Genomic DNA, 56,712 nt, shown 5'->3' on the forward strand with positions numbered 1-56,712 from the left:
TCGTTGACTCATCTACCGGAGACCTCTTCTTTTGTCGATCTACGACACCTCAACGCGACCGTCACTCAGATCACTTCCGAAACGCGCCCTAGCGGGTGGGCGGGTGCGGACGAACTCGCCGATCAGGCGCCGGGTGATCGACGGGGCCAGCAATGCCTCACCGGCGGCCACCACGCGTACGGCGTCCACCAGGCCGGAGCGGCGGACGTCCTTGAGCAGGAAGCCGCTGGCGCCCGCGCGCAGGGCCTCGTAGACGTACTCGTCCAGGTCGAACGTGGTCACCATGAGGACCTTGACCGGGTCGGCCGTGCCGGGGCCGGCCAGGCGGCGGGTGGCTTCGAGGCCGTCCATGCGGGGCATGCGCACGTCCATCAGGACGACGTCGGGCCGCAGCCGGCGGGCGGCCTCGACGGCCTGCGCCCCGTCCGTGGCCTCGGCCACCACCTCCATGTCGGGCTGGGCGTCGAGGATCGCGTGGAAGCCGGCGCGTACCAGCTCCTGGTCGTCGGCCACGACGATCCTGATCGTCATCGCGGGCCGCCGATCGGGAGCCGGGCGATCACGGCGAAGCCGCCGCCCGAGCGGGCGCCGGCGGTCAGCTCGCCGCCGAAGAGGTGGACGCGTTCTCGCATGCCGATCAAACCCTGTCCGGCTGATCCATCCCGGTCCTCGCCGTTGCTGACGCGTCCGTCGCGCTCGGTGCCGCCGTCCGACCCGATGCCGGTGGGGCTGCCTTCGTTGTGGACTTCGATGTGCAGGTCGCGGTCGGTGTGCCGGACGCGTACGCGTACCCGCGCCCCCGCCGCGTGCTTGACCACGTTCGTCAGCGCCTCCTGCACGATCCGGTACGCCGACAGGTCCACCCCGGCGGGCAGCGACCAGGAGCGGCCGTCCATCTGCAGCTCGGCCCGCACCCCGGCGCGGCGTGCCTGGTCGATCAGGTCGGGCACCTGCGCCAGCCCGGGCTGGGGAGCGAACGCGCCCTCCCCCGCAGGTCCCTCCTCGGGCGGGTCCTCGTCGCGGAGCACGCCGAGGAGGCGGCGCATCTCGGTCATGGCCTGCCGCCCGATGCCGGCGATCGTGTCGAACGTCCGCTCGGCCGCCTCCCCGTCCCGTTCGGCGAGCACGGGTCCCGCCTCGGCCTGCACGACCATCATGCTGACGTGGTGGGTGACCACGTCGTGCAGTTCGCGGGCGATGCGGGCGCGTTCGGCGGCGACCGCGCGGCGGGCCTGGAAGTCGCGTTCGCGGGCCAGCAGCTCCGCCCTGGCCTCCAGTTCGGCCGTGTACGCCCGCCGGATCCGCGCGCTGTCCCCCAGCACCCAGGCTCCGGCCAGCAGCAGCGTGGTGAAGGCGACGTCCAGCAGGTCGCTGTCGGTGGCCGGGACCAGCGAGACGACCGCCACGCTGAGCCCGGTGAGCACGCCGACGACGATGGAGACGGTCCTGCCGCACCAGGCCACCATGGTGTAGAGGGCGACGACGCCGCCCAGCGCCACCGGCGTCACCAGGTCGGGGTAGGGCGAGGCCCCGTACACCGCCGACGCCGCCCCCACTCCGAGGTTGATCCAGAGCGGATGGCGGCGCCGCCAGGTCAGCGGCAGCGTGACGAGCAGGACCAGGAGCACGGCGAGCGGGCCCGGGGGCGGCATGTGCTCGATGGGGGCGCGGACGAAGAGCGCGATCAGGGAGATCACCGCGAGGAGGACGGCGAGCGCCCCGTCAGCGGCCACCGGATGCTCCCGGAGCCAGGCCGCCACACGTTTCGTCGGCATACGCCCAAGTATGGGGCGCGGCGCCGCTGTTGACCTCCCTCCAAGGAGGGAGCCTCCCCCGAGGACCGGTGCCCCCACAGCGCGGCGCCGATGTCGACCACCGTCGAGGAGACAGGTGCGTTCGCGCGCCGCTGGCCTCCCTCCGAGGGGGGAGGCTCCCCGGGGCGGGTGAGCGCGTGGTTCGTCGTGGCGGGGGATCCGGTGCGGGCGGCCGGCGTCTACCGTTCGAGGTCATAGGGATCCCGCTGGAACACCGGTTCGCCGTCCTTCATCCGCTGTCACCAGGAGGTCCCCCCATGTCCACGATTCACCCGCCCCTCCCCCACGCCATGTGGGCGTCGCTGCGCAGCACGTTCTGGGACGACGCGCGCGGCCACCAGCGGCTGGCGTACGTCGTCGGCGCCGCTCTCATCCTCACCGGCCTCGCGCACGGCGTGGTCTGGGCGGTGGTCGGCGGGTCGGCGGAGGGCTCGCTGTCGTGGCGCAAGCCGGTCACGTTCGGCGTCTCGTTCGGCCTGACCACGCTCACGCTCGGCTGGATCGGCGGCCTCCTGCGGGCGCCGGCGTGGTCGGGGTGGCTGGTGTCGGTGCTGCTGTGCGGCTCGACCGCGCTGGAGGTGCTGTGGGTGAGCGTGCAGCGGGCGCGGGGCGTACCGTCGCACTTCAACGACATGACGGCGCTGGACGAGGCGCTGTTCACCGGGGGCGGGGTGACGATCGCGGTCACCGTCACCGCGCTCCTCCTGATCACGGTCGCGGCGTTCACGTCGTGCACCGCGGACGCGGCGATGGCGTGGGCGATCCGCGGCGGCATGCTGGCGCTGCTGGCGGCGCAGGTGGTCGGGATGTGGATGATCGTGCACGGGATCGGCCTGCTCGATGCGGGGGTCTCGCCGCTGACGCACTCGATGACCACGTACGGGCAGGCGGGCGCGATGAAGTACGCCCACGCGGTGCCGATGCACGCGATCCAGGTGCTGCCGGGGCTGGCCTGGCTGATGGGGTTCGGCAGGTGGTCCGGCCGGGCGCGGCTGCTGGCGATCAGCGCGGCCATCGCGGGGTACGCGAGCCTGTTCGCCGTCGCGCTCGGCCGTACGGCGCTGGGGCTGGAGCCGTTCGACCTGGTCAGCGCCTCGACGTTGCTCTATCTCGTCCCCGCGCTGCTGCTGGGCGCGGCCTCGGTCGCGACGGCGGCGGCCCTGCGCCGCTGATCAGAGCCGCTGCCGGACGTCGGCGGTCAGCTTGTCCAGCAGGTGGACGAGCGTGCCGCGCTCCTCCGGGGTCAGGCCCTCGACCAGGGACGCCTCGCGGCCGAGCACCGAGTCCACGGAGCGTTCGATGAGCGCGTGGCCCTCGTCGGTCAGCGTGACGAGGACGCTCTTGCGGGCGGTGCCGCCGGGCGCGCGGCGGATGAGTCCCGTCCGCTCGGCCCTGGCCACCCGCTGCGAGATCGCGCCGGCCGTCACGAGCGTGCGGCGGGCGAGCTCGCGGGTGCTGAGCCGGTACGGCGGCCCGGACCGGCGCAGGACGGACAGCAGGTCAAGGGTGGCGGCGTCGATCCCGGCGGCGCGCAGCACGCGGGCCCGGTCGTCGGCGAACATCTTCGCCAGCCGCCAGATCGGCGTGACGATCTCGATGGAGGAGGTCGGCGTGCCGGGACGTTCGCGCTGCCAGGCGGCGGCGATCTCCGCGGGACTGGTGGGGATGTCAGCCATGTCACGACCCTTCGCTATATTTAGGGCTAAACATACCCGTCGTCAGGAGGAAACATGGGCAGGACCGTACTGGTCACCGGGGGAACCAGCGGCATCGGCCGGGCCGTCGCCGCCCGTTTCGCCGCCGACGGCGCCGACGTCGTCATCACCGGCCGCCGGGCCGCCACCGTCGAGCCCGCTGCCGAGGAGCTGGGCGTGCGCGGGCTGGCCTGCGACGCCACCCGTCCCGACCAGGTCGCCGCGCTGGCGGCCGAGCTGGACGGTCCGCTCGGCGTGCTCGTGAACGCCGCGGGCGGCCTGCCCGCCACCGCCCCTGAGGGCACGCCGCCGCTGGAGGCGCTCGCCCTGCAGTGGGAGTCGAGCCTGTCGCTGAACGTGGTCGGCGCCGCCCTCACCACGGCCGCCGTGAGCGACCGGCTGGCGCCCGGCGGCACGGTGGTCAGCATCGGCTCGATCGGCGCGGAACGGCGCGGCGGCTCGTACGGCGCCGCCAAGGCCGCGCTCGCCGCCTGGAACGTCTCGCTGGCCGCCGAGCTGGGCGCCCGCGACGTGACCTGCAACGTCATCTCGTCCGGTTACGTGACGGGCACCGGCTTCTTCGGCGGCGGCATGACCGAGGAACGCCATCAGGCGCTGGTGGAGGAGACGCTGCTGAAACGGGCCGGCACGCCCGGTGACATCGCGGAGACCGTCTTCTTCCTCGCCTCGCCCGGCGCCCGGCACATCACCGGCCAGACCATCCACGTGAACGGCGGTGCCTTCACGACCCGCTGAAAAACATGACACGCCCTGTCGGGTTTCCTCGTTACGTTCAGCCGTATGAGCAACCTGAAGGGCAAGATCTGCCTGGTCGCGGGCGCGACGCGAGGCGCCGGCCGGGGCGTCGCCGTCGAGCTGGGCGCGGCCGGCGCCACCGTCTACGTGACCGGCCGCAGCACCCGGCACAAGAGATCCGAGTACGACCGCGCGGAGACCATCGAGGAGACCGCCGAGCTGGTCAGCGCGGCCGGCGGCCACGGCATCGCCGTACCGGCCGACCACCTCGACCGCGACCAGGTCAGGTCGCTCGCCGAGCGCATCGGCCGCGACCACGGCCACCTCGACGTCCTCGTCAACGACATCTGGGGCGGCGAGCTCCTCGCCCAGTGGGACAAGCCGCTGTGGGAGCACGACCTGGACGCCGGCCTGCGCCTGCTCCGGCTCGCCATCGACACCCACGTCATCACCAGCCACTTCATGCTGCCCCTGCTGATCAAGCGGCCGGGCGGCCTGGTGGTGGAGATGACCGACGGGACGAAGGAGTACAACGACCACAACTACCGCGTCTCATTCTTCTACGACCAGGCCAAGAGCGCCGTCATCCGGCTCGGGTACGCGCAGGCGCACGAGCTGCGCCCGTACGGGTGCGCGGCCGTGGCGCTGACCCCCGGCTGGCTCAGGTCGGAGATGATGCTGGAGCACTACGGGGTGACGGAGGAGAACTGGCGCGACGCCACCACCCGCGAGCCGCACTTCGCCATCTCGGAGTCACCCCGCTACGTCGGCCGCGCGGTCGCCGCGCTGGCCGCCGACCCGGACCTGATGCGGTGGAGCGGGCAGTCGCTGTCGAGCGGGCGACTGGCCCTGGAGTACGGCTTCACCGACGTGGACGGCTCCCGCCCGGACTGCTGGCGCTACCTGGTGGAGGTCCAGGACCCGGGCAAACCGGCCGACGTCACGGGCTACCGCTGAGCGTCCTGGTACGTCTTGATGCGGTACTCGTGGTCAACCAGGATGGGGTAGCCGTCCGGGCAAAAGGCCTCTGAGATACGGCCGGCCCGCGCCCTGGGCCCGCTGCCGATACCGGTCTTCCCCCGACTTCTGATGCGGATCTCGAGGGCGCCCACGTACCCGACCCCTTCTTGCACCGGGCCCAGGTAGCCGAGATTGGTCCCGGTGCTCGCGCCGGACCCGCTCCCGCAGTCGCTGGGGAGCGGATCCGCGGACGTGACCGCCGGACCGCTCGTGGCCCGCCGCCTCGAACCGGGCCGGCCCGAGGTACGGCGCCGGCGGGCGAGGGGCCGTCAGTCGGATCGAGTGGTCGCTCGCGCCGTCCCAACGCTCCCCCGTTCCGCCGGAGGGTCCCTCACCGAGGAGAGAGCGATCACCGAAGGGTGTACGGCCGTTCAGGACCGCGAAATTGCCCGATCACGAAGAGAGCGCATCCAACCAGCGGGCGGCGAAGGCGGCGGACACCGGCTCGAACAGCTCAGGCGCCGACGCCTCGGTGAAGAAGCCCCGTAGACCGTCCTCGATGCCGACGTCGTCCCGCACCTCCAGGGCATCGGCCCACGCGGTGACCGTCTCCGCGTCAACGGCTCCGGCCAGGTACGCCCGCAGCAGCCGGACCACGTCGTCGGCGCGCACCCGCACCAGCGGACGCTCGACGTCCCACGGGAATGAGCGGAGCACGCCCACGACCTCATCCACCGGCCGGCGCAGCTCCACGAGGTCGGCGAGGAGCCGGCGACGCCTGCTCATGCACGAGCCTCCCCAGCGAAGCTAGACGACGTCGAACTCGTTCCCCTCGGGGTCGAGCATCGCCACCGCATAATGATCCATCCCGGGCTGGGCGAGCACCCGCACGACGGACGCCCCCGCCTCGACGAGCCGCTCCGCCTCGGCATCCACGCGCGCCCTCCGGACCTCCAGCGGCGCCTCCTCCCGCCTGCCGCCCACCCGCACGTCCAGGTGGAACCGGTTCTTGACGACCTTGCCCTCGGGCACCTGCTGGAACCAGATCCGCGGCCCGCACCCCTCGGGATCGACGATGCTGTCGGCGCAGTCGCCCTCCCCCAGTTCCTCCTCCGGCACCCCGAGCCTGAGCCAGTGCTCCCGCCACGTGCCGGCCCCACCGGGCGGCGGCTCCACGACATACCGCAACGCCCCCGCCCAGAACCGCACCATCCGCTCAGGCTCTACACAGTCGATGACCAGTTGGTAGGAAACCATGCCGGCCATGCTGCCGGACCTGACCGACAATCCGGTCAGGGGAGGGTGAGGACGAGTTTGCCGCGGGTGCGGCCCTGTTCGCCGTGGCGGTGGGCTTCGGCGGCCTGCGCGAGTGGGTAGGTGCGTTCCACCTCGACGAGCAGGTTGCCCTCGTCGATCAGGGTGGCGATCTGGGTGAGGGCGGCGCCGTCGGGTTCGACGAGGATGCCGGTGGCTCGGATGCCTTCCTCGCGGGCGCGGCCGATCAGTTCGGGGGCGACGCCTGAGGGGACCGCCACCAGCAGGCCGCCTGGGCGGAGGGTCTGCAGGGAGCGGGTGCTGGTCCGGTCCACGGCGTCGCCTATCAGGTCCACAACCACGTCCACGTCGCGTACGGCGGTCTCGAAGTTTGTGGTGGTGTAGTCGATCAGTTCGTCGGCGCCCAGGTCCCGGAGCCAGTCGTGTTTCTCCGAACGGGCGGTGCCGATGACGTGCGCGCCCGCGTGCTTGGCCAGCTGCACCGCCAGGTGGCCGACGCCGCCGGCCGCCGCGTGGATGAGCACGCGGTGGCCGGTGCCGATGTGGGCGGTGTCGATCAGGGCCTGCCAGGCGATCAGGGCGGCCAGTGGGATGGCGGCGGCGGTCTCGTGGCTGGTCGAGCGGGGTTTGCGGGCGAAGTGGCGGGAGGGGGCGGTGACGTACTCGGCGTACGCGCCCGCCTGGCGCGGGAACCACGGCATGCCGAACACCTCGTCGCCCGGCTGGAAGAGGGTCACCCCGAAGCCGGTCTCCTCGACCACGCCGGAGACGTCCCAGCCCAGCACGAACGGCGGGTCGCCGAGCACCGCCGCCATGCCGGAGCCCTGGCGGGTCTTCCAGTCGACGGGGTTGACGCCGGCGGCGTGCACCCGTACCAAGATCTCGGTGGGCAGGGGCACCGGTCGCGGCACCTCGGCCAGGCGCAGCACCTCCGGGCCGCCGAAGGTGTCCTGAATGATGGCTTGCATGGGCACGGGTCCTTGCTCGGTCGGTTCGTACGGCACGTGCCCGGAGAAGGGTAGGGGCAAGAGCAAGGACCCGTAAGCAGCTGGTTACGGGCGGTTGAAGCGGGGTGGGGTGAAGGGGATGTAGCGGGCGGCGGGGTCCGCGGTGCGGGCGTTCATCGCGGGCGCGGACGTGGCCGGCCACCTTCCCGTGCGCAGGCGGTCGAACATGGTGGTCAGCGCGGCGTGCTGCTCCGCCGGTGTGAAGTCGCAGTGGCCGGCGCTGCGGGTGTACGTCTGGCGCAGCAGGGACGCCGATCCCGCCCGGCGTGCCTTCTCCTCGTACACCTGCTGCTGGGCGACGGTCGAGATCTGGTCGCCGATGTTCGACAGGGTGAGGACGGGGATGCGCAGCTTGCCGTCCAGGACGATGCCGCGGGCGAACCGGTCCACGGCGTCTGGGTCGGCGGCGATGCGAGGTGCCTTGGCCAGGGTCTTCAGGTCGTCCGTCAGCTTCAGCCCCGCCTGCTCGTACAGCTTCCCGACGGCGCGCCGCAGGGCGGGGTCGGCCTCGCGAAGCTGCTTGGCGTAGTCCACGCCGGTGTTCCAGGACGGGTTGCCGCCCACCACCTGCATGATCTGGCGGCGGCTGCTCATGGCCTGCCCGACGTACGGCAGGGGGCCGCCGGCCAGCGCGAGGTAGGCGCCCTGTTCCAGGCCGGCGGCGTCGCCGGGGGCGGGAGGCGGCGGGGTGATGCCGTCGGGGTTCCTGCCCCAGGCGGGCAGCTGGCCGATCGCGGCGGCGAGCGCTATGCGGGCCCGGCCCTCGGGGGTGCGCTGGGCGGCGGCGAGTGCGTCGATCCACGCCTGGCGGGCCGACTCGACGTCCTCCGGGATGTCGATGACCGGGAGGCCCGGCGCGACCAGGCGTTCCAGCACGAAGACCGTGTCGAGCTTCTGGTTCCACTGGGCGACGGAGCCGCTCAGACCGCCGCACATGGGGACGGCCGCGTCGAACTTCCCGGGGTGAACCTGGGCGACGCCGGCGGAGACGAAGCCGCCCATCGACGTCCCGGAGGCGATGGCTCTGCGAGCCTTGCCGTACGCCTGCTCGAACCGGGCCAGGGCCTCGGCCTGGTTGTCGATGGCGGCGCGGATGTTCCAGCCGGTGATCGCCCGGCTCGTGCCGCCCCTGGCCACGCCGTCGGCCAGCAGGCGCGCGGTGAGCTGCTCGGTGCGGCCGGGGCCGGCGAAGTCGAGGGCGACGACCACGGTGCCGTTCCAGCGGGCCGGGACGACGAACTCGTACGGTGTGCCGTCCTTGAGCGTGCCGCTGATGCAGGTGGGACGGGACGGCGAGTCCGGCAGGCAGGGCGTGCCACCGCGGGCGCCGACGGCGACGGCCGGGGTGGCACCGCTCTCGGCGATGGCGGGAAGGCCGGCGGCGGTGGTCGTCACCGCGATGGCCAGGGAGACGATGGCGGCGCGGCGGATCACAGCGGCAGTCCCTTCGACTCGACGGTCCAGCCGTCCTCGGTGCACAGCCCGCAGTCGGGGCCGATGAAACGCGCCCCGGCGGTGCGGTCTCCGCGCAGGACGTAGTCGAACCAGTCCGCGGCCACCTGCCAGCCCGTCGTCGCCTGGAGGCCCGCGATGAGGCCGACGTGCCCGGCCGGCGCGTGGGCGGCCAGGACGGCGGGGACGTCGAGGAGGGCGTAGTTGTCGATGCTGTTCTGGTACGCCACGTCGTCCGGGCCGCCGTTCACCAGGAGCGTCGGGGTGTGCAGGCCGGCGAGGCGGTCGCGTCCGAAGCCGCCGAAGAAGGGGTCGGGGAGGTATCCGGTGTTGAAGCCGGCGACCGCGTCGATCATCGGGTCGGTTCCTGCGGCGAGTGCCTCGACGCCGCCGCAGCTGTGCCCGAGCACGCCGACGCGGGTCGTGTCGGCGCGTCCGTCGAACTGCTTGCGGGCCTGCTTCGACTCGGTGGCCCAGTGGGCGGCGGCGAGCAGCGCCTCCGGGTGCGCGATGGTCTGCTCAGGGGTGCTCGGGACGGGGAAGTCGGCCACGCCGCCGTTGGCCACCACGATGTACCCCTGGGAGGCCAGGCCGGTGAGGAAGGTGATGCCTTCGAGGTTGCTCGCCGCGCAGGCGCCGTTGCCGTAGACGATCACGGGCAGGCTGTCCTTGCGCAGTTTCTTCAGGTCGGCGGGACGGTAGACGGTGTGGCCAGGGAGGCCGTCGGCGGCCTCGCGGACGGTGGGCAGGATGGCCGGAGCCGGGGCCGCCGGTGGTTCGGGCGGTGGCGGGTTCCCGGGGGACGAGGCCGTCGCGGTGCCGGAGCCGGCCAGGACGACCGCTCCCAGGGTCGCCGCCAGCAGGATCCGGGCGGTCTTGAAGGGGGCCGACATGGGTGGTTGCCTCCACAATCGATGGGCGAAGCCGGCAAGAGGGTGCCGGAACGGGGGGTGGGAACGAAGGGCGTGGCGGACGACCGCGGGCCGGCGTGCCGGGGGTCAGGTGCGGGGGACGAGGCGGAGCGGTGCGGACTTGGGGCCGAACTCGAGCCAGTTGAACATCTCGACCTCGCCATCCGGTTCGACCCGGTCGGTGCCCGCGAGCAGCTCTCCGAGCGCGGCGGCCAGCTCCATGCGGGCCATCGCCGCGCCCGGGCAGCGGTGCGGGCCGCGGCCGAAGGCGAGGTGGCGGTTGGGCCGCCGGTCGAGGTCGAGCCGGTCGGCGTCGTCGAAGACCGTCTCGTCCCTGTTCGCCGAGGGGAAGATCATCGCGATCGGCTCTCCTGCGCGTACCGTCCGTCCGCCCAGCTCGACGTCGCGGAGTGCGGTGCGGGCGAACACGCGGTACGGGGCGTACAGCCGCAGGAGCTCCTCCATGGCCGCCGGCAGCAGGGCGGGGTCGGCGCGCAGCCGGTCCTGGAGCCCGGGGTCGCGGGACAGGTGGACGGCGGCGCTGCCGAGCACGGCGTGCGGCGCGCCGATGCCGGCCACGACGGTCTGCCGTACGGTGGCCACGACCAGGTCGGGCGGGATCGGCCGCTCGGGGTCACCGGACGCCGCAAGCAGGCTGGACACCAGGTCCTCGTCCGGGTCCTTGGGATCGGCGCGGCGGTCCGCGACGATGGTCCTGGCAATGGCGTACAGCTCCTCGCTGGCCGTCATGATCCGGGCCCGGTCCATCTCCTGGATGGCGAAGCTGTACTCGACGCCGATACGGCGGATCTCCAGCACCTGCTCGACCGGCAGGCCGAGGAAGATCGCGAAGCACTGCGCCGCGTACGGCAGCGCGAACTCCTTGGCGTAGTCTCCGCCGCCGCGCGCCAGCAGCGGTTCCAGCAGTTCGCGGGCCGCCTGCGCGAAGGCCGGTTCGAGGCGCCTGAGCACGGCGCGGCGCAGCACCCGGTCCATGGGGGCGCGGTAGATCCCGTGCTCGGGCGGGTCGTAGTGCAGCGGCGGCCGGCGCTGGGTGCGCGGCACGTGCGGGACGACGTTCTGCGTGGCGGTGCTGAACGTCGCGCTGTCGCGGGCCACCCGCACGACGTCCGCGTAGCGGGTGGCCGCCCAGAAGCCGCCGAAGGCGTCGCTCCACGGCACGGGGCAGCGTCGCCGCAGGTCGGCATAGACGCCGTGGGAGCTGTCGAAGGTCTCGGGCGCGGTGGGGTCCCAGTCGGAGGCACGTTCACAGCCCGCGGTGGAGTTCCGGTCCGTGGTCATGATGAGGTCCCTTCGTCATGGGCTCGTCCGGGGGCGGTCACAGCAGGTGGCGGCGCGCGGCGCGGGCGAGGGTCTCGATGGCGTACACGACGACGGCGATCGCGATGATGATCGCGGCGGTGGTGTCGTAGCGGAGGGTGGCGATCGACTCCTGCATGAGGTAGCCGACGCCGCCCGCGCCCGCGATGCCGAGCACGACGGACTCGCGCAGCGCCAGGTCGGCGACGAACAGGCCGTTGCCGGTGAAGGCGGGCACGAACTGCGGCCACGTCCCGGCGGTGAACGCCTGCCACCGGCCGGCGCCGACCGAGGTCAGTGCCTCGCGCGGCAGCGGGTCGAGTTGCTCCAGCGAATCGGTGAAGAACTTGGCGGCCAGTGCCGTGCAGGAGATCCACAGGGCAAGGAAGCCGGCGAACGGCCCCAGGCCAAGCGCGGCCACGAAGAGCAGCGCGTACACGAGGTCGGGGATGCCTCTGACCACCACGAGCAGCACCCTGAGCGCGGCGGCCAGGGGGCGCCAGGGGGCGGTGCCCGTGGCGGTCAGCAGGGCCGCCACCAAGCCGCATGCCGCGCCGGCCGCTGCCGCGCCGAGCGCCATGAGCAGGCTCTCCAGGACCGCCATGAGCAGGTCGGCCGAGAAGGCGGGCGGCCACATGCCGGTGAGGACGCTCTGCAGGTTGGGCCAGGCGCTGGACAGCCGCCCGGGGTCGGGGCCGAGGGACCACAGCGACGCGAGGAAGATCACGCCGGTGATGGTCGCGCCGGCCACGCGCAGCACGCGGGCGCGGTCCCAGCCGACGTCGTACGGGGTCCGGCCGGCGGGCAGCGCCGTCCCCTCCGTCTTCCCGCTGGTTCGGCGGCGCAGGGCCACCGACAGCAGTTCGAGCAGCAGGACGAGGGCGACGATCACGCAGATGATGCCGGCCGCGCGGTGATAGTTGAGGCTGCCGAGCGCGGTCTGCAGCGCCACGCCGATGCCGCCCGCGCCGACGATGCCGAGCACGGCGGAGGCTCTGATGTTGATGTCGAGCCGGTACAGCACGATGGCGACCAGCGCCGGGAACACGCGGGGCAGGACGGTGGCGGCGGCCACCTGCGCCTCGCGGGCGCCGCAGGCGCGGGCCGCCTCGGCGGGTGCGGGGTCGGCCTCCTCGATGGCGTCGGCGAGCAGCTTGGCGATCATGCCGACCGAGTGCACGGCGACGGCGAGCGCGCCCGCCAGGGGGCCGAGTCCGAAGATCCGTACGAACAGGATCGCGAACGCCAGCGTCGGCACGGCCCTGGTCAGCACGATCACCGTCCGAGCGACCGGCCGCAGCCACGGGGTTCCTTGGTGGGTACGTGCGGCGATGAACGCCAACGGCACCGACGCCAACGTGGCGAGCCCGGTCCCGGCGACCGCGATGAGCAACGTCTCGGCGATCATCGCCGCCACGTCCGCGGCGGCGGGCAGGGTGGGCGGCCACATCCGCCCCAGCAACCGCGCGGTGTCATCAAGCCCGGCGGCGAGCGTGACCGGCGACAACCCGATCCACCAGAACGCCACCCAGGCAACGCCCACCGCCGCGGCGAGCAACCCACCGGCCACGAGCCCTCGGACGCTCACGGGCGGCCGGAGGGGGCCGGGATCCTTGGGGGCGGGAGAAGGTGGGGCGGAGACGGTGCCGGCCTTCGCGCTCGCCTGCCCGGACGGCGCCGATACGTCAGGCATCGGCCTCACCTGTGGGGGTGTAGATCTCGTGGAGGCGGGCTGGGGTGAGGGTGGTGGCGGGTTCGTTCAGGATCAGGTGGCCGTCGCGGAGGGCCACGATCTGGTCGGCGGTGGTGAGGGCGAGTTCTACCTGGTGCAGGCTGCACAGGACGGAGATGCCGTCCTCGGTGCTGATGCGCTTGAGGGTGTCGAGGACGAGGACGCTGGCGGCCGGGTCGAGGGAGGCGACCGGTTCGTCGGCGAGGATCAGTTCGGGGCTCTGCAGCAGGGTGCGGGCCACCGCGACGCGCTGCTGCTGACCGCCGGAGAGCGTGTCGCAGCGCTGGAAGCGCTGGTCGGCCAGGCCGACGCGGTCGAGTTGCTCGACGGCGCGGACGCGCAGGGCACGCGGGTAGCTCATCACCCCGTAGCGGGGCAGGCGCAGCGTGGCGAGGGCGCCCATCAGCACGTTCTCCATGGCGGACAGGCGCCCGACGAGGCCGAACTGCTGGAAGACGAACCCGACCCTGGCCCGCAGGGCGCGCAGGCGGCTGCGGGAGCAGGCGGCCGGGTCCTCCCCCAGCGTGCTGACGGTGCCGCGGTCCGGCAGGTGCATGCCGTTGGCCAGCCGCAGCAGGGTGGACTTTCCGGCTCCCGAGGGGCCGGTCAGCGCGACGAAGCGGCCGCGCGGCACCTCTAGGGAGACGTCGTCGAGGACGGTGACGCCGTTGAAGCTCTTCCCGACGCCCGACAGTCGCAGGACGGGCTCGCCCTCCACCGAGCCGCCACCAGGACTGCTCGCCGAGCCGGTCTCGGGACTGTTCACAGAGAGTTGCTCAGCCACCGGACGTGCACACCTCGGCCTTGGTGATCTCGCAGATGCGGGTGATCGGCTCGTACGTCGCGTCCGTGGCCTTGACGAACGTCCACGCGGTGGAGGTGCCGAGGGTGCAGGCGGAGGCGCCGGCGTGCGGTCCCCAGGTCTTCGGGCCCTTGATCTCGCTGCCCTTGCAGAGCCCGGCCGAGGCGGCGCCGGTGGCGGTGAGGCCGGTGACGGCGGTGGTGATCTTGTCGCGCATGTCCTGCGGCAGCCAGGTGCCGACCACGATCGGCGGGCCGGGGATGAGCGGCGAGGTCCACACCTTGGTCACCTGTCCCGGCTTGAGCTGGCCGCGGGCGGGCAGCAGCTGGTCGATGAAGACGTCGCCGACGAAGGCGATGTCGCAGTCGCCGGCCAGCAGCGAGGCGACGGCGGTGTCGTGGCCGTGGGTGAACACCGTCTTGACGTCCTTGTCCACGTCCACGCCGGCCTCCCGCAGCGAGGCGAGGGGCTGCAGGTATCCGGTGGTGGAGCCCGGGTCGGTGAAGCAGACGTCCTTGCCGGCGACGTCCTTGAGCGAGGCGATGCCGCTCTCGTCGCCGCGGGTCACGCCGTAGGCGTAGGCGCCGGGCTCGCCGTCGGGTGCGGCGATCGGGACGGCGACGGGCTCGACCTTGGCGCGGGTGCGGGCCAGGTAGTAGCTGAAGGCTCCGTAGACGGCGACGTCCACCCGCCTGGCGACCTGCGCCTCGACGACGGCCGCGTTGCTGGTGACGGCCTGGAAGCGCACCGGGATGCCGAGCTCCTTGCCGAGCGCGGAGGTGATCGGGGCGAACGACGCCTCCAGGTTGTCGCTCTGCTCCGACGGGATGGCGGCGAAGACCAGCTCGGTGGGCCGGCCGCCGTCGCCGGACGCGCTGCGGGTGCTTCCGGGGCCGGCGCCGCAGGCGGGCAGGAGTGCGATCGCGGCACATGCCGCGACGGCGCCCAGAGCTGACTTGCGGAACATCGAGGCTCCTCACATGCAGGTGGTCGGGCCAAAGTAAGCAGCACCGGCACCATTGTCAACACTTATGTGACGACCGTAAGATTTGTGTCTAATAACATCGGCGGCTCATTTCGGACGAGCGTCCAGCCATGTGTTGTCTTTCTCGCGTTGGCAGCTTCCCACCCTTGGAGGCGGACATCAATCCCCGTACAGTGATCAAACGGGCATCTCGCACCATGGCCGTGGTTTCGGTCACGGCGACCGCGCTCGCCCTCACGCCACCGGCGTCGGCCGAGGCGGCTGCGCTCAGCCTCACCGGCGTGCACCCGAGCGGCGCCACGTACGCCATCGAGGTCCCGCGCGGCTGGAACGGCACCGTGCTGACGTTCACCCCCGGCTACGGTCAGGGCGCCGGCCCGGACCACCTGCCGGCCGACCTCGGCGGCGACGCCGCCTCGCGCGCGTGGCTGCTGGCCCACGGCTACGCGCTCGCCGGCTCCCGGCCCTACGGGGACGGCTGGGCCGTCGAGGAGACGCTCAAAGCCTCGGCCGACACCTTGGCGACGTTCGCCGAGAAGGCCGGCGACCCGGCCATCACCCTGGCATGGGGCGCCTCGATGGGCGGCGCCATCGCGGCCGGACTGGCCGAGCTCCGGCCCGACCTGATCGACGGCGCGCTGCCGTACTGCGCATCCGTCGCCGGGCCCGTGGCGATGCTCAACCAGTCGCTGGACGCGGCGTTCGCGTTCAAGACCTTGCTCGCGCCGGGCGAGGACGCGATCAAGCTCGTCCGCCTGGCCTCGGCGGAGGAGGAGGCGCGCAGCACCACGGCCGCCCGCACCGTCCTGGACGCCGCCCAGCAGAGCGCGGCCGGCCGGGCCCGCATCGCGCTGGCGGCGTCCTTCGCCCAGGTCTCGACCTGGTCGGTGCCCGGCACCGATGAGCCCGCGCCGCGCGACTGGGAGGCGCAGCAGGCCCAGGAGTACGCGGCGTTCATGCCGACCGTCTTCTCCCCCCGCCATCCGCTGGAGCAGCGGGCGGGCGGGAACTTCTCGTGGAACACCGGCGTGGACTACCGCAGGCAGCTGCGCGAGTCGGGACGCCTGCAGCAGGTGCGCGCCCTCTACGACCGCGCGGGCCTGAACCTGGACGCCGACCTCGCGGCCCTGGCCAAGGCGCCCCGCGTGGCCGCCGATCCCCGCGCGGTCTCCTACATGGAGGACTACTTCACCCCGCGCGGCCGGCTCGGCGTCCCCGTCCTGACGATGCACGAGCGCGGCGACAACTACCCCACCGTCACCCAGGCCCGCGCGTACGCCGACGCGGTCCGGCACGCCGGGAAGAACCCGCTGCTGCGGCAGGCGTTCGTGGACCGGCCGGGCCACTGCCGCTACACCGGGGCCGAGTTCGTCGCCGCCGTCCGGACGTTGCACGACCGGGTGGCCACCGGGCGGTGGCCGGACACCGGCGCGCACCGGCTCAACCGGCTGGCCGCCGCGTACCCGGACCTGGGCACGGCGGAGTTCACCGCCTATCATCCGGGCCGTTTCCTGCGCCCGCACGTGCCGCGATGAAGGCCACGATGAAGGCCACGGTGAAGGCTGCGGTGAAGGGGGTGCGCGTGATCGGTGAGGACGTAGGATTCACGCAAGCCGAGCCCGGCGAGCCCGCCCGTGGCCGGGACGGCCGTCCCGGCCGAGGAGCCTGACGATGGGGGGACACCTGGTGGCCGCGTCGCCGGAGCCCGGATCCCTGCCCAGAGCCCGTCAGGGCGCCGAGCCCCAGCGCCTGCTGACCACACTGCTCGGCGACTACTGGTTCTGGCGGCAGGAGCACATCCCGTCGGCGGCGCTGGTGCGGCTGCTGGAGGAGTTCGGTATCACTCCGGCGGGCGCCCGCGCCGCCCTGCGGCGGGTCACCTCGCGCGGGCTGCTGACCAGCTCGCGCAACGGCCGCACGACCGCGTACGGGCTGCCGCCCAGGGCGCACGACGTGATCGTGGCGCACATGCGGCGGCTGCTGACGTTCGGCGCGGCCACGCCGCTGTGGGACGGGCGGTGGACGGTCGTCACGTTCTCGGTGCCCGAGGACCAGCGCGACGTCCGCCGCCTGCTGCGCGACGGGCTGCGCCTGCTGCACTTCGGCATGGTGTTCGACGCGGTGTGGGTGTCGCCGCACGACCGGGCGGAGGACGCCGTCGCGCTGCTGGGCAGGCTGGGCGTGCGCGGGGCCGCGGTGTTCCGTGCCCGCGAGGTCGCCGGCGGCGAGCTCGAGCCGGTGCTGGAGCGGGCCTTCGACGTGGGCGCGCTGCGCGAGCGCTACGCGCGTTTCATCGAGGCCCACCGGCCGGTCGCCGAGCGGCTGGCCGGCTCGAGCCCGGCGCCCGCCGAGGCGCTGCGGCTGCGTACGGCGATCATGACGGACTGGCGGGTCTTCCCCGCGCTCGACCCCGACCTGCCCGCCGAACTGCTGCCCGCGGGCTGGCCGCGCGACGAGGCCAGGCGGCTGTGCGTGCGGATCTACGACTCCCTGGGCAAGCCGGCGGAGGAGCGGTTCCGCGAGATCCTCGCCGGGTTCGACCCCGCTCTGGCCGGCCTGGCGGCGCATCACACCTTCGCTCAGGTGTCCGCTCTGGAGTCGCCGGCGGCGCACCGCCGCACGACCTTCGACGAGACGACCGACCGGGCTCGCCTCGACCTCCTCACCGACGGCTGACCGCATCACAAAGCATGACAACATGGCAACGACCGCACGCGTAAACGTTGTCAATATACTCGGGATGTGAATGACCGGAAACTGGCCGAAGCTGTAGACGTCGACTTTCCGCGCTACCAGGTGGGCGCGCCCCCGCAGCACCTGATCACCACGTTGCTCGGCGACTACTGGATCAGCCGGCCCGAGCAGCTGCCCTCGGCGGCGCTGGTGCGGCTGACCGAGGAGTTCGGCGTCTCCCCCGTGGCGGCGCGGGCCGCGCTGAGCCGCCTGACCAAGCGGGACCTGCTGGTGTCGTCGAAGTCGGGGCGGCGCACCTACTACCGGCTGACCGACCAGGCCGCCGCGGTGCTGCAGGAGGGCCGGGAGCGGATCATGTCCTTCGGCCTGGAGCAGGGGGCCTGGGACGGCAGGTGGGTGATGGCCGCGTTCTCCATCTCCGAGGAGCAGCGCGACCTGCGCCACACGCTGCGCGCGCGGCTGCGCTGGCTGGGTTTCGCCCCGCTCTACGACGGGCTGTGGGTCTCGCCCAGGGCCGACGCCGACAGCGCGGCGGCGGTGCTGAGCGAGCTGGAGATCCCCATGGCGACGGTCTTCCGCGCCGAGGCGCTCGACCTGCCCGGCATGCGGGCGCCGCAGGAGGCGTGGGACTTCGAGCAGCTGCGCCGCACGTACGAGGGTTTCGCCGCCCAGTACGCGCCCCTCCTCGACCGCGTGCGCAGGGGCACCGTCGGCGCGTCGGAGGCGCTGGTGGCGCGCTCGGGGATCATGGACACCTGGCGGACGTTCCCCAATCACGATCCCGACCTGCCCGCCGAGCTGCTGCCCGCCGACTGGCCGCGCGCGGCGGCGCGCAAGCTCTTCGTCGAGATCTACGACACCCTGGGGCCGCTCGCCGAGTTCCGCGTCAGGCAGATCGTCGCGGAGTTCGACCCGGCGCTGGCCGGCCTGGTCTCCCACCACGGGACCGGCGCCATTCTCACCCCCTCCTGACCGTCCCCGCCGCACAGTGGGCCCTTGACAGGTGTGCACCCTGAGATGTGACACTTGCCCCAACGACCGCAAAACTAACTGCATCATTAGCCGGTCGCGGAAGGACCACCATGAGACTGTCCAGGACCATGCTCGCGGGCGCGGCGGCCGTGACGCTCGCCTCCGCCTCGGCGTGCGGCGGAGGCGGCGGTGAGCCGCAGCGGCCGGCCGGCGCGACGGCTCTGTACGACGCCCTACCCGATGCCGTGAAGGAGGCGGGCGTCATCCGATTTGCCGGTGATTCGCATCCGCCCTACCGGATCGTCGCGAACGACGGCAAGACCGTCACCGGCATCGACAAGGAGCTGCAGGACGCGCTCGGCAAGGTGCTGGGAGTCCGCACCGAGATCTCGATCGTCAACGGGCTTCCCGCGGCGCTGTCCGGCATGCTGGCCTCCCGCTACGACGCCTTCAACGGCCCGGTCAAGGACACCGCCGAACGCGAGAAGCAGTTCGACGCGATCGTGTGGATGGTCACCAGGACCTCCTACCTGATCCCCAAGTCCGGGTCCGCGGCCATCAAGAGCTCGGCCGACCTGTGCGGCAAGCGCGTCGCGGGCACCGCGGGCAGCATCGTGGAGGACCAGGCCAAGCGCCTGACCGACTGGTGCGCCAAGCAGGGCAAGCCGAAGATCGAGTTCATCGGCCTCGCCGACACCAACGGCACCATCCTCGCCGCCAGATCGGGCCGCGCCGACGCCGCCGGCATGACCGAGAGCGCCGCGCTCGACGTGCTGAGCAAGGAGAAGGACGCCTTCACGTACGTCACCCAGACCGACGAGCAGGGCGCCGGCGTGGACCAGCTGGCGATGCTGGTGCCCAAGTCGAGCGGGCTCGGCCCGGTCATGCTCGACGCGTTCAAGGAGATCTTCAAGAACGGCGAGTACAAGAAGATCATGGACAAGTACGGGCTCCAGAGCGTCGCCGTCGAGGAGCCCGCGCTGAACACGGCGGGCGCGCAGTGAATTTCGCCCCCGCGGAAGCCGGCATGGACACCCCCATGCACGCCCACGAGGACATCGCGTCCGCCCGGCCCCGCGTCCGCCCCCTGCGCTGGGTGGCCGGAGCCGTGCTGCTCGTGCTGGCCGCGCAGTTCGCCTGGTTCCTGCTCACCAACCCGCGCTTCGAGTGGGCGGTGGCCGGCGAATACCTCTTCGACCCGAACATCCTGCGCGGCCTCGGCATGTCGCTGCTGCTCACCGTGATCGGCATGACGCTGGGCAGCCTGCTCGGGGTGCTGCTCGCGGCCGGCCGGCTGAGCGGGTTCAAGCCGGTGGCCTGGGCCTGCGGGATCTACGTGGCGATCTTCCGCGGCATCCCGCCGCTGGTGCAGCTGATCTTCTGGTTCAACCTCGGCTACCTGCTGCCGCGCATCTCGCTGGGCATCCCGTTCGGGCCGACGTTCGTCTCGTGGCCGACCAACTCCGTGATCAGCTCGCTGACCGCGGCGATCATCGGGCTCACCCTGCACGAGGCCGCGTACATGGCGGAGATCGTCAGGGCGGGCATCCTGGCCGTGGACCACGGGCAGCGTGACGCGGCCCGCGCGATGGGGTTCACCGCCGGGCAGGGGTTCGTCAAGGTCGTGCTGCCCCAGGCGATGCGGGTGATCGTGCCGCCCACCGGCAGCCAGTTCATCAGCCTGCTCAAAGGCACCTCGCTGGTCAGCGTGATCGCGATGGCCGACCTGCTCTACTCCGTGCAGGTGATCTACAACAGGACGTACGAGATCGTGCCGCTGCTGATCGTGGCCTGCGCCTGGTATCTCGCGGTGGTCACCGTGCTCTCGCTCGGCCAGCGACGCCTGGAGCGGCACTTCGGGAGGGGGCAGCGGTGAGCGACACGCCGGTCCTGCACGTCCGTGACGTGCGCAAGCGGTTCGGCGGCCACGCGGCGCTCGACGGGGTGAGCCTCGACGTGCACGAGGGCGAGGTGGTCACCGTCATCGGCCCGTCCGGGTCGGGCAAGTCCACGCTGGTGCGCTGCGTCCACCAGCTGGAGAGCATCGACGGCGGGGCGATGTACCTCGACGGGGAGCTGCTCGGCTACGAGAGGCACCGGGGCCACCTGCGCCCGCTGCCGGACCGCAAGGTGGCCGCCCAGCGCAGCCGCATGGGCATGGTCTTCCAGCAGTTCAACCTGTTCGGCCACTGGAGCGTGCTGCGCAACGTGGTCGAGGCGCAGGTGGCGGTGCACGGCCGCGACCCCGGGCAGGCGCGCGCTGAGGCGCTGCGGCTGCTGGAGCGGGTGGGGCTGGCCGGCAAGGCGGACGCCCATCCCCGGATGCTCTCCGGCGGCCAGCAGCAGCGCGTCGCCATCGCCAGGGCCCTGGCCACGAACCCCCGGATCATGCTGTTCGACGAGCCGACCAGCGCCCTGGACCCCGAGCTGGTGGACGAGGTGCTGAGCGTCGTGCGCGACCTGGCGCGCGGCGGCATGACCATGATCATCGTGACGCACGAGATGAGCTTCGCCCGCGAGGTGGCCGACCGCTGCGTCTTCATGGAGGACGGCCGCGTGGCCGCGACCGGCACGCCGAAGGAGATCTTCGACGCCCCCTCGTCGCCCCGCCTGCGCAGCTTCCTGTCGCGCTTCACCGGCCAGGCCGGAAAGACCCCTGTAGAGGAGAGCACGTCTTGAGTCTCACGGTGATGGCCGTCGGCGACCTGGTCGTCGACGAGCCCGATCCCGCGTCCTTCTTCGTCCCCGCCCGGGAGACGCTGAGCCGGGGCGGCGTGGTGATCGGCCACGTGGAGGTGCCGCACAGCACGTCCACCGCCCAGGTCAGCACCGACGTGCCGGCGCCGCCCGCCGACCCCGCCGCGCTGCGCGCGGTCGCCGAGGCCGGTTTTCACGTGGTGACGCTCGCGGGCAACCACGTCTACGACGTCGGCGACCAGGGCGTGGCCGACACCATCAAGTACGCGACGGAGGCCGGGATGGCCACCGCCGGCGCCGGGATGACGCTGGCCGAGGCCCGCCGTCCCGCGATCGTGACCCGCGACGGGCTGCGGGTCGGCGTGCTGAGCTACAACTGCGTCGGCCCCCGCGAGTCGTGGGCGACCAGCCGCAAGCCGGGCTGCGCGTACGTCAAGGTGCTCACCCACTACGAGCTCGACCACGCCAGCCCCGGCGGCCCGCCCGAGATCTACACCTTCGCCGACCCGGCGGGGCTGGAGCGGATGGCGGCCGACGTCGAGGCCCTGTCGGGCGAGGCCGACGTGGTGCTGGTGTCGCTGCACAAGGGCGTCGGGCACACGCCGGCCGTGCTCGCGATGTACGAGCGGCCGGTCGCGCACGCCGCGATCGACGCGGGCGCGCAGGCGGTGTTCGCGCACCACGCCCACATCATGCGGGGCGTCGAGATGTACCGGGGCAAGCCGATCTATCACGGGCTGGGCAACTTCGTGACCGTCACCCACGCGCTGACACCCGCGTCGGGCGACGAGGGCGAGCGGGCCGAGTGGGCGCGCCGCAGGGTCGAGCTGTACGGCTTCGCCCCCGACCCGGACATGCCGTACTACCCGTTCCATCCGGAGAGCCGCAACACCGCGATCGCGCTGTGCCGCTTCGACAGGGACGGCCTGATCTCGGCCGGTCTCGTGCCGTGCTGGATCGACGACGCGGGCCGCCCGGTGCCGCTCGGCGACGACGAGGAGGGCCGCGAGGTGGTGGCCTACATCGAGCGCATCACGCGGCAGGCCGGCCTGAAGACGGAGTTCCGCTGGGAGGGTGACGAGGTGGTGCTGCGTGGCTGAGCGCCCGCTGGCCGGCCGTACGGTGATCGACCTGACCACCGCGCTGTCCGGCCCGTACGCGACCCTGCTGCTGGCCGGGCTCGGCGCCCGCGTCATCAAGGTGGAGAACCCGCTGACCGGCGGCGACAGCTCCCGCAACAACGCCCCCTACCTCGGCGCGGCCGGGCTGTCGCTGGCCCGCGGCGCCGAGGACGACATGTCGGTGTCGATGCTCCTGCGCGGCCGCAACAAGCAGAGCGTCACGCTCAACCTCAAGCATCCCCGGGCGCGCGACGTGCTGGGCGGGCTGGTCAAGGTCTCCGACATCATGATCGACAACTACAGCGCGGGCGTGACGGCCCGGCTCGGCATCGATCACGACTGGGCGAGCGCGATCAACCCGCGCATCGTGTGCACGTCGATCAGCGGCTTCGGCGGGCAGGGCGGCCCCGGCTCCGGCAAGGCGATGGACACCATCATCCAGGCGCTGAGCGGCGTGATGATGACCGCGGGCGCGCCCGGCGAGCCGCCGGTCCGCTTCGGGCTGCCGGTGGGCGACCTGGTCGCGCCGCTGTACGCGGTGATCGGCACGCTGGCCGCGGTCCTGCGGGCCGACGCGACGGGCCAGGGCCAGCACGTGGACGTGTCCATGCTCGGGGCGCTCACCTCACTGGTGGCGTGCGAGCCGTTCGACGCCTACGAGAAGCTGGGCCTGCCCATGCGGACGGGGGCGACCGTGCCCAGGCTGGCGCCGTTCGGCACGTTCAGGGCCGCGGACGGCTGGTTCGCCTTGTGCGGGCCCACCGACGCCTTCGCGCGCGGCCTGTTCACCGCGATGGGCCACGACGACCTGGCCGCCGACCCCCGGTTCGCCTCCCGCGACGCGCGGGTGGCCAACGCCGGGGAGCTGCACGAGCTGGTGGGCGCGTGGGCGGCGGACCGTCCGCTCGCCGAGGTGCTCGACCTGCTGGCGCGGCACGGCGTGCCGGCCGCCGAGGTGCGCGAGCCGGGCGACGCCGTACGCGACCCGCTGGTGCTGGAGCGCGAGGAGGTCGTGCCGCTGACGCATCCCCGGCACGGCGACCCCGGCGACCTGTACGGCACGGGCGTGCCGATCCGCTTCTCCGGCTCGGAGGCGGCGCTCGACCGGCCGGCGCCGGGGCTGGGCGAGCACAACGACGAGATCTACGGCGGGCTGCTCGGCTACTCGGCCGACGAGCTGAAGACGCTGGCCGACGAAGGGGTGATCTGACGTGGGCGGCGCACTGGCGGCGCTTGAGGAGGCGTACGCCCGCCGCAGCCGGCAGGGCTCTTCCGTTGGGTACGTCGGCGCTGACGTGCCGGTCGAGCTGCTGACCGCCGCCGGGCTGCGCGCGATCCGGCTCACCGGCGACCCGGAGTCCGGCTCGGAGCTCGGCGACCGCTACCTGGGACGCGGGGTGGACCCGGCGGCCCGCTCGGTGCTCACCCGGCTGCTCGACGGCGCCTTCGGCGACCTGGACCGGGTGGTGGTCAGCCACGACTGCGAGGCGTCGCTGCGGCTGTTCTACGCGCTGCGCGAGCTGCGCCGCGTGGAGCCGGGCCGGGGGCTGCCCGAGGCGTACCTGGTGGACCTGCTGCACCTGCCGCACCGCACGACCGCCCGCTACAACCGGCGCAGGGTCGGCGAGTTCGCCGCCCGCCTGGAGGCGTGGACCGGCCGCAGGCTCGACCTCGCGGGGGCGGTGGCGGCGCACGACGAGCGGCGCCGGCTGCTGGCCGCCGTCGCCGAGCTGCGCAGGATCGTGCCCGCCCGGCTCACCGGGCGGCAGTTCCTCGCGGCGGCGAACGCCGCCCTGCCGGTGACCGAGCACATCGCGCTGCTGGCCAGGCTGCTGTCGGAGGCGGACCGGCTCGACGAGCACACCGGGCGGCGGGTCTTCCTGAGCGGCAGCGCCCACGACACGCCGCACGTGTACGAGGCCATCGAGGCCGAGGGCCATGTGATCGTCGGTGAGGACCACTCCTTCGGCGACCTCGCCGTCACCGGCCCGGTGGGCACGGCGAGCCTCGACGCGCTGGCCGAGCACTACCATCGCGGCACCCTGACCGCGCACCGGGCCACGCCGGGCGCGCGGGCCGCGTACGCGGCGGTGGCCGTCCGCCGCTGCCGGGCCGAACTGTTCGTCTCCTACTGCCGCGAGTCCGACGAGGCGCCGGCGTGGGACTTCCCCGCGCAGCGCGCGGCCCTGGACATCCCGGCCGTGCTGCTCGAACACCAGGAGTACGGGCGCGCCGACCTGGCCGCCCTGCGGAAGGAACCGGCATGCCCGAAGTGAGCTCGCGCAGCGTGAAGTCCCTCGCCACGGCGGGGGAGGCGGGCAGGCACCAGCGCGAATGGTTCGCCGACCTGCGCCGCCGGGTCGCCGCCGGTGAGCCGTTCGCGCTGCTCAACGCGGACGTCCCGCACGAGATCTTCCGCACGATGGACATCCCGTACGCCGTCGGCCAGTGGTGGGCGTCCCTGGTGACCGCCAAGCAGCGCTCGGGGCACTACCTCGGCCTCGTACGGCAGCGCGGCTACCCCGACTACTCCGAGCAGTACAACGCGGTCACCCTCGGCTCCGCGTTCGACCCGGACCCCGACGCGGGCCCGTGGGGCGGCCTGCCGAAACCGGACATCATCGTCGGCGACGCCACCGGCGACGTCACCCGCAAGATCTTCGACGTCTGGGGACACGAGCCGGGCGTCACCTTCTTCCCCCTGGAGAGCGCGGCCGAGAACGAGGTGCCGGTCAACTGGTGGGAGCTGATGCCGCACCGGTGGGAGGAGGCCGTCGGCCCGGCCCGGCTCGACCTGCTCACCGCGGAGCTGGAGAACCTCGTCAGGTTCCTGGAGACGACCACCGGCAGGCGGTTCGACGAGTCCCGCTTCCGCCAGGTGATGGCCCTGGTCAACGAGCAGGAGGAGTGGAACAGGAAGGCCCGCGACCTCATCGCCCGCGCCCGCCCGGCGCCGCTCGGCGTGGTGGACAGCATCCCCAGCGTCATGCTGCCGCAGTGGCACCGCGGCACCGAGTGGGCCCGCGACCTCGCCAAGAGCTTCTACGAGGAGGTGCGCGAGCGCGTGGACGCGGGCGTCGGCGCCTGCGAGAAGGAGCGGGCCAGGCTGATGTGGATCGGCCGCGGCCTCTGGTACGACATGGGCTTCTACCAGCGCTTCCAGGAGGAGTACGGCGCGGTCTTCGTCTGGTCGATGTACCTCGCCATCGCCGCCGACGGCTACATCCGCTACGGCGACGACCCCATGCGGGCGCTGGCGGCGCGCTTCGCCGCGTTCGGCGACCAGCTCTACACGCCGCCGTGGTCGAGCGAGTGGTACGTCAAGGAGGCCCGCCTGCACGGCATCGACGGCGTCGTGCACCTGGTCTCCGACGACCCCAGGGGCAGCTACTTCACGGCCAGGGCGCTGGAGTCGGCCGGGTTCCCGGTGATCGAGGTGCACGCCGACAACGTCGACACCCGCACCTTCGGCGGCGACGTGGCGGAACAGGTCGGTCAGTGGCTGGAGACCGTGGTCCTGCCGCGCTCGGGGTCGTCGGACGTCTCGACGATCTCCGAGGCGAGCTTCGCCGCGGGCGGCTCATAGACGCGGGCCAGCCGGTGGAAGACCTGCTCGGCGCGGATCGCCGGCCAGCCGGGCGGCAGGTGCTCGGCGGGCAGGTGCGGGTCCTGCCGGATGAGCTGCAGCCAGTCGGTGTGCAGGAGGAGCTGGCGGGCGAGGTCGTCGGCCGCCTCGGGCGCCGGGTGAGCGGTGTCCCAGCGGTCGAGGAAGGCGCGGTAGCGGCCGGCGATCTCGTCGATGGCGAACGCCTTGCGCACGATGTCGGCCGACTCCGTGGGGCCGAGCGCCCTGGCCTGCAGCACGGTGACGTGGTCGGAGACCCGCAGGTCGCTCGCCTCCAGGGAGGCGAGGATGCCGTGCACGTCCTTGGTGCCCGGCGCGATCCACAGGCCGCTCTGCAGCAGGCCGAAGCCGGCCCAGATGAGCTGGGAGCGCAGGTCGTGCCGGGTGGAGCTGTCGGGCAGCGAGAACCCGACGAGCGTCCAGGTGCCGTCCCAGGCGCGGTTGACCGCGCCGGTCTCCCAGACGCGCCGGCGCCCGTCCTCCAGCACCTCCTCCGCGCGTTCGGTGAGCCCGAAGTACGTCTTGCGTCCCCGCCGGTGGCGGGCCAGCAGGCCGCGCTTGGCCATGCGGGCCAGCGTGGACCTGACCGCCTCCTCGGAGACGCCGAGCCGGGCGAACACCTCGATGAGGCTGCCGGAGTAGACGGCGACGCCCCGGCCCAGGACGTAGACGCCCAGGAAGCTGAGCAGCAGGGACTGCGGCCGCGCGGCCGCCTGTCGGGAGTCGTTCCCCTCGGTACGCGTCACAGCACGAGCGTAGGCAGGCCGCTAACGTTGGGCAAATCTTTGACGCCCGTCAGAACAGTGACATATATTCGCTTTCGTCCGCCTTATCACTTCAGGGGGAATCCCATGGATCTTTCCGGCAAGGTCGCCGTTGTCACAGGTGCGGGCCGCGGGCTCGGCCGCGCGTACGCCGAGGCACTGGCCGCGGCCGGAGCGGCGGTGATCGTCAACGACGTGGACGCCGAAGCGGCGGCCCAGGTCGTCGCGGGCATCACCGGCAAGGGCGGCCGGGCCCGCGAGGTCGTCGCCCCGGTCGGCTCCGCCAAGGCGGCCGAGCAGCTGGTCGAGACCGCCGTCAGCGAGTTCGGCCGGCTGGACGTGATGGTGACCAACGCCGGCATCCTGCGCGACAAGGTGCTGTGGAAGATGTCGGACGACGACTTCGACGCCGTCATCGACGTGCACCTGCGCGGCACCTTCACCTGCGCGCGGGCCGCCGCTATCAAGATGCGCGAGCAGGGCGAGGGCGGGCGGCTGATCCTCATCTCCTCGCCCGCCGGACAGCGCGGCAACTTCGGCCAGACCAACTACGCCGCCGCCAAGGCCGGCATCGTGGCCATGGCGCGGACCTGGGCGATGGAGCTGGCCAGGGCGAACGTCACGGTCAACGCGGTCGTCCCGGTCGCGGCGACGGAGATGACCAAGACCATCCCCGCCTTCGCGCCCGTCATCGAGGAGTCCGAGCGGACCGGCGAGCCGTTCCCCGCCTGGCTCCGTAAGGACGAGGGCATGGGCACCGTCGAGGACGTCGCCGGGCTCATCGTCTTCCTCGCCTCGGACGCCTCCGCCGGGATCACCGGCCAGGCGATCGGGATCGGCGGCGACCGCCTCGCGCTGTGGTCGCACCCCGCCGAGAAGGCCGTCGCCTTCGCCGACGGAGGCTGGACGGCCGACGCCATCGCCGAGTCGTGGCAGGCGGGCGTCGGCGCCGAGCCCGAGACGTACGGGATCCCCGCCCCCAAGGCGCCCGCCGACTCCGGGCAGGGTGCCTGATGCCGGCCATGGACGTCGCCGGCCTGGTCGCGATCGACGTGCACACCCACGCCGAGATCTCCAAGGACGGCCACCGCTCGCTCAGCCCCGAGCTGTTCGGCGCCTCGGAGGAGTACTTCAAGGCCCACGGCCACCGGCAGCCGACGATCGCCGAGACGGCCGCGTACTACCGGGAGCGGAAGATGGCCGCGGTGGTGTTCACCGTGGACGCCGAGCACGCCACCGGGCACCCGCGCATCGCGAACGAGGAGGTCGCCGAGGGCTGCGCCGAGCACGCGGACGTGCTGATCCCGTTCGCCAGCGTCGACCCGTGGAAGGGCAGAGCGGGGGTGCGCGAGGCGCGGCGGCTGGTCAACGAGCACGGCGTGCGCGGCTTCAAGTTCCACCCCAGCATCCAGGGCTTCGCCCCCAACGACCCCATGGCCTACCCGCTGTACGAGGCCATCGAGGAGCTGGGCGTGCCCGCCCTGTTCCACACCGGGCAGACCGGCATCGGCGCGGGTGTGCCAGGCGGAGGCGGCATCCGGCTCAGGTACAGCAACCCGCTGCTGGTGGACGACGTCGCCGTGGACTTCCCCGAGCTGCGGATCATCCTCGCCCACCCCTCGTTCCCCTGGCAGGACGAGGCCCTCGCGGTCGCCACGCACAAGCCGTACGTCTACATCGACCTGTCCGGCTGGTCGCCGAAGTACTTCCCGCCGCAGCTCGTCAGGTACGCCAACTCGCTGCTGAAGGACAAGGTGCTCTTCGGCTCCGACTACCCCGTGATCACCCCGGACCGCTGGCTGAGCGACTTCGACAAGCTCGAGATCAAGCCCGAGGTCCGCCCGAAGATCCTCAAGGACAACGCCGCCCGCCTGCTCGGCTTGAAGGAGAACGCCTGATGACGACCACCGCGCACGGACTGACGGAGCTCAGGGCCCTGGCCGGCAAGGACCTCGGCCACAGCGCCTGGCTGGAGATCTCCCAGGACCGCGTCAACACCTTCGCCGACGCCACGAACGACCACCAGTGGATCCACGTCGATCCGGTCAGGGCCGCGGACGGGCCGTTCGGCGGGACGATCGCGCACGGCTACCTGACGCTGGCGCTGCTCATCCCGCTGTTCACCGAGCTGCTCGACATCCAGGGCGTCAAGATGAGCATCAACTACGGCCTGGACAAGGTGCGCTTCCCCAGCCCGGTCAAGGTGGGCGCGCGGGTGCGGCTGGGGGCGGTCGTCGCCTCCGTCGAGGACGTCCCGAACGACGGCGTGCAGATGCACCTCGACTTCAAGGTCGAGATCGAGGGCTCGGACCGGCCGGCCTGCGTCGCCCGCGCCATCTACCGCCACTACGCCTGACTCGCCGGTCCTCGTCGATCCCCCTCGCCGACAGGAGACCCCATGCGCAACACCGGACTGGGAGGCTGGCCCGCCCGCCGGGCCATGATGACGCCGGAGCGGACCGCGTTCGTCTTCGATGACCGTTCCGTCACCTACGCCGAGGTCCACGACAGGACGGCGCGGCTGGCGGCTCAGCTGCGCGCCTCAGGAGTGGGGGCGGGTGACCGGGTCGCCTACCTCGGGCGTAACCATCCGGCCTTCGTCGAGACGATGTTCGCCGCGCACCTGCTGGGCGCGATCTTCGTACCGCTGAACTTCCGGCTGGCGGCGCCTGAGGTGGCGTACATGCTGGACCATTCGGGCGCGGAGACGCTGATCTACGCGCCCGAGTGCGCCGGCGTCGTCCACGCCCTGCCGGACGGGCCGCGGCGGCGGGTCGCGCTCGGCGAGGGGCAGTACGAGAGCTGGCTCGCCCAGGGCGACCCCACCCCGATCGACACGCCCGTGGACCTCGCCGACCCGGCGCTCATCCTCTACACCTCGGGCACGACGGGCCGCCCCAAGGGCGCCACGCTCACCCACGGCAACCTGGTGTGGAACTGTTTCAACCTGCTGCTCGGCGTGGACGTCACCAGTGACGAGACGACGCTGATCAGCGCGCCGCTGTTCCACGTCGCGGCCCTCAACCAGACGCTGCTGCCGACCTTCCTCAAGGGCGGCCGCTCGGTGATCATGCCGTCGTGGGAGGTGGACGCGTGCTACGACCTCATCGACAAGTACGGCGTCACCTGGATGTTCGGGGTGACCACGATGTTCGCCGCGTTCGCCCGCTCGCCCCGGTGGGCCGGGGCCGACCTGTCGTCGCTGCGGCACCTCATGGCGGGCGGGGCGTCGGTGCCGGCCGCGCTGATCCGCACGTACCAGGAGCGCGGGCTGGTGTTCTGCCAGGGCTACGGGCTCACCGAGACCGCTCCCGGCGCCACCTTCCTGGAGGCCGACCAGAGCGTGCGCAAGGTGGGGTCGGCGGGTGTGCCGGTGTTCTTCTCGAACGTCCGGGTCGTACGGCCCGACGGCACCGACGCGGCGGCCGGGGAGCCGGGCGAGGTGCTCATCCAGGGTCCGAACGTCACCCCCGGCTACTGGCGTGACCCCGAGGCGACCAGGGCCGCGTTCTCCGACGGCTGGTTCCACTCGGGCGACCTCGCCGTGCTGGACGAGGACGGTCATCTGTACGTGGTCGATCGGGTGAAGGACATGTTCATCTCGGGAGGGGAGAACGTCTACCCGGCCGAGGTGGAGGCGGCGATCTTCGAGCACCCGGCGGTCGCCGAGGTGGCCGTGCTCGGCGCGCCGGACGCCAAGTGGGGCGAGGTCGGCCGCGCGTTCCTGGTGCTGCGTCCCGGGGCGCACGTCACGGCCGGTGAGCTGCGGGACTTCCTGCGTCCGCGCCTGGCCGCGTACAAGATCCCCGCCCACGTCGAGGTCGTGGGCGACTTGCCGAAGACCGGCTCCGGCAAGATCCACAAGCCCCGCCTGCGCGGCCTCCCGCTGCCCGCCGACGCCCTCAGGCCAGGACCTGGAGGAGGTCACGGATCCGGCGGGTGAGGTCGTCGGGGCCGGCGTCCTTGAGCGCGTCCGTGCCGATGACGCTGCGCATCAGCCACACCCCCGCCTGCAGGGCCAGCATCAGCTCGGCCCGGACCGCCGCCCCCTCCCCCGCCAGCTCCTCGGTGAGGTGCCTGCCGGGGTGCCGGGCGATCGCCGCCCGCATGATCTCCGCCGCCCTGGGGTCGGCCGCCGACCTCAGCATGAGCAGGAACGGCCCCAGCTCGTCCGCGCCGGGCGCGGTCCGCGCCACCAGCGTGCGCGCCGTCTCCCCCGCCAGCTCCGCGCCGGTGCCGGAGATCACCGTACGCGGCGCGAAGGCCGCGTCCACCGCCTCGGCGAACAGCTGCTCCTTCGACCCGAAGTAGCGGTTGATGAGCATCGCGGTCACGCCCGCCTTCGCGGCGATGTCGCGGACGCCCACGCCGGCGTAGCCGTGTGCGGTGAAGGCGGCGATCGCCGCTTCCAGGATCGCCTGCCGGGTGGCGGCGGCGTCGCGCCGGCGTTTCACGGGTGCCTCGGGAGCCATCATGTCTACAACCGTATACTATGCCGGTAGTCTACGACTGTAGACATTTTGTGTGCCCTGGTCAGAAAGGGCACGATCTGAGGAGCACCATGGAACTCCACCTGGCAGGCAGGCGCGCCCTCGTCACCGGCTCCAGCTCGGGGCTCGGCGCCGCCATCGCCACCGCCCTGGCCGCAGAGGGAGCGGAGGTCGTCGTGCACGGGCGCGACGCGGCGCGCGCCGAAGCGGTCGCCGCCACCATCAGGGCCGCGGGAGGCAGCGCCGACGTGGCCGTCGGCGACCTCGCCACCGACGACGGCGCCGCTGCCACGGCCGCCGCCGCGCTGGCGGGCGGGCCGATCGACGTCCTGGTCAACAACGCCGGCTCCTACCCGCACCGGGGGTGGGAGGCCACCGCCGAGGACTGGCGGCGGACGTACGAGGTGAACGTCGTCTCCGGCGTCCGCATGATCCAGCGCCTGCTCCCCGGCATGCGCGAGCGCGGCTGGGGGCGGGTCGTCCAGATCGGCGGCGGGCTGGCCCTGCAGCCGGGCGCCGACCTGCCGCACTACACCGCCACTCTGGCCGCCCGCCACAACCTTGCGGTCTCGCTCGCGCGTGAGCTCGCGGGCACCGGGGTCACGTCCAACACGGTCGCGCCCGGCGCCATCCTGGTCGACTCCGTCCAGCGCCTGCTCACCGATCTCGCGCCCGCGCGGGGGTGGGGCGAGACGTGGGCGGAGATCGAGCGGAACGCCATCGCCGAGCTGGTGCCCAACGACGCCGGCCGCCTGGGGCGTCCCGACGAGATCGCCGCCGCCGTGCTCTACTTGTGCAGCCCGCTCGCCGACTACGTCACGGGCACCACGCTCCGGGTGGACGGCGGCACGATCCGCGGCGTCCACTGACGCCGGTCAGGAGATCAGGCCGAAGCCCTTGATCGCGCGGGTGAAGTGCCCGCTCAGCTCGTCGTCGATGCGCTTGGAGGCGTCGGCGGTGAGCAGGTCCGTCGCGGGGGCGGTGATGGCCGAGGCGCGGATCTCCGTGGCCGTGGCCCCGCGCAGGGCCGCCGCCTGGACCGGGGCGAGGAACCTGCCGCCGCGCAGCAGGTCATCGAGTTCGGCCAGGTCGGCGTCCGTGGCGACGCGGCGTACGCGCTGGAGTTCCTCGCTCGCGGTGTCCCCACGGCTCGCCTGGACGAGGCGGGTCAGCGCCCACTCGAGGAACAGCACCGGCACGCCGATCACCCTGCCCAGCCCGCGCCCCATCGAGCCCATGCCGGAGTAGGCGCCGGACGGGGCTCCGACCGAGCCGAGCGTGGCGCCGATGCGGGTGTAGACGTCGGACCTGCCCGGCGCCTCCTCGCCCTGCAGCAGCGACTCGCGCCAGACGGCCAGCGTGGTGAGCGCGCCGCCGACGATCCGGCCGTCGTCGGGCTCCGATGCGTACGCCCTGGCCAGCAGCACCACCCGTTGCCGGGGCGACAGCACGAGCCACGGCGGCAGCCCGATGAGCAGCACGCGGCGCCGTCCTGCCCGCATGACCTCGGTGGTCACGGCGAGGTCCCGCACCGCCAGCGCCGCAGGAGGCGGCACCCGCATCGCGCGGGCCACCCGCTCCGCGGTCGCGTGCAGCTGGGGCGCGGCGGCGCGGTCGAGCGGCTCGGCGTCGGCGGGCAGGCGGCGCGCCCTGGGCAGCAGCAGCACGCCGATCCCGATCAGCACGAAGCCGACCAGCCAGAAGACCGCGAGGTGGGCGTTCATCCAGATGATCCAGCAGCCCAGGGCCATGAACGCCAGGGTCAGCGCGTGGACGAGGAGTGACAAGAGCAGCGCCGCCGCGCTGGAGACCCGCCGCATACGACCGTGCTCCCCCTCCGGGCTCGATGCCGCGATTGAATCAGGGCTGCGATCATCAGGCCAGGAAACAAGACACAAGGTGTCGGCTTTTCGGTCGAACATGGTCGCATCGGTCCGCGAACCGCGGCCTTCAGATAGCTAAGGACTCTCATGCGCGAAACACCGGAAGACCTTCAGCAGCTCCAGGACCTGCTCGACGCCTCGCTGTCCCGCTCCACCTCGCATCTCCAGTCGATCGTCACCGACCGGACCCTCACGGCGGAGCAGCTCACCCAGGTCCTCACGGGCATGTGCACGCTGGCCCTGTCCACCGTGACGGCCAAGGGCGAGCCGCGGATCAGCGGCGCCGACGGGCACTTCCTGCGCGGCAAGTGGCACTTCGGCACGGCGCGCACCGCCGCCAAGGCCCGCCACCTCGCGGCCCGCCCGGCCGCCAGCGTGGCGCACATGCGGGGCGAGGACCTGGGCGTGTTCACGCACGGCACGGTGGAGATCCTCAACCCCGAGGACGGTGAGCCCGCCGCGGACTGGCCGGACCTGCTGGCCTACTTCAAGGACTTCTACGGCGGCGACGCCTTCGACTGGGACAACGAGGTCGTCTACTACCGGCTGCACCCGCACTGGATGACCGTCTACGCCGCCGACCCCGCCAAGCTCACCGCCCCATAAGCCGTCCGATATGTTCTCTCCGGCATGTCCGTAATTTCGGATTGGGGGGCGCATGTCGGTACGCCGGACGGTGCTGGGCCTGGCCGTGGTCGCCGGCCTGGCCGGTTGCGGGACGCTGCCGCCGCCGGTCCCCGGGCTGGCCCGGCCGTCCGCCGTGGCGAAGGCCACCTCCTCTCCGGCCACCCCACCGCCCAGCCCCAGCGCCAGCGCGACCCCTACCCCCTCCCCCAGCAGGCCGGCGCTGACCGCCGCGCAGGCCAGGCAGGAGATGCGGCAGTGGCTGGGCACGTACAACAAGACCATCAAGAAGGCGAAGTGGTGGCGGAAGAACAGCACGCTGGACGCGCTGTTCGTGGAGGGGGCCCTGCACGAAGGCGTGCTCGAACGCAACCACGAGGACTTCGGGCAGCAGCCGGAGCACCGGCCGATCAACGTCCAGGGCACGCCGGTGATCTACCTGCCGCGGCCGGAGAACCAGCCGGACAACGACGAGTGGTTCATGGCGCGGGCGACGTACAAGGACGTCAAGGGGCATGTGCGCGCCCACCTGCTGGCCTTCCTGCGCACCGGCGGCGAGCCCTTCAGGCTGGCCGTCGTGACCCCGGTGCACTGGGGGCAGCGCGTGCCGAAGCCGAAGCTGGACGCGGACGGCTACATCACCGACATCGGTGACGACATGGCCCGCGCGGTGGCGCTGGAGTACCAAAACTTCTGGAACCACGAGAAGAAGGAGGGCGCCTCCGGCTACCGGCTGGCCAAGGACAGCTTCAGCCGCAAGGCGTTCCCCGAGGTCTACAAGGGCCTGTACGTCGCTTTCCATGGCCGCAGCTCGGTCTACGGCTTCCGTACCGCCGACGGCGGCTCGCTGTTCCTGTTCGCCATGCTGAACAAGCCGCAGAGCGTCAACCAGGTGCTGAGCGAGGCGCTGTTCGTGCCCAAGGGCAGCAGGACGATCCAGGAACTGGGCGCGAACTGGTTCTCCTGACGCCGGCTCAGCTCCACCAGCCGGGGACGACCTCGACGTCCTCGCGGTCGAGCGCCGCGTGCCACACCGGGTCGCGCAGCAGCCGCGCCTCCCACGTGCGCACGATGCCGTCGGGGCCGGTGACGGCGTCCTCGCGGGAGGGGTGCAGGAACAGCTCGCTGGTGCCCTCCGGCAGGGCGGCGAGCCGGCGCAGGTAGTCGTCGCGGAGCCGTTCGTACGAGCCGAGGTCGGCGGCCGTGCCGCGGTTGGTGGCGATCGTCTCCGGCAGCGCGACGCCGAGTGCGTCGGCCAGCGCGATCGCGCTCTCGTGGGCGGCGGCGAGCGGCGGCGGCAGGGGCCCGCCGATGTACGGCGCGGGGTCGCGGGGCAGCCGGAAGGCCAGGCCGTGGCGGGCGCACCAGTGCAGCGACTCGGCGAGGAACGACCTGCCGTGCAGGCCGTAGAGCGTGCCGGCGTGGGAGTCGGCCGCCACGGGCGCGAGGTCGTGCGCGCGCATCCAGCGCAGCTGGGCGTCGGCCTCGCGGAGCACGTCGTCGGCCTGCCCGCGGGCGGCGAAGGCGAAGGGGTCGTCGCTGAGCGTCCCGTCGGCGTCGGCGATGCTCGCGGCGCCGTTGAGCGGCCGCCAGCGCGGCACCCCGCGTTCGCTGGTCAGCGTGACGTGCAGGCGCGGCAGCACGCCCAGCTCGCGCACCCGCCGCGCGGCCCGCCCGGCCTCGGGCGAGACGCAGATGAGGGTGGTGGCGCTGACGTGGCCCTCGGCGAGCAGGCCGGCGATGACCTCGGTCGTGCCGGGCTCGCGGCCGAGGTCGTCGGCGGTGATGACCAGCCGGCGGCTCATCGCGGCTGCTCCACGGCCGGCGCGCCGTCGGTGCCGGGCGGCTGCTGCTCGGCCGGCGTCTCGATCGGTACGGAGATGAAGCGGGCCGCGACCGCGCCGATGGCGGTCAGCACGAACGGATAGACGCACAGGTAGATGCGGAACGCCAGCCCGGGGTCGCCGCCCGGGTCGTCGCCCGAGTTGTAGCCGAAGAACACGCCGAGCGAGGTGAGCGCGAGCCCGGTGACGACGCCGTTGAGCCGGGAGAAGAAGCCGAACGCCGACAGGAAGAGCCCTTCGCGGTGCTCGCCGTTGCGTGCCGCGTCGGCGTCGAGGACGCGCGCGACGATGAGGTCGTTGGTGGCCAGCATGCCCGACCAGCCGGCGCCGACCAGCACGCCGGCGGCGATCGCGGTGACGAGGTCGGTGGCGAGGAAGAGACCGGCGAAGCTGACAGCGAGCACGGCGAAGGCGAGCCGCCAGGTCCACAGCGCGCCGCGCAGGGCGACGACCCGCGTCCAGGCGACCAGGCCGCCCGCCGAGACGAGGATGACGATCCCTTGCAGGTAGAGCGCGTGGCCGACGGGCAGCCCGAGCGAGTAGCGCACGTACAGCTGGATGCCCGACAGCACGAGCGCCATCGCGATGCCGTAGCAGGCGCCGGTGAGCCCGACCGTCCAGAACAGCCGGTTGCGCAGGATCGACCCGACGCTGCGCAGCAGCATGGGGCGTTCGCGGGTGGCGTAGCGGGGGTTCTCGCGGGCGCTGAGCGCCATGAACACGATCACCGCGACCGCGATGACGCCGTAGATGATCGCCGTGGTGCGGAAGCCCTGCGTGGAGGTCTCGGTGCCGAACACCTGCGTCGTCAGCACCGGCGTGACCGCCAGCGAGATCACCAGCGCGACGAGCTGGAAGCCCTGGCGCAGGCTGTTGGCCACGGCCCGCTCGCGCTCGCGCGGGTAGAGCTCGGGCAGCAGCGCGCCGTAGTTCGCGTTGAGCATCGAGTCGAAAGCCTCGCACAGGATGGCGAACACCGCGAACCACAGCAGCAGGCCCATGCCCTCCAGCGACTCCGGCGCCGAGAAGAACGCGATCATGCAGGCCGCCAGCATCGGCGCGCCCACGAGCAGCCAGGGGCGGCGGCGGCCGAAGCGGGTGCGGGTGCGGTCGGACAGGTGGCCGAGGACCGGGTTGTCGATGGCGTCGATGACCGCGTAGATCGCCATGACCACGCCGTAGGCGCGTACGTCGAGCCCGAGGATGTCGACGTAGAACAGGATCATCGATCCCTTGATCATGTTGATCGGGATGGAGGTGCCGAACATTCCGATGGCGTAGCGCCAGGCGGGAGTCCGTCCCGGGGAGGGGGCCGGGCCGGGCAGGGACACGCGATCACCTTCTCTGCCGTCGCGACTGCGGCGCCGACGCACCGCACGGCGTCACCTTCGCAGGGCGAGGCGAACGGCGGGTGAGGCGCGGGGGTGCCGGACGTCGACAGACAGTGTCGCGCGCGGGGATCGCGAGCAGGTCACGGAATCAGCCCTGACGCTGGTGGGGCGCTGCTGGGCCGCTGCAGGGGCGTGCTGGGGCGCTGCCGTGATGCCGCCCGGACGCGCGAGCGCCGCCGTGGGCCCGTTGTGGGGCTCCGCGGCGGCGCGCGCTCCGGTCAGATGGCCAGCAGGTCGAATCCCCCGTTGGCGAGCTGCCCCGTGTTGGTGTCGTACACGGTGACGGTGATGGTGTTGTGCCGGTAGCACGTCGTGGACGGGTTACGGTAGGCGATGTTCGGCAGCCTCCGCGGTTCGCGCGGAGTGAGCTGGATGAGCGTGTGGGGCGCGGACACCGAGTGATCGAGCTGGACGCAGTACCTGCCAGTGCCCGCCCGCCACGACCGCACGACGTTCGTCCCGTTGTTGAGGCTGCCGTCGGAGTTGATGATGGCCGCGGCGGAGTCGTAGAAGTCCGCCGGGCTCTGGGATTCGGCGAGCGCGGGAGACGCCGCTGCCGTGATGAGACCGGCGACCGTCAGAGCGAAAGCGCCTGACACAGTACGACGGAGCATGTGTTTTCCTTTCGATCGCGTCCCGATAGGAAGCAAGAAAGAAAGTAAGTCCGCGTGTGCCGGGACGCCGCTCGCCACCCCGACAAAGATGATCAAGAAACCTTGGCGGTTCGTAAGAGAACCCGTGACCAAGCCGCGAGTGGCATCCGTTCCCCACAACCGTCACAGGCGAATCCATGGGGAATCACGGCGACGGTAAAAGAACGCTTCCGGGTCTCCCCTTTTTGCCCCCGCAAGCCATTCGCGCCCCGATTCGGCGGCCATTCCGGCTGTCCCGGGAATGTCGTCTCCTTTACGCGTCCTCCGACCTCTGTACGCCCGTCCCCCGCGCCGTTACCGTAGGGCTGCGAACTTCTCGTGGTGGGGGAGGATGCCCGTGCCGGAACTGACGTTCGCCACGCAGCGGCTTCCGGGGGTGAGCGTGATCTCCGTGGCGGGCGAGATCGACGCCGTAACGGCCGTCCTGCTCGACCGTCATCTGCGCGCCGCCCGCCGCGCACCCCATGAGCACCTGGTCATCGACCTCAGCGACGCTCACTTCCTGGGCAGCGCCGGGCTGCGGGTCCTGCTCAACACCCATGCCTTCGCCCGCCAGCACGGCGGCACCCTGCGCCTGGCGGCGCCGCATCCCCGGCTGGCGGCGATGATGAGGATCACCCGCGCGCACACGGTTCTGCACGTGCACGACACCGTCGAAGAAGCCGTACTGGCCGCCCTGCGCCTGCCAGCCCCGGTGACGCGGCCGGCCATCGAGGCCGCCCCCTTGACGCCTCAGCCCGGGGTCACTCGGTGACCTTCTCCGGCTCCGGGTTCGTCAGGTCGTGCTGGGTGAACATGTCGATGAGGAGGCGGACGGGCAGGCCGGCCTCGGTCGGGTAGCGGAAGCGGGCTTCGGGGTTGAGGCTGTACTCGTTGCGCCGCCCCACGCGGTCGATGGTGACGTAGCCGGCCTGCTGGAGGTCGGAGACGATGCCCTGGACGGCGCGCTCGGTGATGCCGATGCCCGCGGCGATGTCGCGGACGCGGGCGCGCGGGTTGCGGGCGATCTCCACCAGCACGCGGGCGTGGTTGGTCAGGAAGGTCCAGGAGCCGGACCGATTGCTGGACGTGCTCACGAAATCTCAAGTTGTACCAGAGAAGAGCACGTCAGGTGCGCCAGGTCAGGAAGATCACACGAAAAATGCTTCCGGCATTGCAATTCGGGCATTATGCTTCGGACCCTGAGAAGGACGTCAGATGGACTATGACCGGGAGGACGCCATGCACGTTCACATCGCCTACCGGCCTGGCGACGGCCTCGAGTCCGCCGCGTCGCCCCTGACCCTCGACTCCCGGCGGCACGACGCCGGCCTGGTGATCACCGTGCTGGGCGAGGTGGACATGACGAGCGCCGCCGTGCTTGAGGAGTACGTCCGCGAGCAGGCGGCGCCCGGCGAGCGCGTGGTGCTCGACCTGACCATGCTCACGTTCATGGACAGCAACGGCCTGCGCGCCTGCGAGAGCCTGCACAACGCCCTGCGCGACGGCGGCGGCTCGCTCCGCCTGACGGGCGTCCACGGCGTGCTGGTCCGGCTGCTGGAGATCACGGGCCTGCGGGAGGTCCTGGACATCCACGGGGGCCCGGCCGGCGACGCGCTCGCCGGCCGGTGCGGCCCATGACCCTCGGCTCTCCGGCGCCACGCCGCTCTCGCACACCAGCAGGTCGCCGAGGCCGTTGAGGGTGAGCGGCCCGTGCTGCTGCAGGACGCGGACGACCTCCGCCTGGGACGGGGTGACGCCGAGCGGGCGCAGCGCCTGGGCGAGCAGCCTGTTGCCCTCGCGCTGGGCGGCCAGGATGAGGTAGCGCAGCTCCTCAGCGGGCCGCATGCGCCACCTCGTTCACCAGGAACGTCTCCACCGCCGCCGCGTACGTCGCGGGGTGGCTGAAGCGGAACATGTGGCCGGTGCGGTCGAGCACGACCTCGCGGGCGCCGGGGATGCCCGTACGCATGATCTCCGCCGCCCGTTCGCCGATCAGCCGGTCGCGGGACGGGGTGATGATGAGCGTGGGCACGTCCACCTGGCCGAGCCGGTCGGTGTAGTCGGCGGCGAGCGCTGCCGTGAGCCGGGAGCCGAAGGTCTTGGCCGGGGTGTGGTCGAGGAACAGGCGGCGGCTGTCGGCGGCGAACCCGCCCGACATCACCAGCGCCCGCAGCCCGGCCGGCCGCCGGACGGCCGGCCCCAGGGCGATGTTCGCCCCGAAGGAGTCGCCGACCAGCACGTAGTCGTCCAGATCGGCGACCTCGGCGGCGAGCGCGTCGGCGTAGGACTCCATGTCGGCGGGCCGGTCCGGGTGCGAGCAGGCCGGCCCCTTGCGCGCTACACCAGCGATCGCACGCGAGGGTAGGCGGGGGTGCGGAGGTGGTCGGTCAGGGAGGCGGCGATCTCGCCTACGCGGACGGCGGTGTTCGAGAGCAGGGTCGAGGTGAGGCCGTGGGTGTGTTCGCTGGCGCCCTGGACGTAGATGCCGCAGCGCAGCTCGGGTGAGGTGGCGATGCGGTAGTCGCGGCCGAGGCGGACGCCGCCGCCGGGGAGGCGTTCGCACAGGCCGCCCGTCTCGCCGAGGAGGGTGAGCGGGTCGGTGGGGCGGTAGCCGGTGGCGTAGACGAGGACGTCGGCCTCCAGCGGGGTCCGCTCGCCGGTGGGCAGGAACTCGACCGTGACGCGCAGGCCGCCGGAGTCGTTCTCGACGCCGGCCAGGCGGGAGGCGTTGAAGATGCGCAGCCGCTCCTTGCCCTGCACCTTCTCCTGGTAGTGGCGGCGGTAGAGCTCGTCGATGAGCTCCAGGTCCACGACGGAGTAGTTGGTGGAGGCGTGGTACGCGCGCAGGCGCTCCTTCACCTCATCCGGGGCGGTGTAGAAGTGGTCGACGGCCTCGGAGTCGAAGATGCGGTTGGCGAACGAGCTGTCGTCGGCGGGCGTGTAGCCGTACTTGGCGAAGACGGCGCAGACCTCGGCGGCGGGGAAGGCTCCGTGCAGGTGGCCCGCCACCTCGGCGGCGCTCTGCCCGGCCCCGACCACGACGAACCTGCGCGGGTCGCGCAGCGTGGGCAGCTTGGCGAGCAGCTCTTCGCTGTGCCAGACGCGCTCGTCGCTCACGATGCCGTCGGGCAGGACGGGCTCGAGGCCGGCGGCGAGCACGAGGGTGCGGGCGCGGCGGGTGACGAGCGTGCCGTCGCCCTGCCGGGCCACCACGTCGAGGAACTCGATGGCGCCGTCCGCCTCCACGGGGGTGACGGCGACGACTTCCGCGGCGTACTCGACCTGGTCGGCGAAACGCGCTGCTGCCCATTCGAGGTAGTCGTGGAATTCCAGCCGGGACGGGAACATCGTCTTGTGGTTGATGAAGTCGAGCAGCCGGCCTTTCTCCCGCAAATAGCACAGGAAGCTGAACTCGCTGGCCGGGTTACGCATGGTGACCAGGTCCTTCAAGAACGAGACCTGCATGGTCGTGCCTTCGATGAGCATGCCGCGATGCCAGCCGAAGGCGGGCTGTTTCTCCAGGAAGACCGCGTCGACTCCGTCACCGTGACGCTCTTTGAGCGCGATGGCCAGGGCCAGGTTGGAGGGCCCGAAGCCGATGCCAATGAGGTCGTGGACGTGCTGCTCCGCTGACATGGAGGCCTTTCTAGACGACCGAACCGGGGGTGGAGACGAGGCCCAAATTAGGTTAGCCTTGCCTAATTAAGGTCACCCTAACCGAAGCGGTTCCTCTCGACAAGGAGACACCATGCGGGTCGTGATGTTCGGCTACCAGACCTGGGGGCATCGCACGCTCCAGGCTCTTCTGGACTCCACGCACGAGGTCGTGCTGGTGGTGACGCACCCCAGGAGCGAGCACGCGTACGAGAGGATCTGGAACGACTCGGTGGCCGAGCTGGCCGAGGCCCACGGCGTACCGGTGCTGCTGCGCAACAGGCCCGACGACGACGAGCTGATGGCCCGGCTCAAGGAGGCCGAGCCCGACCTCATCGTCGCCAACAACTGGCGGACGTGGATCCCGCCGGAGATCTTCGCGCTCCCCCGCCACGGCACGCTCAACGTGCACGACTCGCTGCTGCCCGCGTACGCCGGCTTCTCCCCGCTGATCTGGGCGCTGATCAACGGCGAGAGGGAGGTGGGGGTGACCGCCCACATGATGAACGAGGAGCTGGACGCCGGCGACATCGTCGTGCAACGGGCCGTGCCCGTCGGGCCGCAGGACACCGCCACCGACCTGTTCCACCGCACGGTGGACCTGATCGGGCCGATCGTCACCGAGGCGCTCGACCTCATCGACTCCGGCACGGCCGTCTTCGCCCCTCAGGACCGCTCGAAGGCCAGCTTCTTCCACAAGCGCTCGGTCGAGGACGGCAACATCGACTGGACCTGGCCCGCCGAGGACATCGAGCGGCTGATACGCGCCCAGTCCGACCCGTACCCGAACGCCTTCACCTACTACAAGGGCGAGCGGATCCGCGTCACCAAGGCGTCGGTGTCGCAGGGCATCTACGGCGGCACGCCCGGCCGGGTCTTCATCCGCGAGGGCGACGGCGTGGTCATCGTGGCGGGCGCCGAGGCCCGTAGGGGGCGTGATCACGGACTGGTGATCGAGCGGGTCCGTACGGAGGACGGCGCCGACCTGCCCGCCACCGAGGTGTTCCGCGCCATGGGCGGCTACCTGACCAGGCACCCCTAGGAGCCGAGCACCCAGGCGACGTCTCTGAGCAGGGCGTGCCGCCAGCCCGCCCGGTCGTGGTCCGACGGTGAGCGCGACACGCGCACGGTGGCGCCCGCCCGCTCGACCAGGCTCTCGACGCGTTCACAGTGGGGCAGCATGCGATGCTCGTGCTCCCCCACGTCGAAGGCGACCCGCAGGCCGGACAGGTCAGGGCGGTCCCGCTCCAGGCGGGCGGCGACGGCGCCGCCCGCCGGGCCGCCGAGCGGGTCGGCGCGCGACTCGGCCCCCGGCTCCCACCAGAACGAGCCCGACTGGCAGGCCACGCCGGTCATCAGGCCGGGGAACTCCAGGGCGGCGTACAGGGCGGTGAGCCCGCCGAGGCTCTGCCCGGCGACCACCAGCGTGCCGGGGTCGGCGGGCACGCCGCTGCCGGTGACCAGGGGCAGCAGCTCGTCGCTGACGGCCCGCCACAGCTCGGGGCGGCAGGCGTACTCGTGGGAGCGGTCGCGGGCGGGCAGGAAGACGAGCGTGACGGGCGGCAGCGCGCCCGCGGCCACGGCGGCGTCGAACGCGGTCATGGCCGGGTGCAGGTGCAGCCAGTCGTCGCCGTCGAGCAGCAGCACGACGGGCCCGCCGCCGCCCGCGGGATGCACCCGCACGGTACGCCGCCCGCCCAGCACCGCGCTGGCCCACCGCAGGCGGGTGCCGGGGAGCGGCAGCACGTCGTCGGAGCCGGCGGAGGGCCAGTACGGCTGCTCGGGCACGTCGGGCGTGGCCGCTATGGACCGCTCGCCACCGGCCCCGACGGGGTTGAGGGGGTCGGCGAACGCGCCGTCGCCTGTCTCCACCTGGTACGTCACCCGCAGCCGGGCGGGCATGGCGACCTCGGCGTACCAGCAGTCGGTCCCGCCGAAGCGGGCCAGCGGCACCGGCTGCGACCAGCTCTCGAAGACGACGCGCGCCGGCCCGCCGCGCCACACGAAGAGCGTCGTCCAGCCCTCGCCGTCCGATGCGACGGCGGGTGAGCGCGCGGCCCGCCAGAACTCCTCGGTGCCGGGTTCGCCGGTGAGCCCGTACCTCGCGAACGTCTCCCCCATGCGCTCCCGTACCCTTCCCTTTGACCGTCAGCTAAGGATAGCTTTACCTAAGTCGAACGATAAGGACCCATGAGCACGAGTGTGGTGAAACGTGCCCGCCGGCGGCGCGTCGTCGGCGCGGGCGCGCTCGCGGTGGTCCTGGTGGTCGTGGCGGGCGCGTCACTGGCCGTCGGGGCGCGCGCGCTGAGCCCCGGCGAGGTGTGGCACGGCCTGTTCGCGGCGGCGGGCGGCGATCAGCGGCTCACCGAGATCACGCTCATCGTGCAGACCGTCCGCGTGCCGAGGACCGTGCTGGCCATCGCGGCCGGCATCGCGCTCGGCGTCGGCGGCGCGCTGATCCAGGGCTACACCCGCAACCCGATCGCCGACACGGGCCTGTTAGGGGTGAACGCGGGCGCCTCGTTCGCCGTGGTCACCGTGATCATCCTGTTCGGCCTGGCCAACCCGTACCAGTACATGTGGTTCGCCTTCCTGGGCGCGGCGGCGGCAGGGGTGGTGGTGTTCGGGCTGGCCAGCATCGGCCAGGGCGCGGGCAACCCGCTGACGCTGGCGCTGGCCGGGCAGGGCATCGCGGTGTTCCTGGCGGCGATGACCACGGCGATCGCGCTGACCGACCAGACCTCCCTGAACGCGCTGCGGTTCTGGAACGCGGGTGGCGTCGCCGGGGTCGGGTTCGACGTGATCTGGCCGGTGGTCGTGTTCATCGGGGCGGGGCTGGTGCTGGCGGCGATCACGCTGCCCGCCATCAACCTGCTCAACCTGGGCGACGACGTGGCCCGCGCGATGGGCGTGAACATCGCCCGCAACAGGACCGTCGGCATCGTCGCCATCACCGTGCTGGCGGGGGCGGCGACGGCGGCGTGCGGGCCGATCGCGTTCCTCGGCCTCATGGTGGCCCACGTCGCCCGCTACGTGACGGGGCCCGACTACCGGTGGCTGGTGCCGTTCGCCGGGCTGCTCGGCGCGGTGATCCTGCTGGCCTGCGACATCCTGGGGCGCGTGGTGACGCGGCCGGGTGAGCTGCCCGCGGGCGTCGTCGTCGCCCTGGCCGGCGCCCCCTTCTTCGCGGCGCTCGTGTGGCGCGGAAAGTTCAGGAAGACGTGATCGCGACGGTGGTGCGCGGCGTGCGGGTCGGCCGCGCGTCGTTCGTGTGGCGGCCGTGGATGGTGTGCGCGACGTTGCTGCTCGCGGCGGCGGCGTTCCTGGTGTTCTGCCTGTCGATCGCGCTCGGCGACTTCCCCATCGCCCTGCCGCAGGTGGTGGCGACGCTGTTCGGGCAGGGCGAGCGGGTGGACGAGTTCGTGGTGATGGACCTGCGGATGCCGCGCGCGCTGGCCGGGCTGGTGGTCGGGGTCGCGCTCGGGGTGTCGGGGGCGATCACGCAGTCGATCGCGCGCAACCCGCTGGCCAGCCCCGACGTGCTCGGCATCACCGGCGGCGCGAGCATGGTCGCGGTGTTCCTGGTGACGGTGACGGGCGGCGCCGCCTCGGCGATCGTCGGCACGGTGGGCCTGCCCGCGGCGGCGCTGGGCGGCGGCCTCTGCACCGGCCTGCTGGTGTACTTCCTGGCCTGGCGGCGCGGCATCGACGGCATGCGGCTGATCCTCATCGGCATCTCGGTGAGCGCCGTGGCGGAGGCGATCACGGTGTGGCTGCTGGCCACGGCGGACATCCGCGACGTGGCACGGGCGCAGGCGTGGCTGGTCGGCTCGCTGGACTCGCGCACCTGGAAGGAGGTGCTGCCGGCGGCGTGGTGCCTGCTCGTACTGCTGGCCGTGGTGGCGTACGTGGCCTTCCATCTCAAACCGCTGCACTTCGGTGACGAGGTGGCGGCCGGGCTCGGCGTGCGGTTCTCGGTGGTGCGGGGCGTGCTGCTGCTCTGCGCGGTGCTGCTGGCCGGGGTGGCGGTGAGCGCGGCCGGTCCCGTGGCGTTCGTGGCGCTGGTGGCGCCGCAGGTGGCGATGCGGCTGACGCGGTACGCGACGCCGCCGCTGGTGGCTTCCGGGCTGATGGGGGCGGTACTGCTGATCGGCGCGGACCTGGTGGCGCGCACGGCGCTGCCGGTGGTGCTGCCCGTCGGCGTGGTGACGGCCGCGATCGGCGGCCCGTTCCTCGTGTACGTCCTGGTGCGGGCCAATCTCAGGAGAGCCAGAGGGCACTGAAGAGTTAGGTTAGCCTTACCTAACATCTTCGTGTTACGGTTTGCCTGCCCACGTCGGTGGTGCAGCCAAAGCACGACAGCAAGGGACTTGCGGATGCTCTCCCCACGAACGACAGTTGCGAAGACCCTGCGGCGGTCAACGGTGGTGTTGTCCGCCGTGTTGTCCGCCACGGCCCTCCTCGCGGGGTGCGGTTCCGGAGCCACGGAGCAGCCGGGCGCGACCACCTCCGCCACTCGGGCCGCCGGCACGGGCGGCGCGTTCCCCGTCACCGTGGAGCACGCCTTCGGCACCACGGAGATCACCAAGGCCCCCGAGCGGGTCGTCTCCGTCGGCTACACCGACGACCAGGCCATCCTGGCGTTCGGCATCAAGCCGGTCGGCATGGTGGACCAATATCCGAACCCGCCCGGCAAGACGCCCGACATCAACACCCAGTGGCCCTGGGTGAAGGACAAGTGGGGCGACACGCGGCCCGAGGTCATCATGACCAACGGCGACTCGGGCCCCAACTACGAGAAGATCGCCGCGCTGCGGCCCGACCTGATCATCGCCGTCTACTCGGAGATCGACCAGGCCGCCTACGACCGCCTGTCGAAGATCGCCCCCACCGTCGGGCGTACCAAGACCGAGAAGGAGCCGTTCAGCGCGCCCTGGCAGGACAACGCGCTGCACATCGCCAAGGCGCTCGGCAAGGCCGAGGAGGGCGCCACGATGGTCGCCGACATCGACGCCAAACTGAAGGCGGCGCGTGAGGCGCACCCCGAGTGGGCCGAGAAGACGGCGGTCGCGCTGTCCTGGTACAAGAACTCGGTCGCGCCCTTCACCACCACCGACGTGCGCGGCCGGATGGTGACGGGCATCGGCTTCAAGGGGCAGCCGGAGATCGACGAGATCGCCGGTGGCAGCTTCTACACCGTGCTGTCCCCCGAGCGCATCGACCTGGTCGACGTCGACCACATCTTCGTCATCGCCGACCAGGCCGACCAGGACGCGCTGAAGAAGTTCAAGCTGTTCGCCAACCTGCCCGCGGTCAAGGAGGGCAACGTGTCGTGGCTCCTGGACAGCGAGGGCCCGGCGATCGGCGCGGCCATGTCGCAGGGCACGCTGCTGTCGCTGCCGTACGCGATCGACGAGCTCGTCAAGTCGGTCCAGTCGTGACGGCGGCACCCCTTTCCCCGCCTGCGGCGGTCCTGGTGTGAGCACCGGCACCGCATCCGCCCCCGCATCCGCCCCCGCATCCGCCCCCGCCATCCTGCGCACGGCGAGCGCGCGCGAGGCCGCCCGGTGGGTCGTGGCGCACTGCCGCGGCACGCCGTGGCTGACCGCCGCCACCGTCGTGACCACCGTGGCGGGGGCGGCGCTGCAGGTCCTGCCGGTGTTCCTGCTCGGCAAAGTGGTGGACGGCGTGGTCGCCGGCGCCGGGAGCGGCGAGGCGCGGGAGCTGCTGGTCACGGTCGGGGTGCTGCTGGCGGTCGCGCTGCTGCTCGGCACGGTGGCCGCGGCGGCCTCGACGTACCTGATCGGGCGGCTCGGCGCCGACCTGCTGGCGCGGCTGCGCGAGGGCGCCGTACGCGCGGTGCTCGGCCTGCCCAGCGCCAGGATCGAGCAGGTCGGGCACGGCGACGTGCTGTCGCGGGTGGGCGACGACGTGGCCGTGGTGTCCAAGGGCATCCGCACGGCCGTCCCCACGCTGTTCTCGGCCGCCGTGCTGGTCGTCATCGCCACGATCGGCATGTTCGGGCTCGACTGGCGGCTGGGGCTGGCGGGGGCGGGGGCGCTGCCCGCGTACGCGCTGGCGCTGCGCTGGTACCTGCCCCGCTCCGCGCCGCTCTACCGGCGCCAGCGCGAGGCCCAGGCCGACCGGGCACAGGCTTTCATCAGCGGCCTGAACGGGATCGAGACCGTGCGGGCCTACCGCCTCGAACCCCTCTTCCGGGAGCGGGTGGCCCGCGAGTCGTGGCGGGTGCGCGACCTCGGCATCGAGGTGTTCCGCTTCTTCGGCCGGTTCGTCGGCAGGGAGAACCGCGCCGAGTTCGTCGGGCTCGTCCTCATCATCGTCGTCGGGTTCGTGCTGCTGGAGACCGGCTCGGTCACCCTGGGCGAGGCGTCGGTGGCGCCGCTGCTGTTCCACCGGTTGTTCAACCCGCTCGGCTCCATCATGTTCACCTTCGACGAGGCGCAGAAGTCGGGCGCGAGCCTGACCCGCCTGGTCGGGGTGCTGGGCGAGGCCACGCAGGAACGGCTCGCGGGCAGCGTGCCCGCCGGGTCCGGCTCGTACCCGGTGACGGTGGAGGGGCTGACGTTCACCTATCCCGGCTCCGAGCGGCCCGTCCTGAAAGACGTGAACCTGACGATCCCGGCCGGCGGCTCGCTGGCGCTGGTCGGGGCCACGGGCGCGGGCAAGACGACGCTGGCGGCGCTGATCGCCGGAATCGGCACGCCACAGGCCGGCTCGGTGCGCGTCGGCGACACGCCGATCTCCGGCCTGGACGAGGCCGACGCGCGGGCACTGGTCAGCATCCTGACGCAGGAGACGCACGTGTTCTCCGGCACGCTCGCCGAGGACCTGCGGCTGGCCGCGCCCGGGGCGAGCGACGCCGAGCTGATGGACGCGCTGCGCACGGTGGGGGCCGAGCCGTGGGTGACGGCGCTGCCCGACGGGCTGGACACCCTGGTCGGCGAGGGCGGCGAGCGGCTCGACGGCACCAAAGCCGCGCAGCTCGCGCTGGCCCGGCTGGTGCTGGGGCGGGCGCCGGTGGTGGTGCTGGACGAGTCGACCGCGGAGGCGGGCAGCCAGGGGGCGGCCGAGCTGGAGCGGGCGGTGCTGGCGGCGTGCCGGGGGCGTACGGCGCTGTTCGTGGCGCACCGGCTGACGCAGGCGATGACGGCCGACCGCATCGCGGTGCTGGACGCGGGCCAGGTGGTCGAGGAGGGCACCCACGAGGAGCTGGTGGCGGCGGGTGGCCGGTACGCGCGGCTCTGGCGGGCCTGGCGCGAGGCTGGTTAGCCGATCATTGTTAGGTTAGGCTTACCTTACTAGTGTCTGAAGGGGCGGCTGAGGTCTTCATGCTGGGACCAAGCACTCGTGCGGTATCCCTCTCTCCCGAACGGCTGGCCGGCCTGCGCCGCCGCGCCGGGGACCATTCCGACGGGGTCCTGCTCGAAGCGTGCGCGATCGGGTTGGCCTTCTGGACGGACGGGCTGAGCCCCGACGGGCTCGACCTGTCGCCGGCCACGCTCTTCGCCGACGTGGTGGCATGGGCGGCGGGCGGCGGTCGCGCACCCGGCGGCTGGCGGGTGGACGGCTCTGGTCTGTCCGTCCCCGGGCACGTCGACCTCGCGGACGCGCAGCTCGCGCTGGACGACCTGGCCGACTTCCCCGACCGGCCCATCGGCACCATCGCCCCGTCGAGCGTCGAAGCCCGGCTCGCGCAACTCGCCCGATGGAACGACACCCACGCGGACCGGGACAGGCCGACCCTCGTGGAGCTGTTCCACGAGCAGGTACGCACCCGTCCCGACGCCGTCGCCATCGTGGACGAGCGCCGCACGCTCACCTACCGCGAGGCCGCCGAGCTGGCCCATCAGCTCGCCCACCACCTCCTCGAACACGGGCTCACCGCCGAGCAGACCGTCGGCGTCTCCCTGGACCGCTCGGCCGAGATGGTGATCGGCCTGCTGGCGGTCCTCATGGCGGGCGGCGCTTTCGTGCCGCTCGACCCGCACTGGCCGGCCGAACGGCGGGCGCTGGTCATCGCCGACGCCGGGCTCGTCGCGCAGCTCAACAGCACCGGCGAGCACGACCCCGCCGAGCCGGACGCCGTAGCCATCGACCTCGACGCCTGGGGCTACGGCTGCTACCCCACCACCCCGACGGGGATCGACCTGCCCGGGCCCGCGCTGGCGTACGTGATCTTCACCTCCGGCTCGACCGGGCGGCCCAAGGGCGCGATGATCCGGCACGAGGCGATCAGCGAGCGGCTCCTGTGGCAGTCGCGCGAGATCCTCGGCTTCGGGCCCGACGACGCCTCGCTGTTCAAGGCGCCGCTGTCGTTCGACATCTCCATCAACGAGATCTTCCTGCCGCTGGTGTGCGGCGGGCGGCTGGTGGTGCTGCGGCCCGGCGGCGAGCGCGACCCGCACCACCTGCTCAGCGTGATCGCCGAGCAGCGCGTGACGTTCACGTATCTGGTGTCGTCGATGCTGGACGTGCTGCTGGAGATGGCCGGCGACTCCGGCCGCCTCGACAGCCTGCGGCACGTGTGGTGCGGCGGCGAGGTGCTCACCCCCGAGCTGTACGAACGCTTCCGCACCCGCCTCGGCATCCCCCTCTACCACGGCTACGGCCCCGCCGAGGCGACGATCGGCGTCTCCCACGTCATCTACCGGGGCGCGGCCGAGCGCCTGTCCACCTCGATCGGCAAGGCCAACCCCAACACCTGCCTGTACGTGCTGGACGACGAGCTGCGGCCGGTCCCCGTCGGGGTGGGCGGCGAGCTGTACGTCGGCGGCTTCCTGCTCGGGCGCGGCTACGTCAACGCGCCGGGACTGACCGCCTCCCGGTTCGTGGCCGACCCGTTCGCCTCCGACGGCTCCCGCCTCTACCGGACCGGCGACCTCGCCAGGTTCGCCCCCGACGGGTCGCTCGACTTCCTCGGCCGGGCCGACAACCAGGTCAAGATCCGCGGGATGCGGCTGGAGCTGGAGGACGTCGAGGTCGCGCTGGCCGAGCATCCCGGGGTGCGGCACACGTGCGTCGTCGCCAGGAAGCACGCCTCCGGCGGCACGTACCTCGTGGGGTACGTCATCCCGGCGGCCGGGCACGAGGACCTGCGGCCCGACGACGTCACGGCGTGGGCCGCCGAGCACCTGGTCGAGTACATGGTGCCGGCGCACGTCGTCGTCATGACCGCGTTCCCGCTCACCCCCAACGGAAAACTCGACCGCCGTGCCCTGCCCGAGCCCGAGCTGCGCGCCTCCCGCGTCGTGGCGCCCGCCACCGACGCGGAGCGCGCGGTGTGCGCGGCCGTCGCCGGGCTGCTGGGCCTGGACGAGGTCGGCGTGGACCGCAACTTCTTCCGGCTCGGCGGCGACAGCATTCTGGCGATCTCGCTGATCAGCGCCCTGCGCGAACGCGGCCTGCACGTCACCGCCGCCCAGGTCTTCGCCGGCCCCACTCTGGGCGCCCTGGCAGCGGTCGCCACCCGCGAGGGGGCGACCGCGGTGGACTCCGCCGACGTCGCCACGGGCCCGGTCACGAGCTCCCCGATCGTGCGCTGGCTCGGCGAGACGACCGACGCGATCGACGGCTTCGCCCAGTCAGTGGTCCTCAACACCCCGGAGGCTCTGACCCCGGACGCTCTGGACACCCTGCTCACCACCCTCCTCGACCATCACCCCATGTTGCGCGCCCACCTGACCCGCGGCCCCGCCTGGGGCTTCGACGTCCCCGGCTCCATGACTCTCCAGAAGGTGTGGGAGGAGAACGACCGCGGGCTTGAGGAGTGTGTGGAGCGGGCCGTGGGCTCGCTCGATCCCGATCGAGGCGTCATGTTGCGCGCCGTTTGGCGGCGGGCGGAGCGGCAGCTGGTTCTCGCTGCTCACCACGTGGTGATCGACGGGGTGTCGTGGCGGATTCTCATGGAGGATCTCGCCACCGCATGGCGGCAGCTGTCCTCAGGTGAGCCGATCGTGCTTCCGCAGGTCGGGACCTCGTTCCGGCGGTGGACGCAGGTGCTGGAGTCGGCGGCGTTCGACGGCGATCGGGCGTACTTCGCCCGGCCGCTGCCCGGTGAGGATCTGCCTCTGGGCAGGCGGCAGCCGGAGGCGGCCGATACCGTGGCGCGGGAGCGGGCGCACGTCGTCACGGCAAGCCCTGAGGTGACCGCCGCGGTGCTGGGTGAGGTGCCCGCGCGGTTCCATGCGAAGGTCAACGACGTGCTGCTGACCGCGCTGGCCGTCGCACTCGCGCGGCGGCGGCGGGAGCTGGGGCAGGAGCAGACGTTCGCGCACGTCGAGCTGGAGGGGCACGGGCGCGAGGGGCGGTTCCTCGCCGGAGCGGCCGGGTTCGAGCCGGAGCTGTCGCGGACGGTCGGGTGGTTCACCACGTTGTTCCCGGTGACCGTGGACCCGGGCGCGAGCGGCGACTTCACCGACCCCGCGTACCTGGCGGCGGCGTTGAAGAAGGTGAAGGAGGACCTGGCCGGGGTGCCGGGCAACGGCATCGCCTACGGGGTGCTGCGCCACCTGCACGGCGTCGCGTTCGACGCGCCCGCGCCGCAGGTGCTCTTCAACTACCTCGGCAGGTACGAGGCGGGCACGCGGTCGGACTGGCAGCTCGCGGTCGCGACCGGGCAGCTGGGCGAGCGGCGCGACCCGGGGATGCGGCTGCCGCGCGCCCTGGAGTTCAACGCCATCGCCGAGCCTGGGCCGACGGGCGCGTACGAACTGGTCACCACCGTCTCCTGGCCCGACGGCGTGTTCACCGGCGAGGACATCGAGGCCCTCGCCGGCTACTTCCGCCAGGCGCTGGAGGGCCTCGCCGCGCTCGACGGCGGCGGCCACTCCCCCAGCGACTTCCTGCCGCTCGCCCTCACCCAGGCCGACGTGGACGCCCTGGACGGCCCGAACCTGCGCGACGTCCTCCCGCTGACCCCGCTCCAGGAGGGCCTGTACTTCCACTCCGTCTTCGACGACGACTCGGCGGGCAGCTACGTCGAGCAGCAGGTGCTCACCCTGGACGGCCCGGTGGACGCCGTCCGGCTCGCCACGGCGGCCACCCGGCTGCTGGCGCTCTACCCCAACCTGGCGGCGCGGTTCGTGGCGCTCGCCGACGGCCGCGTGGTGTCGGTGCTGGAGGACGGCGTGCGCGCGCCGTTCAGCACGCTCGACCGGCCCGGCATCACGGACGAGGAGCTGCGCGACCTCGCCGAGCGGGACCGCCGCGCCGGGTTCGACCTGGCCGTGGGCCCGCTGATGCGGTACACGCTCATCCGCCGGGGCCCCGATCGGCACGTCCTGGTGCAGACCGTCCATCACATCGTGGCCGACGGCTGGTCGGTGCCGGTGATGCTGCGGGCGCTGCTGGCCGAGTACCACGCGCCCGGCAGCGGGTACGCGCAGGACGGCTTCGCCGCGTACGTACGGGAGCTGGCCGGGCGGGACGACGCCGAGAGCGAGCGGGCGTGGCGGGAGCAGCTCGCCGGGCTGCCCGGTCCTTCGCTGGTCGCCGAGGGGCACACCGCGTCGGAACACTTCGCGGACGTCAGCGAGGCTCTCGATGTCGATGACGCCGCCAGGGCCGTGGGGGTGCCGCTGAGCGTGGCCGTGCACAGCGCGTGGGCTGCCACTCTGGGCGGGATCCTGCAGAGCACGGACGTGGTGTTCGGCTCCACGGTGTCAGGACGGGAGGCCGACTTCCCTGGCATCCAGGACATGGTGGGGCTGCTCATCAACACGATCCCCGTACGCGCCCGGTGGGACGGCATCACCACGGCCGGCGAGCTGCTCGCCTCCGTGCACGAGCACCAGAGCGCCGTACGGGATCACCAGCACGTCTCGCTGTCCGCGATCGGGCGGCTGGCGGGTGGCGGGCCGCTGTTCGACACGCTGGTGGTGTTCGACGTCGCCACCGACGTGGCCGGCCTGCGGCGGCCCGGGGACGAGGTGGTCATCACCGAGGTTCTGAACGAGGGCGCGCCGCACTACCCGCTGACCCTGGTGGTGGAGCGGGAGCCCGGCGGCGGGCCGCGCTTCACGCTCATCTACGACCGCGCGCTGCTGCGGGAACGCGGTGCCAAGACCATCCTCGGCACCTTCGGCCGCACGCTCACCGCGCTCCTCGTCCGCCCGGACACCCCGGTCGGCCGCATCTCCCCAGCGGCCGGCCGCCACGACGGCGGGCCGCTCGCCGATGCGCGGCCCCTCCAGGACGGCGGGTGGCCCGGGGCCTCGCGAAGGACGCTGGGCGGGTTGTTCGATGCGGCCGCGGCGCGGTATCCGGATGCGGTCGCCGTCACCCGGTGCGGGATCGACGGGGATGCGCGGTCGATGACGTACCGGGAGGTGCGGGCGGCCAAGGAGCGGGTGGCGTCGGCGTTGCGGGCGGCCGGGGTGGGGCCGGGTGAGCGGGTCGCGGTGGCGGTGCCGCGCTCGCTGGAGCAGGTGGTCGCGCTCATCGCGGTCGTCTCGGCGGGCGGCGCGTACGTGCCGCTGGACCCGGCGTACCCGGACGAGCGGCTGGCGTACCTGCTGGCCGACTCCGCGCCCCAGGTGGTGCTGGTGGACCGGGAGCAGCGGGACCGCATGGAGCGGCTGACCGGCGGGCGGGCGCGGGTGCTCGTGCAGGACGACGACCTGCCGCTGGACGGCACCAGGCCGGCCGTCGGGCCGCACGACCCCGCGTACGTGATCTACACCTCGGGCTCCACCGGCCGCCCGAAGGGGGTCATGGTGCCGCACTCCGCGGTCCTGTCGCTGCTCGCCGGGACGTGGCCGGACCTGCGGTTCGGTCCGGACGACGTGTGGGTGCAGTTCCACTCCGCGTCCTTCGACTTCGCGGTGTGGGAGCTGTGGGGCGCGCTGGCGCACGGCGGCGAGCTGCTCGTCCCCGAGTACGCGCTGACCCGCTCCCCCACCGACTTCCACCGCGTGGTGCGCGAGCGCGGGGTGACCGTCCTGAACCAGACGCCGTCGGCGTTCTACCAGCTCGCCGAGGCCGACCGGCACGCGGCGGAGCCGGCGGGGTCGCTGCGGGTCGTCGTCTTCGGCGGCGAGGCGCTGGACCTCGGGCGGTTGCGCGGCTGGGTCGAGCGGTACGGCACGCGCTCGCCCGAGCTGGTCAACATGTACGGCATCACCGAGACCACCGTGCACGTCACCCACCGGGTGCTGACCGACGAGGACTTCGCGGCAGGCTCCGTCTCCCCCATCGGGCGGGCGATCCCCGGGCTGGTCACGTACCTGCTGGACGACCGGCTGCGGCCGGTGCCGCCCGGCCGGGTCGGCGCCATCTACGTGGCCGGTGCGCAGGTGTCGCTCGGCTATCTGGGGCGGCCGGGGCTGACGGCGTCCCGGTTCGTGGCGGATCCGTTCGCCGGTGACGGGTCGCGCATGTACCACACGGGCGACCTGGCGCGGCGGACGCTGGACGGCGAGCTGGAGTTCGTCGGGCGGGCCGACGATCAGGTGCAGCTCAAGGGGTTCAGGATCGAGCTCGGGGAGGTGGAGTCGGCGATCCGCGACCTGGACGGGGTGGTGGACGTGGCCGTCACCGTGGCCCCGTCGGGCGACCACCTGGTGGCGCACGTGGTGGGCCGGGTGCCGGACGGCTGGGCCGAGCTGCTGTCGGCGCGGCTGCCGGCGTACATGGTGCCTGGTCAGGTGGCCCCTGTCGACGCGCTGCCGCTCACCGTCAACGGCAAGCTCGACCGCGCCCTGCTGACCGCCCGCACCCCACAACCCTCTGCCACCACCGGGCGAGGTGGTGAGCAGGCGCTGGTACAGGTGTTCGCCGAGACGCTGCCCGGTGTCGAGGTGGACGCGGACACCGACTTCTTCCGTGCCGGGGGCGACAGCATCGTGGCCATCGCGCTGGTCAACCGGGCCAGGGCGCTCGGGCTGCCGATCACGCCGCGCGAGGTGTTCCTGCACAAGACGCCGCGCGCGCTCGCCGAGCACGTGGGGACGTCCGCGGCACCCGCGCCGATCGCCCGCGCAGACGGCCCGCTCGCGCCGACCCCGATCATGTTGCGGCAGCGTGGGCTGGGCGCCTCGCTCGCCAGGTTCGCCCAGGCCAGGACGCTGGTGGCGCCCGAGGGCAGCGGGTTCGCCGATGCCGAGCGGGCCGCGAACGCGGTCGTCGCCGCCCACCCGGCCCTGCGGCTCCGCCTGAGCACCGAGCACGGCGTGTGGACGCTGCGGACCGAGCCGCCCAGGCCGGTCACGGTCGTCCAGGCCGGTGAGGCCGACGCGGCCGGTGAGGCCGACGCGGCGGCGAACGAGGCGGCCGACCGGCTCGATCCCGAGGCCGGGGAGATGATCGCGTTCACGTGGCTGGAGGCGGGCAGGACGCTGGTCGTCACCGCGCATCACCTCGCCGTGGACGCGGTCTCCTGGCTGGTGCTGCTCGATGACCTGGCCACCGCGATGCGGGGTGCCGCGCTCGCGCCGGAGACCACGCCCTTCGCGGACTATGCCGATGCCCTGGCCGCGACGGCGACCCATCACACCGGCACGCTCGACCGGTGGCTCACCGCTCTGGCCGCGCCCCCGCTGCTGCCTGTCCCGCCGGCACGACGGCGGGAGGTGACGGTGGAGGTGGCTCCCGAGGTCAGTGCGGTGGTGACGCGGGAGGCGCCTGCCGCGTTCGGCGTCGGCGTGACCGAGTTGCTGTGCGGGGCGTTGCGGGCCGCCTTGACCCGGGTTCAGGACGTGCCGGGCGACCTGGCCATCGACCTGGAGCGGCATGGACGGGTCCCCGTGCTGCCGCACCACGACTACACGCGGACGGTCGGCTGGTTCACCTCCATCGCGCCCGTCCGGCTCAGCCCGCACACCGACCCGATACAGGCGGCGCGTGAGGTGTCCGAGCGGCAGCCGGACGAGCGGGCGCACCTCGCGTACGGGCAGCTCCGCCACCTCAACCCGCAGACCGCGCCGCTGCTGACCACGAGCCCGCAGGTGCTGTTCAACTACCTCGGCCAGGGCAGCGAGTCGCAGGCGGTGACGATCACGGGAGGGGACGTCGGCGGCCCGTACGCGGTCGAGGTGGACGCCTGGCTGGACGCGGCGACCGGGAGGTTGCGGGCCACGTTCGCGCTGGCCGGCGACGTCCCTGACGAGCTGCCCGAGCGCTGGCGGGAGGCCGTGGCGGAGGTCGCGCGCAAGGCCGGGACGGCGGAGCGGACCGCGCCGGTGACGCCGCTGCAGAAGGGCCTGTTCTACCAGGCGCAGCTGGCGGGCCCGGCCGGTGACTACGTGGCGCAGAGCTGCTTCACCTTCGACCGCCGCCTGGACCCGGCGGCGCTGGCCGGCGCGATGGCGTACGTGATCGCCCGGCATCCCGGCGTGGGCGCGGGGTTCACGACCGACGCGGACGGCGACCCCGTCCAGGTGCTCGCGGCGGGCCGCCGGGTCGCCGTCCGCACGCTGGACGTGGCGTCGGACGCCGAGGTCGAGGCCCTGCGCACACAGGACCGGGCGACCGGCTTCGACCTGGATGCGCCGCCGCTGATCAGGATGACCGTGCTCCGCCTGCCGGGCGGCGGGGACGTGCTGCTGCTGAGCTACCACCTGCTGCTGTGGGACGGCTGGTCGCGCGAGATCGT

The 56,712-nt window shown here is 72.5% G+C and carries 49 protein-coding genes and 1 pseudogene (1 of these 50 only partly in view); 28 read left to right on the forward strand and 22 right to left on the reverse strand.

What is annotated here, in order from left to right; genetic code table 11:
• Positions 1 to 96: 96 nt before the first annotated feature.
• Both AB0K28_RS41885 and AB0K28_RS41890 read right to left on the reverse strand, forming a co-directional pair.
• A pseudogene (locus AB0K28_RS41885) lies at positions 97 to 531 on the reverse strand (response regulator transcription factor); the annotation flags it as partial.
• On the reverse strand, positions 528 to 1,775 hold the full coding sequence (locus AB0K28_RS41890) for a histidine kinase (RefSeq protein ID WP_364381448.1): 1,248 nt from the start codon (positions 1,773 to 1,775) through the stop codon (positions 528 to 530). The gene AB0K28_RS41890 and the pseudogene AB0K28_RS41885, both read right to left, overlap by 4 nt.
• A gap of 296 nt (positions 1,776 to 2,071) precedes the next feature.
• Between AB0K28_RS41890 and AB0K28_RS41895 the strand changes: the two genes are divergently transcribed.
• A complete protein-coding gene (locus AB0K28_RS41895; RefSeq protein ID WP_364381451.1) occupies positions 2,072 to 2,986 on the forward strand; it encodes a hypothetical protein in 915 nt (304 codons plus the stop codon).
• Here the strand turns inward: AB0K28_RS41895 and AB0K28_RS41900 are convergent, their stop codons facing one another.
• Positions 2,987 to 3,490, reverse strand: a complete 504-nt coding sequence (locus tag AB0K28_RS41900) for a MarR family transcriptional regulator (protein WP_345404838.1) — start codon at positions 3,488 to 3,490, stop codon at positions 2,987 to 2,989.
• 54 nt (positions 3,491 to 3,544) lie between these two features.
• Between AB0K28_RS41900 and AB0K28_RS41905 the strand changes: the two genes are divergently transcribed.
• Entirely contained in the window at positions 3,545 to 4,264 is a 720-nt protein-coding gene (locus AB0K28_RS41905) for an SDR family oxidoreductase (protein ID WP_364381454.1), read from the forward strand.
• Between the two features lie 45 nt (positions 4,265 to 4,309).
• Positions 4,310 to 5,221, forward strand: coding sequence for an SDR family oxidoreductase (locus AB0K28_RS41910; protein ID WP_364381457.1), 912 nt, complete (start codon positions 4,310 to 4,312; stop codon positions 5,219 to 5,221).
• 456 nt (positions 5,222 to 5,677) lie between these two features.
• Here AB0K28_RS41910 and AB0K28_RS41915 read toward each other — a convergent pair whose 3' ends face one another.
• The 9 genes from AB0K28_RS41915 to AB0K28_RS41955 all read right to left on the reverse strand — a co-directional run bounded on the left by AB0K28_RS41915 (position 5,678) and on the right by AB0K28_RS41955 (position 14,690).
• On the reverse strand, positions 5,678 to 6,010 hold the full coding sequence (locus tag AB0K28_RS41915; protein ID WP_364381460.1) for a hypothetical protein: 333 nt from the start codon (positions 6,008 to 6,010) through the stop codon (positions 5,678 to 5,680).
• A gap of 21 nt (positions 6,011 to 6,031) precedes the next feature.
• Positions 6,032 to 6,481, reverse strand: a complete 450-nt coding sequence (locus AB0K28_RS41920; RefSeq protein WP_364381462.1) for a VOC family protein — start codon at positions 6,479 to 6,481, stop codon at positions 6,032 to 6,034.
• Positions 6,482 to 6,516: 35 nt separating this feature from the next.
• Positions 6,517 to 7,467, reverse strand: a complete 951-nt coding sequence (locus AB0K28_RS41925; RefSeq protein WP_364381464.1) for an NADP-dependent oxidoreductase — start codon at positions 7,465 to 7,467, stop codon at positions 6,517 to 6,519.
• Between the two features lie 84 nt (positions 7,468 to 7,551).
• The gene (locus tag AB0K28_RS41930) at positions 7,552 to 8,940 is read right to left on the reverse strand and encodes an alpha/beta fold hydrolase (protein WP_364381466.1); all 1,389 of its coding nucleotides are present in this window, start codon (positions 8,938 to 8,940) and stop codon (positions 7,552 to 7,554) included.
• Positions 8,937 to 9,851: a hypothetical protein gene (locus AB0K28_RS41935; RefSeq protein WP_364381469.1), complete on the reverse strand. Its 915-nt coding sequence runs from the start codon at positions 9,849 to 9,851 to the stop codon at positions 8,937 to 8,939. Before AB0K28_RS41935 ends, AB0K28_RS41930 begins: the two co-directional genes overlap by 4 nt.
• Before the next feature lie 105 nt (positions 9,852 to 9,956).
• Positions 9,957 to 11,171 (reverse strand): cytochrome P450, encoded by a 1,215-nt coding sequence (locus AB0K28_RS41940; protein ID WP_364381472.1) that lies wholly within the window; start codon positions 11,169 to 11,171, stop codon positions 9,957 to 9,959.
• Positions 11,172 to 11,208: 37 nt separating this feature from the next.
• A complete protein-coding gene (gene phnE / locus AB0K28_RS41945; protein ID WP_364381475.1) occupies positions 11,209 to 12,882 on the reverse strand; it encodes a phosphonate ABC transporter, permease protein PhnE in 1,674 nt (557 codons plus the stop codon).
• Positions 12,875 to 13,687 (reverse strand): phosphonate ABC transporter ATP-binding protein, encoded by an 813-nt coding sequence (locus AB0K28_RS41950; RefSeq protein ID WP_364381478.1) that lies wholly within the window; start codon positions 13,685 to 13,687, stop codon positions 12,875 to 12,877. Before AB0K28_RS41950 ends, phnE begins: the two co-directional genes overlap by 8 nt.
• 10 nt (positions 13,688 to 13,697) lie before the next feature.
• Positions 13,698 to 14,690, reverse strand: coding sequence for a phosphate/phosphite/phosphonate ABC transporter substrate-binding protein (locus AB0K28_RS41955; RefSeq protein ID WP_345404813.1), 993 nt, complete (start codon positions 14,688 to 14,690; stop codon positions 13,698 to 13,700).
• Positions 14,691 to 14,905: 215 nt separating this feature from the next.
• On the opposite strand from AB0K28_RS41955, the gene AB0K28_RS41960 reads away from it, so the two are divergent.
• The 10 genes from AB0K28_RS41960 to AB0K28_RS42005 all read left to right on the forward strand — a co-directional run bounded on the left by AB0K28_RS41960 (position 14,906) and on the right by AB0K28_RS42005 (position 25,778).
• Positions 14,906 to 16,243: an alpha/beta hydrolase gene (locus AB0K28_RS41960; RefSeq protein ID WP_364381481.1), complete on the forward strand. Its 1,338-nt coding sequence runs from the start codon at positions 14,906 to 14,908 to the stop codon at positions 16,241 to 16,243.
• 136 nt (positions 16,244 to 16,379) lie between these two features.
• Entirely contained in the window at positions 16,380 to 17,384 is a 1,005-nt protein-coding gene (locus tag AB0K28_RS41965; protein ID WP_364381484.1) for a PaaX family transcriptional regulator C-terminal domain-containing protein, read from the forward strand.
• A 66-nt stretch (positions 17,385 to 17,450) separates the two neighbouring features.
• A complete protein-coding gene (locus AB0K28_RS41970) occupies positions 17,451 to 18,374 on the forward strand; it encodes a PaaX family transcriptional regulator C-terminal domain-containing protein (RefSeq protein WP_345404801.1) in 924 nt (307 codons plus the stop codon).
• Positions 18,375 to 18,484: 110 nt separating this feature from the next.
• Complete coding sequence (locus tag AB0K28_RS41975) at positions 18,485 to 19,378, forward strand: transporter substrate-binding domain-containing protein (protein WP_345404798.1); 894 nt, start codon at positions 18,485 to 18,487, stop codon at positions 19,376 to 19,378.
• A gap of 23 nt (positions 19,379 to 19,401) precedes the next feature.
• A complete protein-coding gene (locus AB0K28_RS41980; RefSeq protein ID WP_364381488.1) occupies positions 19,402 to 20,250 on the forward strand; it encodes an amino acid ABC transporter permease in 849 nt (282 codons plus the stop codon).
• Complete coding sequence (locus AB0K28_RS41985; protein WP_364381491.1) at positions 20,247 to 21,053, forward strand: amino acid ABC transporter ATP-binding protein; 807 nt, start codon at positions 20,247 to 20,249, stop codon at positions 21,051 to 21,053. Before AB0K28_RS41980 ends, AB0K28_RS41985 begins: the two co-directional genes overlap by 4 nt.
• Entirely contained in the window at positions 21,050 to 22,171 is a 1,122-nt protein-coding gene (locus AB0K28_RS41990; RefSeq protein ID WP_364381494.1) for a CapA family protein, read from the forward strand. The genes AB0K28_RS41985 and AB0K28_RS41990 overlap by 4 nt, the downstream gene beginning before the upstream one ends.
• A complete protein-coding gene (locus tag AB0K28_RS41995) occupies positions 22,164 to 23,402 on the forward strand; it encodes a CoA transferase (RefSeq protein WP_364381497.1) in 1,239 nt (412 codons plus the stop codon). Before AB0K28_RS41990 ends, AB0K28_RS41995 begins: the two co-directional genes overlap by 8 nt.
• 1 nt (position 23,403) lies before the next feature.
• Positions 23,404 to 24,468: a 2-hydroxyacyl-CoA dehydratase family protein gene (locus AB0K28_RS42000; protein ID WP_364381500.1), complete on the forward strand. Its 1,065-nt coding sequence runs from the start codon at positions 23,404 to 23,406 to the stop codon at positions 24,466 to 24,468.
• Positions 24,456 to 25,778, forward strand: a complete 1,323-nt coding sequence (locus AB0K28_RS42005) for a 2-hydroxyacyl-CoA dehydratase family protein (protein WP_364381503.1) — start codon at positions 24,456 to 24,458, stop codon at positions 25,776 to 25,778. The genes AB0K28_RS42000 and AB0K28_RS42005 overlap by 13 nt, the downstream gene beginning before the upstream one ends.
• Here AB0K28_RS42005 and AB0K28_RS42010 read toward each other — a convergent pair.
• Positions 25,688 to 26,563, reverse strand: a complete 876-nt coding sequence (locus AB0K28_RS42010; protein WP_345404783.1) for a PaaX family transcriptional regulator C-terminal domain-containing protein — start codon at positions 26,561 to 26,563, stop codon at positions 25,688 to 25,690. The genes AB0K28_RS42005 and AB0K28_RS42010 overlap by 91 nt on opposite strands.
• Before the next feature lie 105 nt (positions 26,564 to 26,668).
• Here AB0K28_RS42010 and AB0K28_RS42015 point away from each other — a divergent pair, with 105 nt between their 5' ends.
• The 4 genes from AB0K28_RS42015 to AB0K28_RS42030 are packed head-to-tail and all read left to right on the forward strand — an operon-like array spanning position 26,669 to position 30,524.
• A complete protein-coding gene (locus AB0K28_RS42015; RefSeq protein WP_364381506.1) occupies positions 26,669 to 27,595 on the forward strand; it encodes an SDR family NAD(P)-dependent oxidoreductase in 927 nt (308 codons plus the stop codon).
• 8 nt (positions 27,596 to 27,603) lie between these two features.
• Positions 27,604 to 28,479 (forward strand): amidohydrolase family protein, encoded by an 876-nt coding sequence (locus AB0K28_RS42020; RefSeq protein ID WP_364381714.1) that lies wholly within the window; start codon positions 27,604 to 27,606, stop codon positions 28,477 to 28,479.
• Entirely contained in the window at positions 28,479 to 28,937 is a 459-nt protein-coding gene (locus tag AB0K28_RS42025; RefSeq protein WP_345404778.1) for a MaoC family dehydratase, read from the forward strand. Before AB0K28_RS42020 ends, AB0K28_RS42025 begins: the two co-directional genes overlap by 1 nt.
• 42 nt (positions 28,938 to 28,979) lie before the next feature.
• A complete protein-coding gene (locus AB0K28_RS42030) occupies positions 28,980 to 30,524 on the forward strand; it encodes a long-chain fatty acid--CoA ligase (RefSeq protein WP_364381509.1) in 1,545 nt (514 codons plus the stop codon).
• Here AB0K28_RS42030 and AB0K28_RS42035 read toward each other — a convergent pair.
• Positions 30,484 to 31,056, reverse strand: a complete 573-nt coding sequence (locus AB0K28_RS42035) for a TetR family transcriptional regulator (RefSeq protein ID WP_345404770.1) — start codon at positions 31,054 to 31,056, stop codon at positions 30,484 to 30,486. The genes AB0K28_RS42030 and AB0K28_RS42035 overlap by 41 nt on opposite strands.
• Before the next feature lie 86 nt (positions 31,057 to 31,142).
• Between AB0K28_RS42035 and AB0K28_RS42040 the strand changes: the two genes are divergently transcribed.
• The gene (locus AB0K28_RS42040; RefSeq protein ID WP_364381512.1) at positions 31,143 to 31,940 is read left to right on the forward strand and encodes an SDR family NAD(P)-dependent oxidoreductase; all 798 of its coding nucleotides are present in this window, start codon (positions 31,143 to 31,145) and stop codon (positions 31,938 to 31,940) included.
• A 6-nt stretch (positions 31,941 to 31,946) separates the two neighbouring features.
• Here the strand turns inward: AB0K28_RS42040 and AB0K28_RS42045 are convergent, their stop codons facing one another.
• A complete protein-coding gene (locus AB0K28_RS42045; protein ID WP_345404764.1) occupies positions 31,947 to 32,891 on the reverse strand; it encodes a hypothetical protein in 945 nt (314 codons plus the stop codon).
• Positions 32,892 to 33,041: 150 nt separating this feature from the next.
• Here AB0K28_RS42045 and AB0K28_RS42050 point away from each other — a divergent pair, with 150 nt between their 5' ends.
• Together AB0K28_RS42050 and AB0K28_RS42055 are read left to right on the forward strand one after the other, a co-directional pair.
• Entirely contained in the window at positions 33,042 to 33,560 is a 519-nt protein-coding gene (locus AB0K28_RS42050; protein WP_364381515.1) for a pyridoxamine 5'-phosphate oxidase family protein, read from the forward strand.
• A gap of 52 nt (positions 33,561 to 33,612) precedes the next feature.
• Positions 33,613 to 34,545: a hypothetical protein gene (locus AB0K28_RS42055; RefSeq protein ID WP_364381517.1), complete on the forward strand. Its 933-nt coding sequence runs from the start codon at positions 33,613 to 33,615 to the stop codon at positions 34,543 to 34,545.
• Between the two features lie 7 nt (positions 34,546 to 34,552).
• Here AB0K28_RS42055 and AB0K28_RS42060 read toward each other — a convergent pair whose 3' ends face one another.
• The 3 genes from AB0K28_RS42060 to AB0K28_RS42070 form a co-directional block, all read right to left on the reverse strand.
• Positions 34,553 to 35,383 (reverse strand): ChbG/HpnK family deacetylase, encoded by an 831-nt coding sequence (locus AB0K28_RS42060; RefSeq protein WP_364381520.1) that lies wholly within the window; start codon positions 35,381 to 35,383, stop codon positions 34,553 to 34,555.
• Positions 35,380 to 36,753, reverse strand: a complete 1,374-nt coding sequence (locus tag AB0K28_RS42065; RefSeq protein WP_364381523.1) for an MFS transporter — start codon at positions 36,751 to 36,753, stop codon at positions 35,380 to 35,382. The genes AB0K28_RS42060 and AB0K28_RS42065 overlap by 4 nt, the downstream gene beginning before the upstream one ends.
• A 278-nt stretch (positions 36,754 to 37,031) precedes the next feature.
• Complete coding sequence (locus AB0K28_RS42070; protein WP_364381526.1) at positions 37,032 to 37,427, reverse strand: hypothetical protein; 396 nt, start codon at positions 37,425 to 37,427, stop codon at positions 37,032 to 37,034.
• A gap of 376 nt (positions 37,428 to 37,803) precedes the next feature.
• Here AB0K28_RS42070 and AB0K28_RS42075 point away from each other — a divergent pair, with 376 nt between their 5' ends.
• The gene (locus AB0K28_RS42075) at positions 37,804 to 38,220 is read left to right on the forward strand and encodes an STAS domain-containing protein (RefSeq protein WP_345404743.1); all 417 of its coding nucleotides are present in this window, start codon (positions 37,804 to 37,806) and stop codon (positions 38,218 to 38,220) included.
• Here the strand turns inward: AB0K28_RS42075 and AB0K28_RS42080 are convergent.
• The gene (locus AB0K28_RS42080; RefSeq protein WP_345404740.1) at positions 38,210 to 38,542 is read right to left on the reverse strand and encodes a helix-turn-helix domain-containing protein; all 333 of its coding nucleotides are present in this window, start codon (positions 38,540 to 38,542) and stop codon (positions 38,210 to 38,212) included. The genes AB0K28_RS42075 and AB0K28_RS42080 overlap by 11 nt on opposite strands.
• A 121-nt stretch (positions 38,543 to 38,663) precedes the next feature.
• Here AB0K28_RS42080 and AB0K28_RS42085 point away from each other — a divergent pair, with 121 nt between their 5' ends.
• Entirely contained in the window at positions 38,664 to 39,086 is a 423-nt protein-coding gene (locus AB0K28_RS42085) for an STAS domain-containing protein (protein WP_364381530.1), read from the forward strand.
• A 193-nt stretch (positions 39,087 to 39,279) separates the two neighbouring features.
• Here the strand turns inward: AB0K28_RS42085 and AB0K28_RS42090 are convergent, their stop codons facing one another.
• Both AB0K28_RS42090 and AB0K28_RS42095 read right to left on the reverse strand, forming a co-directional pair.
• Positions 39,280 to 39,741 carry an alpha/beta hydrolase gene (locus AB0K28_RS42090; protein ID WP_364381533.1) on the reverse strand — a complete coding sequence of 154 codons (462 nt, stop codon included), beginning with the start codon at positions 39,739 to 39,741 and terminating at the stop codon, positions 39,280 to 39,282.
• Positions 39,742 to 39,785: 44 nt separating this feature from the next.
• Complete coding sequence (locus tag AB0K28_RS42095) at positions 39,786 to 41,084, reverse strand: lysine N(6)-hydroxylase/L-ornithine N(5)-oxygenase family protein (protein WP_364381536.1); 1,299 nt, start codon at positions 41,082 to 41,084, stop codon at positions 39,786 to 39,788.
• A gap of 112 nt (positions 41,085 to 41,196) precedes the next feature.
• On the opposite strand from AB0K28_RS42095, the gene AB0K28_RS42100 reads away from it, so the two are divergent.
• On the forward strand, positions 41,197 to 42,144 hold the full coding sequence (locus tag AB0K28_RS42100; RefSeq protein WP_364381539.1) for a methionyl-tRNA formyltransferase: 948 nt from the start codon (positions 41,197 to 41,199) through the stop codon (positions 42,142 to 42,144).
• Here the strand turns inward: AB0K28_RS42100 and AB0K28_RS42105 are convergent.
• Positions 42,141 to 43,223 (reverse strand): alpha/beta hydrolase-fold protein, encoded by a 1,083-nt coding sequence (locus tag AB0K28_RS42105; protein WP_364381542.1) that lies wholly within the window; start codon positions 43,221 to 43,223, stop codon positions 42,141 to 42,143. The genes AB0K28_RS42100 and AB0K28_RS42105 overlap by 4 nt on opposite strands.
• A 69-nt stretch (positions 43,224 to 43,292) precedes the next feature.
• Between AB0K28_RS42105 and AB0K28_RS42110 the strand changes: the two genes are divergently transcribed.
• The 5 genes from AB0K28_RS42110 to AB0K28_RS42130 all read left to right on the forward strand — a co-directional run.
• Positions 43,293 to 44,327 (forward strand): iron ABC transporter permease, encoded by a 1,035-nt coding sequence (locus AB0K28_RS42110; RefSeq protein ID WP_364381545.1) that lies wholly within the window; start codon positions 43,293 to 43,295, stop codon positions 44,325 to 44,327.
• On the forward strand, positions 44,324 to 45,385 hold the full coding sequence (locus AB0K28_RS42115; protein WP_364381548.1) for an iron chelate uptake ABC transporter family permease subunit: 1,062 nt from the start codon (positions 44,324 to 44,326) through the stop codon (positions 45,383 to 45,385). The genes AB0K28_RS42110 and AB0K28_RS42115 overlap by 4 nt, the downstream gene beginning before the upstream one ends.
• Positions 45,386 to 45,541: 156 nt before the next feature.
• Positions 45,542 to 46,543, forward strand: coding sequence for an iron-siderophore ABC transporter substrate-binding protein (locus AB0K28_RS42120; protein ID WP_364381551.1), 1,002 nt, complete (start codon positions 45,542 to 45,544; stop codon positions 46,541 to 46,543).
• A gap of 37 nt (positions 46,544 to 46,580) precedes the next feature.
• On the forward strand, positions 46,581 to 48,392 hold the full coding sequence (locus AB0K28_RS42125) for an ABC transporter ATP-binding protein (RefSeq protein WP_364381554.1): 1,812 nt from the start codon (positions 46,581 to 46,583) through the stop codon (positions 48,390 to 48,392).
• A gap of 59 nt (positions 48,393 to 48,451) precedes the next feature.
• Positions 48,452 to 56,712, forward strand: the 5' portion of a protein-coding gene (locus AB0K28_RS42130) for an amino acid adenylation domain-containing protein (RefSeq protein ID WP_364381557.1). 2,677 nt of this gene lie beyond the right edge of the window; only the first 8,261 of its 10,938 coding nucleotides appear in the window; its start codon is at positions 48,452 to 48,454; its stop codon lies beyond the right edge, outside the window.

Origin of the sequence: Nonomuraea sp. NPDC049504, from assembly GCF_040676845.1 — a bacterium.
Lineage (GTDB): Bacteria > Actinomycetota > Actinomycetes > Streptosporangiales > Streptosporangiaceae > Nonomuraea > Nonomuraea salmonea.

Coding starts and splice junctions, on each gene's coding strand:
- AB0K28_RS41890 (WP_364381448.1), bottom strand. CDS start 1,775: ATGCCGACGAAACGTGTGGCGGCCTGGCTCCGGGAGCATCCGGTGGCC.
- AB0K28_RS41895 (WP_364381451.1), top strand. CDS start 2,072: ATGTCCACGATTCACCCGCCCCTCCCCCACGCCATGTGGGCGTCGCTG.
- AB0K28_RS41900 (WP_345404838.1), bottom strand. CDS start 3,490: ATGGCTGACATCCCCACCAGTCCCGCGGAGATCGCCGCCGCCTGGCAG.
- AB0K28_RS41905 (WP_364381454.1), top strand. CDS start 3,545: ATGGGCAGGACCGTACTGGTCACCGGGGGAACCAGCGGCATCGGCCGG.
- AB0K28_RS41910 (WP_364381457.1), top strand. CDS start 4,310: ATGAGCAACCTGAAGGGCAAGATCTGCCTGGTCGCGGGCGCGACGCGA.
- AB0K28_RS41915 (WP_364381460.1), bottom strand. CDS start 6,010: ATGAGCAGGCGTCGCCGGCTCCTCGCCGACCTCGTGGAGCTGCGCCGG.
- AB0K28_RS41920 (WP_364381462.1), bottom strand. CDS start 6,481: ATGGTTTCCTACCAACTGGTCATCGACTGTGTAGAGCCTGAGCGGATG.
- AB0K28_RS41925 (WP_364381464.1), bottom strand. CDS start 7,467: ATGCAAGCCATCATTCAGGACACCTTCGGCGGCCCGGAGGTGCTGCGC.
- AB0K28_RS41935 (WP_364381469.1), bottom strand. CDS start 9,851: ATGTCGGCCCCCTTCAAGACCGCCCGGATCCTGCTGGCGGCGACCCTG.
- AB0K28_RS41940 (WP_364381472.1), bottom strand. CDS start 11,171: ATGACCACGGACCGGAACTCCACCGCGGGCTGTGAACGTGCCTCCGAC.
- phnE (WP_364381475.1), bottom strand. CDS start 12,882: ATGCCTGACGTATCGGCGCCGTCCGGGCAGGCGAGCGCGAAGGCCGGC.
- AB0K28_RS41955 (WP_345404813.1), bottom strand. CDS start 14,690: ATGTTCCGCAAGTCAGCTCTGGGCGCCGTCGCGGCATGTGCCGCGATC.
- AB0K28_RS41960 (WP_364381481.1), top strand. CDS start 14,906: ATGGCCGTGGTTTCGGTCACGGCGACCGCGCTCGCCCTCACGCCACCG.
- AB0K28_RS41965 (WP_364381484.1), top strand. CDS start 16,380: ATGGGGGGACACCTGGTGGCCGCGTCGCCGGAGCCCGGATCCCTGCCC.
- AB0K28_RS41975 (WP_345404798.1), top strand. CDS start 18,485: ATGAGACTGTCCAGGACCATGCTCGCGGGCGCGGCGGCCGTGACGCTC.
- AB0K28_RS41980 (WP_364381488.1), top strand. CDS start 19,402: ATGGACACCCCCATGCACGCCCACGAGGACATCGCGTCCGCCCGGCCC.
- AB0K28_RS42005 (WP_364381503.1), top strand. CDS start 24,456: ATGCCCGAAGTGAGCTCGCGCAGCGTGAAGTCCCTCGCCACGGCGGGG.
- AB0K28_RS42015 (WP_364381506.1), top strand. CDS start 26,669: ATGGATCTTTCCGGCAAGGTCGCCGTTGTCACAGGTGCGGGCCGCGGG.
- AB0K28_RS42020 (WP_364381714.1), top strand. CDS start 27,604: ATGGACGTCGCCGGCCTGGTCGCGATCGACGTGCACACCCACGCCGAG.
- AB0K28_RS42025 (WP_345404778.1), top strand. CDS start 28,479: ATGACGACCACCGCGCACGGACTGACGGAGCTCAGGGCCCTGGCCGGC.
- AB0K28_RS42030 (WP_364381509.1), top strand. CDS start 28,980: ATGCGCAACACCGGACTGGGAGGCTGGCCCGCCCGCCGGGCCATGATG.
- AB0K28_RS42035 (WP_345404770.1), bottom strand. CDS start 31,056: ATGATGGCTCCCGAGGCACCCGTGAAACGCCGGCGCGACGCCGCCGCC.
- AB0K28_RS42040 (WP_364381512.1), top strand. CDS start 31,143: ATGGAACTCCACCTGGCAGGCAGGCGCGCCCTCGTCACCGGCTCCAGC.
- AB0K28_RS42045 (WP_345404764.1), bottom strand. CDS start 32,891: ATGCGGCGGGTCTCCAGCGCGGCGGCGCTGCTCTTGTCACTCCTCGTC.
- AB0K28_RS42050 (WP_364381515.1), top strand. CDS start 33,042: ATGCGCGAAACACCGGAAGACCTTCAGCAGCTCCAGGACCTGCTCGAC.
- AB0K28_RS42055 (WP_364381517.1), top strand. CDS start 33,613: ATGTCGGTACGCCGGACGGTGCTGGGCCTGGCCGTGGTCGCCGGCCTG.
- AB0K28_RS42060 (WP_364381520.1), bottom strand. CDS start 35,383: ATGAGCCGCCGGCTGGTCATCACCGCCGACGACCTCGGCCGCGAGCCC.
- AB0K28_RS42070 (WP_364381526.1), bottom strand. CDS start 37,427: ATGCTCCGTCGTACTGTGTCAGGCGCTTTCGCTCTGACGGTCGCCGGT.
- AB0K28_RS42085 (WP_364381530.1), top strand. CDS start 38,664: ATGGACTATGACCGGGAGGACGCCATGCACGTTCACATCGCCTACCGG.
- AB0K28_RS42090 (WP_364381533.1), bottom strand. CDS start 39,741: ATGGAGTCCTACGCCGACGCGCTCGCCGCCGAGGTCGCCGATCTGGAC.
- AB0K28_RS42095 (WP_364381536.1), bottom strand. CDS start 41,084: ATGTCAGCGGAGCAGCACGTCCACGACCTCATTGGCATCGGCTTCGGG.
- AB0K28_RS42100 (WP_364381539.1), top strand. CDS start 41,197: ATGCGGGTCGTGATGTTCGGCTACCAGACCTGGGGGCATCGCACGCTC.
- AB0K28_RS42105 (WP_364381542.1), bottom strand. CDS start 43,223: ATGGGGGAGACGTTCGCGAGGTACGGGCTCACCGGCGAACCCGGCACC.
- AB0K28_RS42110 (WP_364381545.1), top strand. CDS start 43,293: ATGAGCACGAGTGTGGTGAAACGTGCCCGCCGGCGGCGCGTCGTCGGC.